The sequence below is a fragment of the Kitasatospora sp. NPDC058162 genome, from assembly GCF_042884005.1.
Lineage (GTDB): Bacteria > Actinomycetota > Actinomycetes > Streptomycetales > Streptomycetaceae > Kitasatospora.
This window is the reverse complement of the sequence record NZ_JBHVUS010000016.1, coordinates 115,344-173,014: the sequence shown is the minus strand read 5'-3', so window position 1 is coordinate 173,014 and position 57,671 is coordinate 115,344. Positions and strand designations below refer to the sequence as shown.

43 protein-coding genes and 2 pseudogenes (1 of these 45 only partly in view) are annotated in these 57,671 nt (G+C 72.9%); 26 read left to right on the top strand and 19 right to left on the bottom strand.

All coding sequences use genetic code 11. The features are described 5' to 3' along the window. Window positions 1–114: 114 nt before the first annotated feature. Entirely contained in the window at window positions 115–1,197 is a 1,083-nt protein-coding gene (locus tag ACFVXG_RS26725; protein WP_387930962.1) for a PP2C family protein-serine/threonine phosphatase, read from the bottom strand. 412 nt (window positions 1,198–1,609) lie between these two features. Here ACFVXG_RS26725 and ACFVXG_RS26720 point away from each other — a divergent pair, with 412 nt between their 5' ends. Then, a complete protein-coding gene (locus tag ACFVXG_RS26720; protein WP_387930961.1) occupies window positions 1,610–2,062 on the top strand; it encodes a peptidoglycan-binding protein in 453 nt (150 codons plus the stop codon). Window positions 2,063–2,236: 174 nt separating this feature from the next. Here the strand turns inward: ACFVXG_RS26720 and ACFVXG_RS26715 are convergent, their stop codons facing one another. Next, a complete protein-coding gene (locus tag ACFVXG_RS26715; protein ID WP_387930960.1) occupies window positions 2,237–2,899 on the bottom strand; it encodes a maleylpyruvate isomerase family mycothiol-dependent enzyme in 663 nt (220 codons plus the stop codon). Window positions 2,900–2,970: 71 nt separating this feature from the next. Between ACFVXG_RS26715 and ACFVXG_RS26710 the strand changes: the two genes are divergently transcribed. Then, window positions 2,971–3,912, top strand: coding sequence for a LysR family transcriptional regulator (locus ACFVXG_RS26710; RefSeq protein ID WP_387930959.1), 942 nt, complete (start codon window positions 2,971–2,973; stop codon window positions 3,910–3,912). Between the two features lie 18 nt (window positions 3,913–3,930). On the opposite strand, the gene ACFVXG_RS26705 is transcribed toward ACFVXG_RS26710, so the two are convergent. Then, on the bottom strand, window positions 3,931–5,079 hold the full coding sequence (locus ACFVXG_RS26705) for an erythromycin esterase family protein (protein ID WP_387930958.1): 1,149 nt from the start codon (window positions 5,077–5,079) through the stop codon (window positions 3,931–3,933). Between the two features lie 97 nt (window positions 5,080–5,176). Here ACFVXG_RS26705 and ACFVXG_RS26700 point away from each other — a divergent pair, with 97 nt between their 5' ends. After that, window positions 5,177–5,899 carry a TioE family transcriptional regulator gene (locus tag ACFVXG_RS26700; RefSeq protein WP_387930957.1) on the top strand — a complete coding sequence of 241 codons (723 nt, stop codon included), beginning with the start codon at window positions 5,177–5,179 and terminating at the stop codon, window positions 5,897–5,899. Window positions 5,900–5,943: 44 nt separating this feature from the next. On the opposite strand, the gene ACFVXG_RS26695 is transcribed toward ACFVXG_RS26700, so the two are convergent. From ACFVXG_RS26695 to ACFVXG_RS26660, 8 genes are all read right to left on the bottom strand, one after another. Beyond that, window positions 5,944–6,930, bottom strand: a complete 987-nt coding sequence (locus ACFVXG_RS26695) for a hypothetical protein (protein ID WP_387930956.1) — start codon at window positions 6,928–6,930, stop codon at window positions 5,944–5,946. A 148-nt stretch (window positions 6,931–7,078) separates the two neighbouring features. Next, entirely contained in the window at window positions 7,079–10,183 is a 3,105-nt protein-coding gene (locus ACFVXG_RS26690; protein WP_387930955.1) for a bpX6 domain-containing protein, read from the bottom strand. Further along, entirely contained in the window at window positions 10,183–11,910 is a 1,728-nt protein-coding gene (locus ACFVXG_RS26685) for a hypothetical protein (RefSeq protein ID WP_387930954.1), read from the bottom strand. Before ACFVXG_RS26685 ends, ACFVXG_RS26690 begins: the two co-directional genes overlap by 1 nt. After that, a complete protein-coding gene (locus ACFVXG_RS26680; RefSeq protein ID WP_387930953.1) occupies window positions 11,895–12,317 on the bottom strand; it encodes a DUF5959 family protein in 423 nt (140 codons plus the stop codon). The genes ACFVXG_RS26685 and ACFVXG_RS26680 overlap by 16 nt, the downstream gene beginning before the upstream one ends. 34 nt (window positions 12,318–12,351) lie before the next feature. Then, window positions 12,352–12,789, bottom strand: a complete 438-nt coding sequence (locus ACFVXG_RS26675) for a hypothetical protein (protein WP_387930952.1) — start codon at window positions 12,787–12,789, stop codon at window positions 12,352–12,354. Next, entirely contained in the window at window positions 12,786–13,997 is a 1,212-nt protein-coding gene (locus ACFVXG_RS26670) for an AAA family ATPase (protein ID WP_387930951.1), read from the bottom strand. Before ACFVXG_RS26670 ends, ACFVXG_RS26675 begins: the two co-directional genes overlap by 4 nt. Before the next feature lie 154 nt (window positions 13,998–14,151). Further along, the gene (locus tag ACFVXG_RS26665) at window positions 14,152–16,230 is read right to left on the bottom strand and encodes a glycoside hydrolase family 32 protein (protein ID WP_387930950.1); all 2,079 of its coding nucleotides are present in this window, start codon (window positions 16,228–16,230) and stop codon (window positions 14,152–14,154) included. 91 nt (window positions 16,231–16,321) lie between these two features. Further along, a complete protein-coding gene (locus ACFVXG_RS26660) occupies window positions 16,322–17,287 on the bottom strand; it encodes a carbohydrate kinase (protein ID WP_387930949.1) in 966 nt (321 codons plus the stop codon). A gap of 277 nt (window positions 17,288–17,564) precedes the next feature. Here ACFVXG_RS26660 and ACFVXG_RS26655 point away from each other — a divergent pair, with 277 nt between their 5' ends. Genes ACFVXG_RS26655 through ACFVXG_RS26640 form a run of 4 tightly spaced genes read left to right on the top strand, consistent with a single transcriptional unit; the run spans window position 17,565 to window position 21,558 of the window. Continuing rightward, window positions 17,565–18,602, top strand: a complete 1,038-nt coding sequence (locus tag ACFVXG_RS26655) for a sugar ABC transporter substrate-binding protein (RefSeq protein ID WP_387930948.1) — start codon at window positions 17,565–17,567, stop codon at window positions 18,600–18,602. A gap of 54 nt (window positions 18,603–18,656) precedes the next feature. After that, window positions 18,657–19,655, top strand: coding sequence for an ABC transporter permease (locus ACFVXG_RS26650; RefSeq protein WP_387930947.1), 999 nt, complete (start codon window positions 18,657–18,659; stop codon window positions 19,653–19,655). Beyond that, window positions 19,652–20,479 (top strand): ATP-binding cassette domain-containing protein, encoded by an 828-nt coding sequence (locus ACFVXG_RS26645; RefSeq protein WP_387930946.1) that lies wholly within the window; start codon window positions 19,652–19,654, stop codon window positions 20,477–20,479. The genes ACFVXG_RS26650 and ACFVXG_RS26645 overlap by 4 nt, the downstream gene beginning before the upstream one ends. A gap of 56 nt (window positions 20,480–20,535) precedes the next feature. Continuing rightward, a complete protein-coding gene (locus ACFVXG_RS26640; RefSeq protein WP_387930945.1) occupies window positions 20,536–21,558 on the top strand; it encodes a LacI family DNA-binding transcriptional regulator in 1,023 nt (340 codons plus the stop codon). A gap of 78 nt (window positions 21,559–21,636) precedes the next feature. On the opposite strand, the gene yjfF is transcribed toward ACFVXG_RS26640, so the two are convergent. The 6 genes and pseudogenes from yjfF to ACFVXG_RS26610 all read right to left on the bottom strand — a co-directional run bounded on the left by yjfF (window position 21,637) and on the right by ACFVXG_RS26610 (window position 30,176). Further along, window positions 21,637–22,608 carry a galactofuranose ABC transporter, permease protein YjfF gene (gene yjfF / locus ACFVXG_RS26635; RefSeq protein WP_387930944.1) on the bottom strand — a complete coding sequence of 324 codons (972 nt, stop codon included), beginning with the start codon at window positions 22,606–22,608 and terminating at the stop codon, window positions 21,637–21,639. Then, window positions 22,605–23,696 carry an ABC transporter permease gene (locus tag ACFVXG_RS26630; RefSeq protein WP_387930943.1) on the bottom strand — a complete coding sequence of 364 codons (1,092 nt, stop codon included), beginning with the start codon at window positions 23,694–23,696 and terminating at the stop codon, window positions 22,605–22,607. The genes yjfF and ACFVXG_RS26630 overlap by 4 nt, the downstream gene beginning before the upstream one ends. A 25-nt stretch (window positions 23,697–23,721) precedes the next feature. Then, the gene (locus tag ACFVXG_RS26625) at window positions 23,722–25,251 is read right to left on the bottom strand and encodes a sugar ABC transporter ATP-binding protein (RefSeq protein WP_387930942.1); all 1,530 of its coding nucleotides are present in this window, start codon (window positions 25,249–25,251) and stop codon (window positions 23,722–23,724) included. Between the two features lie 65 nt (window positions 25,252–25,316). Next, window positions 25,317–26,257: pseudogene (locus tag ACFVXG_RS26620) on the bottom strand (ABC transporter substrate-binding protein). Between the two features lie 198 nt (window positions 26,258–26,455). Beyond that, window positions 26,456–27,517, bottom strand: coding sequence for an alpha/beta fold hydrolase (locus ACFVXG_RS26615; protein ID WP_387930941.1), 1,062 nt, complete (start codon window positions 27,515–27,517; stop codon window positions 26,456–26,458). A 160-nt stretch (window positions 27,518–27,677) separates the two neighbouring features. Further along, window positions 27,678–30,176: a GMC family oxidoreductase gene (locus tag ACFVXG_RS26610; protein ID WP_387930940.1), complete on the bottom strand. Its 2,499-nt coding sequence runs from the start codon at window positions 30,174–30,176 to the stop codon at window positions 27,678–27,680. Window positions 30,177–30,695: 519 nt separating this feature from the next. On the opposite strand from ACFVXG_RS26610, the gene ACFVXG_RS26605 reads away from it, so the two are divergent. From ACFVXG_RS26605 to ACFVXG_RS26555, 11 genes are all read left to right on the top strand, one after another. Next, window positions 30,696–31,796 (top strand): sugar ABC transporter substrate-binding protein, encoded by a 1,101-nt coding sequence (locus ACFVXG_RS26605; RefSeq protein WP_387930939.1) that lies wholly within the window; start codon window positions 30,696–30,698, stop codon window positions 31,794–31,796. A 107-nt stretch (window positions 31,797–31,903) separates the two neighbouring features. Further along, on the top strand, window positions 31,904–32,683 hold the full coding sequence (locus tag ACFVXG_RS26600) for an ATP-binding cassette domain-containing protein (RefSeq protein WP_387930938.1): 780 nt from the start codon (window positions 31,904–31,906) through the stop codon (window positions 32,681–32,683). Then, window positions 32,680–33,966: a sugar ABC transporter permease gene (locus ACFVXG_RS26595; RefSeq protein WP_387930937.1), complete on the top strand. Its 1,287-nt coding sequence runs from the start codon at window positions 32,680–32,682 to the stop codon at window positions 33,964–33,966. Before ACFVXG_RS26600 ends, ACFVXG_RS26595 begins: the two co-directional genes overlap by 4 nt. Window positions 33,967–33,995: 29 nt before the next feature. Then, window positions 33,996–35,258 (top strand): ROK family protein, encoded by a 1,263-nt coding sequence (locus ACFVXG_RS26590; RefSeq protein ID WP_387930936.1) that lies wholly within the window; start codon window positions 33,996–33,998, stop codon window positions 35,256–35,258. Window positions 35,259–35,370: 112 nt separating this feature from the next. Beyond that, the gene (locus ACFVXG_RS26585) at window positions 35,371–35,688 is read left to right on the top strand and encodes a CU044_2847 family protein (protein ID WP_387930935.1); all 318 of its coding nucleotides are present in this window, start codon (window positions 35,371–35,373) and stop codon (window positions 35,686–35,688) included. An 18-nt stretch (window positions 35,689–35,706) separates the two neighbouring features. Beyond that, complete coding sequence (locus tag ACFVXG_RS26580) at window positions 35,707–37,233, top strand: serine protease (RefSeq protein WP_387930934.1); 1,527 nt, start codon at window positions 35,707–35,709, stop codon at window positions 37,231–37,233. Then, the gene (locus ACFVXG_RS26575; protein WP_387930933.1) at window positions 37,230–38,228 is read left to right on the top strand and encodes an AAA family ATPase; all 999 of its coding nucleotides are present in this window, start codon (window positions 37,230–37,232) and stop codon (window positions 38,226–38,228) included. Before ACFVXG_RS26580 ends, ACFVXG_RS26575 begins: the two co-directional genes overlap by 4 nt. Next, window positions 38,225–39,268, top strand: a complete 1,044-nt coding sequence (locus ACFVXG_RS26570; RefSeq protein WP_387930932.1) for a hypothetical protein — start codon at window positions 38,225–38,227, stop codon at window positions 39,266–39,268. Before ACFVXG_RS26575 ends, ACFVXG_RS26570 begins: the two co-directional genes overlap by 4 nt. After that, complete coding sequence (locus ACFVXG_RS26565) at window positions 39,265–43,923, top strand: hypothetical protein (protein WP_387930931.1); 4,659 nt, start codon at window positions 39,265–39,267, stop codon at window positions 43,921–43,923. Before ACFVXG_RS26570 ends, ACFVXG_RS26565 begins: the two co-directional genes overlap by 4 nt. Window positions 43,924–44,393: 470 nt before the next feature. Next, on the top strand, window positions 44,394–45,206 hold the full coding sequence (locus tag ACFVXG_RS26560) for an inositol monophosphatase family protein (RefSeq protein ID WP_387930930.1): 813 nt from the start codon (window positions 44,394–44,396) through the stop codon (window positions 45,204–45,206). Between the two features lie 336 nt (window positions 45,207–45,542). Continuing rightward, on the top strand, window positions 45,543–45,851 hold the full coding sequence (locus ACFVXG_RS26555) for a helix-turn-helix domain-containing protein (protein ID WP_387930929.1): 309 nt from the start codon (window positions 45,543–45,545) through the stop codon (window positions 45,849–45,851). A 57-nt stretch (window positions 45,852–45,908) separates the two neighbouring features. Here ACFVXG_RS26555 and ACFVXG_RS26550 read toward each other — a convergent pair whose 3' ends face one another. Further along, window positions 45,909–46,562 (bottom strand): hypothetical protein, encoded by a 654-nt coding sequence (locus ACFVXG_RS26550; protein WP_387930928.1) that lies wholly within the window; start codon window positions 46,560–46,562, stop codon window positions 45,909–45,911. A 552-nt stretch (window positions 46,563–47,114) separates the two neighbouring features. On the opposite strand from ACFVXG_RS26550, the pseudogene ACFVXG_RS26545 reads away from it, so the two are divergent. Together ACFVXG_RS26545 and ACFVXG_RS26540 are read left to right on the top strand one after the other, a co-directional pair. Then, window positions 47,115–47,216 (top strand): annotated as a pseudogene (locus ACFVXG_RS26545) (transposase domain-containing protein); the annotation flags it as partial. Window positions 47,217–47,341: 125 nt separating this feature from the next. After that, on the top strand, window positions 47,342–48,049 hold the full coding sequence (locus tag ACFVXG_RS26540) for a transposase (RefSeq protein ID WP_387930927.1): 708 nt from the start codon (window positions 47,342–47,344) through the stop codon (window positions 48,047–48,049). Here ACFVXG_RS26540 and ACFVXG_RS26535 read toward each other — a convergent pair. Beyond that, a complete protein-coding gene (locus tag ACFVXG_RS26535; RefSeq protein ID WP_387930926.1) occupies window positions 48,013–48,411 on the bottom strand; it encodes a barstar family protein in 399 nt (132 codons plus the stop codon). The two genes, ACFVXG_RS26540 and ACFVXG_RS26535, sit on opposite strands and share 37 nt — an antisense overlap. Before the next feature lie 30 nt (window positions 48,412–48,441). Between ACFVXG_RS26535 and ACFVXG_RS26530 the strand changes: the two genes are divergently transcribed. The 6 genes from ACFVXG_RS26530 to ACFVXG_RS26505 form a co-directional block, all read left to right on the top strand. After that, the gene (locus tag ACFVXG_RS26530; RefSeq protein WP_387930925.1) at window positions 48,442–48,567 is read left to right on the top strand and encodes a hypothetical protein; all 126 of its coding nucleotides are present in this window, start codon (window positions 48,442–48,444) and stop codon (window positions 48,565–48,567) included. 608 nt (window positions 48,568–49,175) lie between these two features. Further along, entirely contained in the window at window positions 49,176–49,934 is a 759-nt protein-coding gene (locus tag ACFVXG_RS26525) for a GntR family transcriptional regulator (RefSeq protein WP_387930924.1), read from the top strand. A gap of 70 nt (window positions 49,935–50,004) precedes the next feature. Further along, window positions 50,005–51,681: an allantoin permease gene (locus ACFVXG_RS26520; RefSeq protein ID WP_387930923.1), complete on the top strand. Its 1,677-nt coding sequence runs from the start codon at window positions 50,005–50,007 to the stop codon at window positions 51,679–51,681. A gap of 61 nt (window positions 51,682–51,742) precedes the next feature. Further along, window positions 51,743–55,372, top strand: a complete 3,630-nt coding sequence (gene uca, locus ACFVXG_RS26515) for an urea carboxylase (protein ID WP_387930922.1) — start codon at window positions 51,743–51,745, stop codon at window positions 55,370–55,372. Then, window positions 55,369–57,084: an allophanate hydrolase gene (gene atzF / locus ACFVXG_RS26510; RefSeq protein ID WP_387930921.1), complete on the top strand. Its 1,716-nt coding sequence runs from the start codon at window positions 55,369–55,371 to the stop codon at window positions 57,082–57,084. Before uca ends, atzF begins: the two co-directional genes overlap by 4 nt. Window positions 57,085–57,107: 23 nt before the next feature. Then, window positions 57,108–57,671, top strand: partial view of a cation:dicarboxylate symporter family transporter gene (locus tag ACFVXG_RS26505; RefSeq protein WP_387930920.1) — the beginning only. Its footprint extends 831 nt past the window's final position; the window shows 564 of its 1,395 coding nt (coding positions 1–564); its start codon is at window positions 57,108–57,110; its stop codon lies beyond the right edge, outside the window.

Genomic DNA, 57,671 nt, shown 5'->3' with positions numbered 1-57,671 from the left:
CGCGCCGCTCAACTTGGCCGGAATCCATGGAGGAGGCACCTTCCGTAACCCCACCGTGATATCGGCGTAACCGTCCGGAGCCGTGGCCTGCCGCCCCCGGGCGAACCCGACCCCCTACAGCCGGGTCACCGCCAGCACCGCCATGTCGTCGTCCCGCGGCCCGCCCGTCCACCGGGCCACGTCCGCCACCAGCGCCGCCACCACCTGCCCCGCCCCGGCGAACGGACCGAGCGGGGCCAGCCCGCGCACCGGGTCGTAGAACTCCCCCGCCGCGTCCCGCGCCTCGGTGACCCCGTCGGTCACCAGCAGCAGCGTGCACCCCGGCGGGAAGGGCCTGGTCTCCACCTCCGGGCGCGCCACCCCCAAGGCGCCCATCCCGAGCGGCAGCCCCGGGTCGGCCGCGTCCCACCGGCTCACCCCGGCCTCCGCGCCGCCCAGCAGGTACGGCCCTGGGTGGCCGCAGTCCAGGGTCCGGGCGACGGCCTCCCCGGGCGGGAACTCCACCAGCAGCGCGGTGATGAACCCCTCCAGCCGCAGCTCCTCGCCCAGCCCGGCGCTCTCCCGGGCCAGCGTGCGCTCCAGGGCGTCCGCGAGCGCGGCGAGGTCCGGCTCCCGGTGGGCATCCTCCCGGAACGCCCCCAGCAGCACCGACACCGCCCCCACCGCGTGCAGCCCCTTGCCGCGCACGTCCGCGATCAGCACCCGCACCCCGTACGGGGTGGCCTGCAGCGCGTACGCGTCCCCGCCGATCAGCGCCTCGTCCTGGGCCGCCCGGTAGCAGGCCGCGACCTCCAGCCCCGCCACCCGCCCCGGCGGCTCCGGCAGCACCGCCCGCTGGGCGGCCTCCGCCACCGACCGCACCCGCTCCAACCGGCGCCCGTGCCGGGCCACCACCCGGTTCACCGCGATCCCGAGCAGCGCGGCGAAAGCGGTGTTCACCAGCTCCAGGTAGCCGTCCTGGGTCCCGATCGACCCGTCCCGCCCGGAGAGCACCAGGATCCCGGTGATGTTCGCCAGCGCCACCGCGACGGTGTCGCGCAGCGACAGCAGCGCCCCGGACAGCACGGCGGCGGCCGCCAGCATCGGGTCGCCCCAGTAGTCGGCCGGGTCCAGCGAGTTCCACACCAGGCCGCCGACGACCAGCAACCACGGCGCCAGCCGCACGTACGGCGGCCACTGCACGGACCTCGAGGCCATCGGCTACCCGGCTTCCGTCTCACCTGCACCCGCTGCACCCGCGCGCCCGTACGCCGAGCGGGGGGGGTTCCTCCGATCGTAGGCACGGAGGGCGCCGGGGCGCGCGAGGTGACGGGAGCCGTGGCCGACGGCAGGTTTTCAGCCACGCCCACACGTCCGGCCCGGCCCCTTGCGACCCGGATCCGGCGCCCGGCCACGAACGACCGCCCAGGTCCGACGCCCTGCCCGCACCGTTCGCCACCGAGCCGACGCCCGTCGACGGCTTCGGGTTCCGGCCTCCGCGGTCGGCCGGCGATGGCACAGTACCGGCCATCCGGCATGGTTCGGTTCGTGGGCGACGCCGCCTCCATGAGAAGGTGACGGTGTCCAGACAAGTCACCCGCTTCGCGGGTGCCGTGGAAGGGGGCATCACATGCGCTCGAACGTCCTGGTGAAGGCGGTCGTCAGTGCCACGGCCGTGGCGTGCATCGCCGTCGGCGGCCTCGCCGGTGCCGGTACCGCCGTCGCGGCGACGCCGGTCGGCGTCCAGCAGGCGGCGGGATCCGGGCTCACCGCGCAGGCGGCGGTGGTCAACCTCGGGCTGAGCACCTCGCAGGCCGCCAAGCTCCAGGTCCCGCTCAAGCAGTTCTGGGGCTACACGGGCGCCCTCGACGGCCAGCTCGGCACCGGCAGCTGGCAGGCGATGCAGCGGTTCCTGCACGCGGACTGGGGCTACACCGACGCCATCGACGGCATCGTCGGGTCCCACACGGTGGAGGCGCTGCAGCGCTGGCTGAAGAGCAACTGGGGCTACACCGGGGCCATCGACGGCATCGCCGGGGCGGGGACCCAGGCCGCGTTCGCGCGGTACTGCGACTCGCTCTGACCCCGGGCATCGCCCCAGTGTCCGACGCCGTCACGTCCGGCCCCGTGCCTCTGCCGGACGAGCACCCCTGACGGCGTCCCGGACACGGGACCGGACGGGCCGGAGTCACCGGCCGGTCCGGTCCCGTCCCGTTCCCCCCACAAGTCCTGGCACGAGTCCCGGCGCCGTGAGTCGTCAGCGGTCGTCCCCGCGGGCGGTGAAGCGCTCCGCGCCCCCGCCGGTCAGCAGTCCGGCCGGCAGCCGCCGCCCGTACGCCACCAGCAGCAGGTGCTCCGCCCGGCCCTCCACCAGCAGCGGCCCCGCCCCGTACGACCAGCCGGTGTCCGTCGCGCGCAGCCGTATACCGTCCAGCCGGGCGCCGAAGAAGCGCAGGCTGCGCGGCGAGACCCGGCCCAGCAGGGCGGTGGACCGGGGCAGCGGCAGGCGCGGGGGCAGGCCGAGGGCGACGGTGATGTCGAGACCGTGGACGGCGTCGTGGGCCAGGGCGGCGATCCGGCCGCCGACCGGGGGCCGCCAGGGGTGCTCGGCGTGCTCGGCCAGGGCGGCGGCGAGCCGGTCCGTGGTGAGGGCGGCGGCGTCGCGGCGGGCGACCCGGTCGGCCATCCGGTGGACGTTGCCGCCAGCGCGGGCGAGTTCCCGCAGGGTCCGGAGGGTGGAGTGCCGGAAACCGGTGCTCATGTGGGCGGCCACCTCGCGGACCCGCCAACCCCCGCACAGCGAGGGCGCGTTCCACTGCTCGGTCGTGAGGCCGGCCAGCAGCCCGGCGAGCTCCCGCCGCTCCGCCGCGACCTGCTCGCGGATCCATTCGACGCCGTGGTCCTGCTGCGCGCTGTTCATTCCCCCAGCCTGCGGCGGGAGTTGGCCGCACGTCCAAGACCGGCTTGTTCTGCCACCTATGATCATTCGTTATGGAACTCCGGCAGCTCCAGTACTTCGTCACCGTCGCCCGGCACGGCAGCTTCACCCGCGCCGCCGAGCTGCTGCACCTGAGCCAGCCCGGAGTGAGCGCCCAGATCCGGCAGCTGGAGCGGGAGTTGGGCCACCGGCTGCTGGACCGCTCGGGCCGTACGGTACGGCTGACCAGGGTCGGTGAGGCGGTGCTGCCGCACGCGCGGGCCGCGCTCGCCGCCGCGGCGGCGGCCCGGCGGACGGCGCAGGAGTTCGACGGCCTGCGGCGCGGGCGGGTGCGGCTCGGCATGGTCGCGGGCGCGGCGCTCACCCCGCCGCCCGCCGTGGGCACCTTCCCGGGGCTCGCCACCACGCTCGCCGCTTTCCGCCAGGAGCACCCCGGCATCGACTTCGCGCTCGCCGAGGACACCACCGCCGGGATGCTCGGCGCCCTACGCGAGGGGCGGTTGGACCTCGCCGTGATCGGCCTGCCCGCCGCCGCGAGCGGACGGGTGGACGACGACGGCTGGACGGCGCTCGCGGGGCTCGCCCTGCACCCCGTGCTGGAGGTCCCGCTGGTCGCGCTCTGCCCCGCGGACCACCCGCTCGCCGCTGGCGACGGCCCGCTGCCGGTTGCCGCGCTCGCCGGGCACGCCCTGGTGAGCACGCCGCGCGGCACCGGTCTGCGGACGGCCCTGGAGCGTGCCCTGACCGAGGCGGGGGCGGACCCGACCGTGGCCGTCGAGGCCGCCGCGCCGCCCCAGCTGGCCGAACTCGCCGCGCACGGACTGGGCGTGGCCGTGCTGCCGGACCAGGAGCCCGCCCCCGGGCTGGTCGTCCGGCCGCTGGCCGACCCCGTCCCCCGGGTGCGGATCGCCCTGGTCTGGCCGAGCGGGCGGCGGCCGGCGCCGCCGACCGCCGCCCTGGTGGCCCACCTGCGGGCCGCCTACCCGGGCCCGTGACCAGCCGTTACCCGGTCGCTACCCGGCCGCCGCCGTGCCGTCGCCGATGTGCAGCAGCGCGGCCGCGCCGTCGAGGGTCTCCGGGTCGAGCGGGAAGTAGCCCTGGCGCGGGGTGGTGTCGGTGCGGGTGCGGGCCGTGCCCGAGACCGGCGGGGCGGTCAGCTGCCAGCCCCCGGGGCCGGTTGGGAGCCGCTCCTCGTACGTCCCGGCCGGCGGCTCGCCGAGGCCGATCGCCTCGCTGCGCCCCAGGCTGCCCGCGACGAAGGCGTAGCGCTCGCCCAGCAGCGAGCCGACGATGTGGCCGGCGCCGTTCCAGCCGCAGTCCAGCTCGCCCTGTGACCAGGCGCTGGGGTTGCGCTGGAGGTGCCGGTTGTGGGCGAACACCAGGGTCGGCCCGCGCCGGGCCTCGACGGCGCGGATCTCGAGCAGGTTCTGCGCCATCAGCGAGTCGCGCATCCTGATCAGGCCGGAGATCCGGGGGCCCGGCTCCAGGCCGAGGATCGCCGACTGGGCGTGGTAGCGCAGCAGTCCGAGCCCGGCCCGCAGCTGCGTCCCGGCCCGGAGCCAGTCGGCGTGCGAGCTCACCGCGATCAAGTCGGGCGCCCGTTGGTGGAGTTGGTTGAGCAGGTCGTCGGCGGTGCGGCGCAGCCGTACCGCCTCGGGGGTGGCGCCGGGCGACTGGGCGGCGTCCAGGATCGCCGCCTCGCGTTCCCAGCGCTCGTCCTCGCCGGTCAGCGCGGCGAGGTCGAGGTCGAGCCCGAGGTAGTCACGGACGTGTTCGAGGTAGCGGCGCGGGCTTGCGGCGGTGGTGTTCTCGGTCGGGATGTCGAAGCCGTGGCAGGCCAGTTGGTCGCCGGGTTCCCGGTCGCGGTTGAACTCGCGCATCCAGGCGACGAGTTCGCGGTTCGCCCGGTGGGCACCGAAGCCGTGGGTGAAGCCTTCGGCCAGCACCGCGTCCAGGGTGCCGGTGCCGCGGCGGACGTGGTCGTCCACGGCGAGCGCGGCCACCCGGTCGGTCTCCAGGGCGATCGAGCGGAAGCCCTGGTCCACGAGCTGGGCGAACAGTCGGTTGCGGACCAGCCCGAAGGCCGGTTCCTGGTGGGTGGGCTCGCCGAGCGCCAGCAGTTCGCAGGAGGGGGTGAGGAAGTCTCTGATGTCCTGACTCATGAACCTCAAGCGTATCCTTGAAAGAACGGTTGAGACTTTTGGAGTCTCAGCCCGGTATTTCCTGGTAAAAGTCTCAAACCGGAGGACACAGACCGCCGTGCGCCCCGCCGACCTCGCCCGCGAGCACGGCATCTCGACCCAGGCCGTGCGCAACTACGAGCGCGACGGCTTCCTCCCACCCGCCGAACGCACCCCCACCGGGTACCGGGTCTACACCGAGCGGCACGCCGTCGCCCTGCGTGCCTTCCTCGCCCTCGCCCCGGCGTTCGGGCACGCGACCGCGGGCCTGGTGATGTCCGCCGTCAACGCCGGCCGTCCGGACGAGGCCCTGACGGCGCTCGACCGGGGCCACGCCCAGCTGCTGCGCGACCGGGAGACCCTCGCCACCGTCCGCCGGGCGGTCGACCACCTCACCTCCGAACAGGCAACCGACCGGGCCGGCACCGGCCGCTCCCTCCCCGGCCCGCTCAGCATCGGCGAACTCGCCCACCGGCTCGGCCTCACCCCCGCCACCCTGCGCACCTGGGAGACGGCCGGCATCCTCACCCCGGCCCGCGACCGCCCCGGCGGACACCGCCACTACCGCCCCGAGGACGTCCGCGACGCCGAACTGGCCCACCTGCTCCGGCGCGGCGGCCACCCGCTGGCCCACATCGCCACCGTGGTCCGGCAGATCCGCACGGCAGGCGGCACGGACGGCCTGACCGAGGCCCTCGACGACTGGCAGCAACGCCTCACCACCCGAGGCCGCGCGATGCTCACCGCAGCGGCCCGGCTGGACGCCTACCTGTCCCCGCTCTTCGGCGTGCAGGACGGGTGAGGCCCCCGCCCGGACGGCGGTTTCTAGGGGGCCTCACGCACTTGTCACTGTGCCGTACGACCCGGGATGAAATGACCGGCCAACCCGCGCGCGGCAACGAAATCGCTGAAACAGTCGGCGTGTTGGGCCAACCCTCGCTGCCGGAGGCGGTCGACGAGTGTGCGGGCGAAGGCGTCCTCGTCAGCGCCGCGAGCGTCGGCGGCGCTCCGCCATGCGCCGACCGCCTCGGCATCGAATGCCTCCGGTCGCCCTTCCACAGTGCGGGTCTGCCACAACGCCTGCGCCCAGATCAGTCCGCGTTGCTGCACAGCGTAAGAACGTTGCCGCGCACTGCCGTGTGGCTGAAGGTCGGGCAGGTCACGTGCGTGATCGCCGCGGTCCAGCCAGAACGGGTCGAACCCCCAGGCTCGCGCTCGGACGGCGTTCATGCCCATCCGGGGCGAGTTCATGAAACTGCACGTCAAATAGATGGCGAGCGCACCCTCGATGGTGTCCAGACCATCGCCCGGCTCATAGGTCGCGGCGTTGGACAGAAGGGCGACGTGGGCGAATTCATGCAACGCCCAGCCCGGGCTGTTCGCCAGCCTCGGATCGACACTGATCTTGTCCGCGAACGGATCGTAGATCGCCGGACGGCCTTTCGGTACGTGCCCGAGATCCACCTCAGGCATTTCATCGGCGACGCTCAGCCCGATGCGCTCGAGGTGCTGGGAGAAGTCGGTGATCGCCCGTCCGATCCTGCCGATCACGTGATCGCTTGCGCCGTATATGAACGCGTGCTCCACCTCGGCCACTTTCTTCTCGACCTCTACGAGTCGCTCGCGATACTGGGCCTTCACTCCTCCGGGAAGCTCGATACTTGTGAAGATCGGGCCCAGCCAGGGAAGAACCGCGATCCCCACCAGGGCAAGCGTCACCGCATCGATCGCCGCACCGGGCGACAGGAGGTGTGCCAGCGCGAGTCCGATGGCGGCGAGGGTGACGCTCGAACCCGCGAGCACGAACGGCCATCGATGCTCGTCATCACGCATGGCTGCGCCTCTTCACCGGAATGGTCCAGGTCCAACGTCACCCTCCACTCTGGCGCCGCCCGAGCGCCGATGCACCTTGACCCGGACCGGCGGCCCGCGGCGCTCCGGGGAGGTCGGGCAGATCGGTGCTCGGGAGGCGGCGCCATCGTCAACCGGCCGTGACCCGCAGGTTGGCCAGCAACTCCGTGCCGTCCGTGCGCACCGCGAGCACCCGACCGGTGCGGTGCCAGCAGGTCACCGCACCGGCGTGTGCGCGCAGCCGGACCGAGGGGTCAGTCGTCGCGCCGGGCAGTACGGCGGTGAAGGCGGCCCCGGAGGCGCCTCCGACGGTGGTCCGCAGGCCGTACTCGGACCGTTCGGTGAACGCCCAGTGGGCGCCGTCGGCGCTGAGCACCACCGGCGGGCCGGTGACCGTCCGTTCCGCGCTCACCCGGCCGGTCCAGCTGAGCAGGTTCGTCCCGGGGGCTTCGCCCCGCCGGGCGAGCAGCAGCCGTCCGTCGGCGAGCGTCACCCGGTCGTCGGCGTCGTCGTCCAGGTCGACCGCCGTGCGGGCGCGCAGCTCCCAGCCGGGCTGGTCCCAGCGCCACAGTTCGGTGAGCTCGGCGGTGTGGCCTCCGGCCCGGGTGTGGACGACCACCGCGCAGCTGGCCGGGGTGCGCGCGATTCGGCCCAAGGCCCGCTGGTCGCCGCCGAGTTCGCGGTGGACGACGGTCGGGCGGGCGGCGCGCGTGTCGAGCACGGTGAGGCCGTCCTCGTCGACGGTGAGCAGGTGGCGGCCGTCGTAGGAGGAGGCGATCCCGCGCACCCGCAGGGCCGTCCAGCGCTCGACCCGGCGGGTGGCCAGGTCGAGCCGGAACAGTTCGCGGACCGTCCCGTAGCGGGCGACCAGCAGTGCGGTGCCGCCGTGGTCGGCGACGACCAGCTGCTCGGCGGGCACGTCCCAGCGGGCGCGGGGCCGGCCGTCCGGGCCGAGCAGCCGCACGCCGGCGTGGCCGCAGGCCACCAGCAGCAGGCCGGAGTCCAGCCGGGCCGCGTCCAGGACGGGCAGCGTGCCGGGGCGGTCGGCGGCGGTGACGGTGAGCGGCCCACTCCGGCCGGGCCCGGTGCGCCGGGGCTTCGGCAGGTCGGCGGCGACCAGCGGGTCGGCGCGCTTCAACAGCCGGGTGTGGACGGTGCTTCCGGAGCGTACGCCCGGGTGGCCGGACAGTCCGCCGGTGCGGACCAGGGAGCGTACGGCGAGGGTGGCGAGCTCGCGGTCGACGGCCGGGTCGGCGCACCGCAGCCCGGCGAGGGCCGCGACGGCGGCGGCGCGCTCGGCGGCAGTCGCCTCAGCCGCGTCGAGCACGGCCCGGACGGGCTCCGCCGCGTCCTCGCCGAGCGCGAGCAGGTGGACCAGCGCCCGCCCGCGGGCCGCGCCGCCGAGTTCGGCGGCCTCCCGCAGGTCCGGCAGCACGCCCGGGCGCAGCGTCTCGTCCGGCCAGGCGGCCTCGACCGCGCCCAGCCGGTCGCCCGCGCGGCGCCGGTGGTCCACCCAGGCGGCGCGCAGCTCGCGGGCGGCCGCCGGGTCGGTCGCGGTGAGCCGCTCGACGGCGGTGGCGAAGGCGCCACGCCGGTGGGCGATCCGCACCGCCCGCTCCCGGTTCCCGGCCCGCCAGTGGAGCCGCACCACCAGTTCCGCGGCCAGGCCCCGCCCTTCGGCGAGTTCGGCGGCCTGGGCGGTGCGGCCGTGCCGGTCCAGCAAGGCGACGGCCTCGGCGGGAGCGGCCAGCAGGTCGGCGAGCACGTACGCGGCCTCGTCGATCCGCCCGTCGCGTTCCAGGGCCTCGGCGGCCTCCCCGTAGAGGCCGGTCAGGTAGTCGTGGACGGTCGGCCCGCTGAGCGGCAGCGCCGTCGGAATCCCGCCGCGGTCCTGCGGGCTGGGCCGCAGGGCGCCGGCGAAGCGGTCGGGCAGGCGCAGGGTCAGCAGGCCCTGCCCCGGGCGGCCGTCGGCGCCGCCGGACAGCCGGACGGCGTCGCGCAGGGCATCCTCCCACTGGCGCTGGCGGAAGGAGCGGGAGAGCTGCCGCAGGTAGCGGGTGTGGCGTTGCCGGAGGAGCGGTGCGGCGGGGCTGCGCAGGGCGAGCCGGGCCAGCCACTGGCCGCGCGGGCGCCGGGGCGGGCGCCGCCGGGCGGAGCGGCTGCCCGCGGCCCCGCCGGTGCCGGAGGCCGTAGCAGAACCGGAGCCGGAGCCCGTGCTTCCAGGGGCTCCGCGGCCCACCTTGCCCACGGTCGGCGCCTTGCCCTCCTGGGCCGCACGGATGCGGTCCGCGAGGAACGGGATCCTCGGCAGCACGGCCAGGGTCGCGCCGCACGCGCCGAGCAGCGTCAGCAGCAGCCCGCGGCCGTCGAGGCCGTCGACCGCCAGGCCGGTGACGCCGCCCAGCAGGCAGATGAGGGAGCAGAGGAAGAGGGACCACCACTCCCGCCGCCCCACCGACCGCGTCGCCGCCGTACCGGCGGAGGCCCCGACGGGCGGGCGGACCCGCCCGGCCCGGGCCGCCGTCCGCCGCATCCGCCGCTCCATCCGGGCCCGGGCGTACGGCAGGAGGAACGCCAGCCCGACGCTCAGGCCGACGGCCGCCGGGAGGACCACGGTCACCCGGGAGACCCCCTCCAGGCAGACCAACGGCAGGTACAGCACGAGGAACACGAAGGCCCCGACGGCCAGGAGTTCCCAGGACGGGCGCACTCCCGCCGCGCCCCGCGCGGGCCCGCCCAGCAGCCGCCCGGCCCGTCGGCTGCGCCCAGGGATACCGGCGGCGGCCCGCAGGTCCACGGCTGCCGGGCGCGGCAGGTCGGTCTCGACCGGTTCGGCGTCGACGGGGGCGCCGACCGGCCCGAGCCGGTGGAGGGTGAGCCCGCTCAGGTCCAGCCAGTCCGAGGGCTCCACGGCCCGCAGCTCAGCGATGACATGACGCCCCGTCAGGCCACCGGAGGTGACGACGAGTTCACCGGCCGCACCGGTCTGCCCCGCACCCGCCACCAGCGCCCCGCCGACGGAGTGCAGCGGCGCGCCAGGCGCCCGGTCGACCCGGGTCCGCACCGGCTCGGGCAGCCTCAACAGCCAGCGCCCGTCGGGCACTTCGGCCAGCAGGGCGCCGTCCTGCCAGTGCGCGAGCGCGCGTTCGGCCGCCTCGGCGGCACCGATCAGCGGCACGTCGAGGAGGAACCCGGCCGCGTCGACCACGGGGCTGCTGGTCGGGGAACTGCGCATCAGTCGGTACTCCTGATCACGGCGTGGGTGCGCCCGTCGACCGCGCTCGCGACCACCACCCGGCCCGGGCGGGGTTCAGCGGCGATCAGCGGCACCCGGGGATGGACAGCGGGCACGATCCGGCCACCGGACAGCGCCGTGAACGTCCGGACACCATCAGCCCGAACGGCACGCACCAACCCGGCAGCCGGGGTGCAGGTGATCAGAACGGGTTCGAGACCGTCCTCGACCAGCCCGATCACCTCAGCCTCCCCCTCCCCGAGCCGGACCCGGCGATGCTCACCCCTGGCCGAGCGGACCTCCCAGATCCGCCCGTCCTCCGACCAGCCGACAGCGCCGCCGCCGTGCACCAGGTGCGGTGCCGCGGCTGCCTCGGCGGGCAACGGGACGGGCGACAGCCGGGGTTCCCGCGCGGGCCGGAACGGTCGCCCGTCCTCGGTGGAGACCACCGGCCCGTCGGTGCTCACCAGGCCTCCGGGCTGGATCCGGCGCCACTGACCGGCCACCGGCAGCACCAGGTCGTCACCCTCGCGCAGCAGTGGCAGCACGGGCGCGGCCATCAGCTCGGCGAACTCCGCGGAACCGACCGGCGGCAGGTCGAGCGCCGCCGGCTTGACCCGGTAGCCGTCGGAGCCGCTCAACGCGCGGCCGCTCACGTACAGTTCCAGCCGGTCGTGCCGCACGTGCAACACCAGCAGCCGCCCGCTGTGGCGCCCGGCCGCGACCACCGGGCCGGGGAGCTGGTGGCGGCGCGGCCGGGCGGCTCCGTCCACGGCGCCCCTGGCCGACACGTCCAGGGCGATCAGCACGCCCGGCGTCCGCCCTCGGGTGAGCAGGGTGGCCGCGGCGGTGGTGAAGGCGGGCAACGCGCCTCCAATGGTGGGCAGTTGGGCCTCCAGCTGCGCCGTGGCGCGGAAGCCGCTGCCGCGCAGGGCCCGGACGGCGACCGCCGCCGGGGGCAGCGGCAGTTCGACGGCTGGTGCGCCGTCGACCCGGACCGTCACCCGTGCGACGCCCGCCGCGCTCCAGCCCGTCTCCTCGCACACCACCGTGCGCCGCCGGGCGGGCAGCCGGGCCGCCAGCCGGGGCGAGGTGAGCAGCCAGCACTGCGCGGCCGGGTCCAGCGCCCGCTCCGCGTTCCGGACGTCCTCCGGGTCGGGGTCGCTGTGCTGCCGGGTCTTGAGCCAGCGCGGCAGCAGTTCGGCGAGGTCGCCGCCGATCAGTCGTCCGGTCGGGTCGCCCAGGACGCCGACCAGCAGCTCGGTGCCCCGGGCGGCCGCCCGGCGGTGCAGGACGAGCAGCGCGGCCAGCTGGACCAGCCGCGCCGCGCCCGCCTGGGCCGGACCGGCGTCGACCAGGGCGACCACCTGGCCGCGGCTGGCGGTGTCGCGCAACTCGGTTTCCAGTTCCAGCAGTTCGCCCTCGCTCCAGCGGCGCAGGAACTCGTCGGGGAACTCCTCGGCGAGCAGCCACTCGGAGGGCAGCAGCCGCTCCGGCCGTCGACCGCGGGCCAGGCCGCCGTAGCCGTCCGGCTCGCCCTCGGCCCCGGTGACGGGCTCGCGCGCGCCGATCAACGCGTCCAGGCGGCGCAGCAACGGGCCGATTGCGGTGGCGAGTTCGGGGGTGAGCGCGGACAGCGTCCCGGCCCAGGGCGCGATTGCAGCGGCTGCCGTCACGTCCCGGCCGCTCGCCTCGCCCGCCCCGCGGCCGGTCACTGCGCCGACCATTCCCCACGCACCCGGGCCAGCCGCGCGCGCTGCTCCGCGACCCAGCCGTCCGCGAGGTCCACCGGGACGGCCATGGCCGTCCCGGAGCCCTGCACGTCCTCGACGGTGACCAGGGGCACGGCAAACCGGGTGCTGAACTCGACGTTGATCTCGGGGTTGCGCAGGTCGGTCATCCAGCACGCGTCCCGGCCGAGCGCCAGCTCGTCCAGGGCCGCCGCCCAGTCGTCCAGGTCGGCGGGCGAGAGGCGCAGCGGCAGCCCGCCGTTGCAGAAGGTGCTCGCCACCAGGACCTCGGCGTCGAGCTCCCCCGACTCGTCGCGGCGGCCCAGCACCCTGATGACGACGCTGTTCTCCCCGTCGGCCAGACGGAGCAGCTCCACCGGCTCAGCCGTCACCCCGTTGCTCACGCTTCCACTCCGTACCGCTCCAACGTTCTCGCCCTCACCGCTCACGCACGTACTCCGCCCGGCGCTCCGTCGCCCCCGGTCCCACCAGGCTGTCCAGACCCGCCGGATCGCAGCCCGTCACCGGCCGGTCCCCGACCAGTGCGTGACCGGGGACGAGGACGCACACCTGCCCGTCCGCCGCCCCGAGCGCCGCCCGCCACAGGGCCGCCGCGGGCAGCGGGCGGGCCGTGGTGGGCACCAGCACCCCGCCGTCGACACCCAGGTAGCGGGCGCCGTCGGCCCAGGGCAGGTCCCGCGCCTCACCCAGGACCAGCAGCGCCGTCCCGTCGGCCGCCACCGCGAGGCGGTGCCCGGCGGCCAGTCGGGACCGGGTCGCGGCCGCGAGGGCGGGGACGGCGTCCCCGAGGGCGAGGACGGCGACTGGCTCCAGCGGTGGTTCACGGCGCTCCCAGCGGAGCGGGGCACCGGTCACGAGGGGGCGACTACCGCGACTGCCGCGACCACCGCGACCAGCCCGGCGCGGACGTCGGCCAGCGGCGCCGGCAGGTCGGCCGGGTCGAAGCCGGCGTCGATCTCGCGCAGTACGGCCTCCAGCCGCAGCCGGGAGTCCTGACCGTCCGGCAGCCCGCCGCGTTCGGCGCGTTCAGCGCGTCCGCCGTGTTCGGCGAGCAGCGCGGCGCCGGTGCGCTGCAGGCGTTCGGCGCGGGCGGCGGTGCTGCGGGAGAGTTCCTCGGCGGTGTGCGCCAGGCTGCGGTTGGCGGCCTGGTCGATCAGGTCGGCGAGGGTCTCGCGGGCGAGCGCCTGGGTGTCGGCGGTGGGGGCGATCAGCGGGAGCACCCAGAGGTCGCGGGCGGAGGCGGCGGTGCGGCCGTCCAGGACGGCGGCCGCGGCGACCAGGTTCTGCGAGCGCACGGCCCGCCGGTCGCTGACCGGGACGCCCGCCGAGCGCAGCCGGCGCAGCGCGGTGGCCAGCAGCGGGGTGACGGCGTCGAGGTCGCAGCCGCGGGCGGCGGCGGTCAGCCGGTCGAGGGCGCCGAGCAGGTCGTCGGCGGCGACGGGCGCGGCCGGGCGGCGGCCGGACTCCAGGAGTTCCTCCAGGCGGGCGTCGGCGACGGGTTCGACGAAGACGCGGGCGAGGAAGCGGTCGGCGAAGGCCGCCAGGGCCGGGTCCTCGGGCAGGTGGTTGGCGGCGCCGACGCAGATCCGCAGCGGGCTGGCGAGCACAGTGCCGCCGCGGCGGAAGATCCGTTCGTTGAGCAGGCCGAGCAGGGTGTTCAGGACGGCGGTCGAGCCGAGGAAGACCTCGTCCAGGAAGGCGATCTCGGCTTCCGGCAGCATCCCGGCGGTCTCGAACTCGACCCGCCCCTCGCGGAGCCGGCGCAGGTCGACCGGGCCGAACAGTTCGTTGGGCTCGGTGAAGCGGCCGAGCAGGTACTCGAAGTACCGCCCGCCGAGCTGCGCCGCGACGCGCCGGACCGCCTCCGACTTGGCCGTCCCGGGCGCGCCGACCACCAGCAGGTGCTCCCCGGCGACGGCACACAGCACCACCGTCTCGGCCACCGCCTCCCGGCCGACCATGCCCCGCCCGGCAGCGGCCACGGCGGCGGCGACGAGCCCGGCGTCGGCAGTGGGCGCGATGGCGGGGACGGGTATCGGGGCGGCGGGGCTGGTCTCGGTCACGAGTACGAGAGTCTACGGCGCCCCCGCACGCCGCTCACCAGCGGGTTCCCGCCCGGACCGCCACACCTGCAAGGACGGCTGGAGCGAACTCGCCCCACACCCCGCCGAGGAGATCACGACCCACCGCACCGCCAAAAGGAAAGCCGGTGACTCCCTACCCCGGCCAGGCGGAGCTCAGGTGGCTGACCGTCACTGACTCGGCCTGTGCGGTGCCCCCGTCGGCGTAGAGGGCGACGCCGGTGTCGGACGGGTCGGGGAAGACCTGGTCGGTGAGGACCAGCGTGCCGTCGCCCGCGTAGACCTCGACCGAGGAGGCGTCGACCAGGATGCGCAGGCCGAGCCGGCCGTTCCCGTCCAGGGGCAGCTTCGCCCGGTGCACGGCCGCGAAGGAATCGTGGAAGCCGGTGTTCCCGGACGCGGTGCGGTCGACGTACAGCTCGCCGGTCGCGGTGTCGTACCCGATCCGGGTCCGGTGCCCGTCGCCGGCGTGCACGGCGAGGCCGAACTCGCGGGCGGTGCCGGCTCGCAGCCGGGCGTCGATCTCCAGGGCGGCACCGCTCACCGGGAGCGGGAGCCGGGTGTCGTTCTCCGGCAGGTCGGAGCCTTGCCAGGGCTGTCCCTCGCGCAGTGCCTCCAGCTCCTTGACGGGGCGCTGGACGAGCACGGTGCGATCGCCCTCCGCCGTGAGGGCGAGCTCGCGGGGGAAGCTGTCGGCGCCGCGCCAGGGCGAGGTCGGGATCTTGTCGGCGTAGGCCCAGTTGTTCATCCAGCCGATCACCACCCGGCGACCGTACGGCTCGTCGTTGACGCTGGTGGCGGCGTAGAAGTCGGCGCCGTGGTCGAGCCAGTGGGCGCGCTGCACCGTGCTGAGGGCCGGGGCGTCGGCGAGCGTGAACTGGTCGGCGAGCACGTGTCCCCAGCCGCCGGTGGCGTGGTCGGCGATCTGCACCTGGACCTGTCGGCCGACCAGGTCGCCGAGGTCCCAGGAGGTCCAGTCCAGGGTTTCACTGTTGCTGCCGGTGGCGCTGCGGACCACCTGGCCGTCCACCAGCAGGTTGACGGCGGTCTCGCCGTCGGTGCCGGCCGGGTGGTTTCCGCCGCCCACCTGGAAGTTGAGGTAGCGGCTGGTGACGGTGAAGGGCGGCGAGAGGAGGTCGCCGGTGGCGGCGTCGCCGCCGAGGAACGTGTTGACCAGGCCCGGTCCGGTGAATCCGGAGACGGGTTGCTGGCCGGGCAGGGTGCCGGTGGCGGGAGCGGTGCCGAAGGCCGTCCCGGTGGCCGTCCAGCCTCCGTAGGTGCCGTCGTCGAAGCCGTTCAGCAGGGTGCCGGCGGGCGGGGTGTAGCCGCCGGCCTGGTCGTCCGCAGTGAAGGCGGTGCCGTCGAAGTCGCCGATGAAGTACTGGACGGCGGTGGAGTGCTGGGGGCCGCCGTTGGTGGAGACGGTCAGCACCCATTTGGTGCGCGCCGGGTCGCCGTCCACGGCAAGCGGGAACAGGTCCGGGCACTCCCAGGCCCCGCCGGTGGCTCCGGCCGGGCCGAAGTCGCTCAGCCTGGTCCAGGACTTGAGGTCGTGGGAGGAGTAGAAGCGGATCTGGTGCCGGTCGGAGAGGGCGACGGCCATCAGCCAGCTGCCGGTCCGGTCGTTCCAGAACACCTTGGGGTCGCGGAAGTCGGAGGAGCCGATGTCCAGTACGGGGTTGCCCTGGTACTTGGTCCAGCTGGTGCCGCCGTCCAGGGAGTAGGCGAGCGACTGCGTCTGGCGGCCGTCGGGGGTCCTGGCCGCGCTGGTGTAGACCGCGACCAGCGGTGGGTCCTCGGCGGTGCCCAGGCCGCTGGAGTTGGTGCGGTCGTCGACCACCGCACCGGAGAAGATCATCGCGGTGTCGTCCTGCGGGATGGCGAGCGGTTGCTCGGTCCAGTGCACCAGGTCGGGGCTGGTGGCGTGGCCCCAGGACATGTTGCCCCAGATGGTGCCGGCCGGGTTGTACTGGAAGAACAGGTGGTAGGCGCCGTGGTGGAAGATCGGACCGTTGGGGTCGTTCATCCAGTTCCGGGCCGGCGAGAAGTGGAACTGCGGGCGGTAGGGCTCCTGGTAGGCGCTCCCAGGGGCGGCGGCGGTCGGGGCCGGGGTCAGCGGCAGGGCGGTGAGGGCCGTGGCGGCGAGCACGGCCAGCAGCCGGCGGGCGCGGGGAACTGGCACGGCACGGGGAACGGGCACAGGGGGAACAGGCATGGTGGTGTGCTCCTCCGAAAGGGTGTCATCGTTGACTCATGTCATCGATGACAGCGGCTGCGGAGGATGATGGGCTCGCACCGACGCCCCGTCAAGAGCCCTCGCTCCGAAGGGGTGTGCCGAGCTGCTCCGCCCACGGCGGGTTGGGGCCGGCGACCGCACAGGTATGGGCCGCGACCTCGGCGGCGAACCGGCAGGCCGCGGCGGCCTCGGCGAGGCTCAACCCGGCCAGCCGCCCGCCGAGCCGGCCGAGCCGCGCGAGGCGGTCCAGCAGACCGGCGGTGAACGAGTCGCCCGCACCGACCGTGTCCACCACCGCGACCTCGGGCGCCGGCACCCGGACCCGCTCGCCGTCCAGCGAGACCAGCGCCCCCGCGCCGCCGAGGGTGATCACCACCAGCCGGGCGCCGGCCGCGTGCCAGCCGTCGCAGGCCCGCTCGGGGGAGACGCCGGGCAGCAGCAGCTCCAGGTCCTCCGAGCTGAGCCGCAGGATGTCCGCCAGCGCGCACCACCGGTCGAGCCGTGCCCGGTAGACCTCCGGATCCACCAGCTGCGGGCGGACGTTGGGGTCGATCGACACGGTGAGGCCGGCTCGGGCCCGGTCCAGGAGCCGCTCGACCAGGGCGCCGCCGGGCTCGCGGACCAGCGCGAGCGAGCCGGTGTGCAGGCAGCTCGCGTCGGCGAGCGGCACGGCGGCCAGCTCGGCCGCGCTCCACTGCCAGTCGGCGGACCGGTCGGCGTGGAACGCGTAGCGCGCCTGGCCGAGTTCGTCCACGGTGGCGATGGCGAGGGTGCTCGGCTCGCGAGCCGTCACCACCGCACCGAGGTCGACCCCGGCAGAGCCGAGGCGGGCGCGGAACAGTCCGCCGAAGGCGTCGGTGGAGATCCGGCCGAGGAAGCGCGTGGGCGTGCCGAGCCGGGCCAGCGCGACGGCGGTGTTGGCCGGACCGCCCCCGGGCAGCACCCGCAGGGCCAGCTCGCCCGGACGGGCTCCGGTCGGGTCGGCGAAGGTGTCGGCGACGCACTCGCCGAGGACGGCAACGAAGGGCTGGGACACGAAGAACCGCCTCTCATGGGCCGGTGAAGGACTGTCGCGCGGCACGGACCGTCAACTCCCGCTCGAGGCAGCGGGTTTCGACCGCGTTACCCAGTTGTGACGCCCGGAGGGCTTGCCCGCTGCGCGGGGCTGACTTCATCATCCTCAACAAGCGGATGTCAACGTTGACAGTCACGTTGGCCTCGACCGCCGCACCTGACCCTGCACGTGACCGCGCACCTAACCCCGCACCTGACCCCGTCCGGACCTCCGCACACGCAGATCAGGGAGCCCACGCATGCCCCGTACCGCCGCCCTCGCCCGCCTCGCCCGCATCGCCGTCTGCACCACCGCTGCAGCACTCGCCCTCACCGCCTGCGGATCCGGCTCGAAGGGCTCCGCCGGCTCCTCCGGTTCCGGCGCCGGCTCCGCGGGCGGCACCGTCAAGGTCGGCCTGATCACCAAGACCGACACCAACCCGTTCTTCGTCAAGATGAAGCAGGGCGCCGAGAAGTCCGCCCGGGAGAACGGCGCCACCCTGGTCACCGCCGCCGGCAAGTTCGACGGCGACAACGCCAGCCAGATCGCCGCCTTGGAGAACATGGTCGCCGCCGGCGTCAAGGGCGTCCTGATCACCCCCAGCGACTCCAAGGCGATCCTGCCCGCGATCAAGAAGGCCCGGGGCAAGGGCGTCCTGGTGATCGCCCTGGACAGCCCGACCGACCCGCAGGCCGGCACCGACGCCCTGTTCGCCACCGACAACAAGCAGGCCGGCGTGCTGATCGGCCAGTATGCCAAGGCCGCCATGGCGGGCCGGAGCCCGAAGATCGCCACCCTGGACCTCGCCCCGGGCGTCGCCGTCGGCCAACTGCGCCACGACGGCTTCCTCCAGGGCTTCGGCATCCCCGCGGGCGACCCGGCGCTGGTCTGTTCCCAGGACACCGGCGGCGACCAGGCCAAGGCGCAGACCGCGATGGAGAACTGCCTGCAGAAGGCGCCGGACCTCAACCTCGTCTACACCATCAACGAGCCCGCCGCGCTGGGCGCGTACACCGCGCTCAAGGCCAAGGGCCGCGAGAAGGACGTGCTCATCGTCTCGGTCGACGGCGGCTGCACCGGCACCCAGGCCGTCAAGGACGGGAAGATCGCCGCCACTTCGCAGCAGTACCCGCTGGTCATGGCCGCCAAGGGGGTCAAGGCGGTGACCGACTACGCCAAGGGCGGCGCCAAGCCCACCGGCTACACCGACACCGGCGTCACCCTGATCACCGACCGCCCGCAGGCCGGCGTGGACGCCAAGGACACCGGCTACGGCCTGGAGAACTGCTGGGGCTGACCGGCTTCCAGACCACCACCACCCCCGCTCCCCCGCTCCCCCGAGGACGGTCCGATGACCACGACCACCACCCCGTACGCCGAACTCCAGGCACCGCCGCTCGCGCGCCGACTGTTCACCGCACCGACCGCCGGGCCGCTGGCCGCGCTGCTGCTGGCCTGCGCGTTCTTCACCTGCACCACCGACACCTTCCTCTCCGGCGGCAACTTCTCGCTGATCCTCCAGCAGGTGATGGTGGTCGGCACCCTGGCGATCGGCCAGACCCTGGTCATCCTGACCGCCGGCATCGACCTGTCCTGCGGCGCGGTGATGGCCTTCGGCTCGATCACCATGGCCCGGCTCGCCGCCGAGGGCACCGTGCCGCCGCTGGTCGCCATCGCCCTCGGACTGGCGGTCTGCGCAGCCTTCGGCCTGGCCAACGGCCTGCTGGTGCAGCTGATCCCGCTGCCGCCGTTCATCGTCACCCTGGGCATGCTGAACGTCGCCTTCGCGCTCACCCACATCTACTCCGACGAGCAGACCGTCACCGACCTGCCCGGCCCGCTGACCTTCCTCGGCGGCACCTTCCCGCTCGGCGACACCGATGTGACGTACGGTTCGGTGCTCGCGCTGGCGCTGTTCGCGCTCTTCGCCTACCTGCTCACCCGCACCGCCTGGGGCCGGCACGTCTACGCCCTCGGCAACGGCCGGGACGCGGCCCGCCTCAACGGCATCCGCACCGGCCGCCTCACCGTCGGCCTCTACACCCTGGCCGGCCTGGTCTACGGCATCGCCGCCCTGCTCCTGGTCTCCCGCACCGGCGTCGGCGACCCCCAGGCCGGGCAGACCGACAACCTGGACTCGATCACCGCCGTGGTGCTCGGCGGCACCAGCCTCTTCGGCGGCCGGGGCAGCGTGCTCGGCTCACTGGTCGGCGCTCTGGTCGTCGGTGTCTTCCGCAACGGGCTCCAGCTGATGGGGGTCGCCTCGATCTACCAGACCCTGGTCACCGGCGTGCTGGTGATCCTCGCCGTGACCGTCGACCAGATCTCCCGGAAGCGAGCCAGCCGATGACCACCACCCCCGTCCTCCAGGCCCGCGGCCTGGTCAAGCGCTACGGGCACGTCACCGCGATCGACGGCGCCGACTTCGACCTGATGCCCGGCGAGGTGCTGGCCGTCATCGGCGACAACGGCGCCGGCAAGTCCAGCCTGATCAAGGCGCTCACCGGGGCGATCGCCACGGACGAGGGCGAGATCCGGCTGTTCGGCGAGCCGGTCCGCTTCACCGGCCCGCAGGACGCCCGGGCGGCCGGCATCGAGACCGTCTACCAGGACCTCGCCGTCGCCCCGTCCATGGACATCGCCGCCAACATGTTCCTCGGCCGCGAACTGCGCCGCCCGGGCGTCCTCGGCACGGTGTTCCGCTCGCTCGACCGCAAGCGGATGCGCGACGAGGCCGCCGCCCACATGGCGGAGCTGAAGATCGGCCTGCGCTCGCTCACCCAGCCGGTGGAGACCCTCTCCGGCGGCCAGCGGCAGGCCGTCGCGGTGGCCCGGGCGGTGGCCTGGGCGCGCAGCGTGGTGGTGATGGACGAGCCGACCGCGGCGCTCGGGGTCAAGGAGTCCGGACAGGTGCTCGACCTCATCCGCCGGGTCCGCGACCGCGGTCTGCCGGTGGTGCTGATCAGCCACAACATGCCGCACGTCTTCGAGATCGCCGACCGGATCCACGTCCACCGGCTCGGGCGGCGGGCCGCGCTGATCAAGCCGGGCGACCACTCGATGTCCGAGGTGGTGGCCATCATGACCGGTGCGCTCACCGTCGCCGAGGACGGCAGCGGTACTGTCGTCGCGGACGCCGACGCCGCCAGGGCCGCCGGGGTCCGTACGAGCTGAGCAGTCCTGGGCGGCCCGGGCCGGGGCCGGGCCGCCGCCCGACAGAAACGGTGGTCATGGCCGCGACCCGTCGTCCGACGCTGCACGACGTCGCCCAGGAGGTCGGCGTGAGCGCCAAGACCGTCTCCCGGGTGCTCAACAACGACGGGCCGACCTCGGCCGCGACCCGGGAGAAGGTGCTCGCCGCCGTCGAACGGCTCGGCTTCCAGCCCAACCTGATGGCCCGCAACATCCGCACCGGCGGCCCGGACACCACCATCGGCCTGGTCGTCCCGGACATGGGCAACCCCTTCTTCGGCACGGTGGCCGGCGGGATCGAGTCCGCCGTCCGCGAACGCGGACTGACCCTGCTGCTCGGCTCCTCCGGCGACGACCCGGCCCGCGAGCGCGACCTGATCGCCACGTTCCTCGCCCGGCGGGTGAGCGCGCTCATGGTCGTCCCGGTCGACGGGTCGAACCACGCCCACCTCAAGTCCGCCCGGGCCACCGGGGTGCCGGTCGTCTTCCTGGACCGCCCCGGCAGCGGCCCGGCCGCCGACTGCGTGGTCTCCTCCAACCGGGACGGCGCCCGCACCGGCGTCGCCCACCTCATCGCCCACGGCCACCGCCGGGTCGGCTTCATCGGCGACCTCCCTGCCACGCTGCACACCCGCCGCGAACGCCTGGCCGGCTACAAGGACGCCCTGGCCGCGGCCGGCCTCCCGTACGACCGCGCGCTGGTCCTCGGCGCGCACGGCCAGCCGGACGCGGCGGCCGCCACCGACCGGCTGCTCGCCCTGCCGGAACCACCGACCGCGCTGTTCGCCGCCAACAACGTCGCCGCCATGGGGACGGTCTCCGCCCTTGCCCACGCGCGGCGCCGCGAGGTCGCCCTGGTCGCCTTCGACGACATCCCGCTGGCCGACGTCCTGGAGCCCGCCCTCACCGTCGTCGCCCAGGACCCGGCCGCACTCGGCGCCGCCGCCGCCCGCACCGCCCTGGCCCGCCTCGACGGCGACCGCGGCCGGGCCCGCACCACCGTGGTCGACACCCGCCTCATCGCCCGCGGCTCCGGCGAACTGCGCCCGCCCCACCGCTGACCGACGTCACCCGGCCGGTTCACCCGCGCCATCCGCCGCCCCTGCGCCGCACCCACCGAGGAACAGCCTCTGACCGGATCAGCGCCGACGGGCGGTGATCAGGCGCTGCAGGACGATGAAGACGAACAGCAGGGCACCGATGACGATCCGGGTCCACCAGGAGCTGAGGGTGCCCTGGAAGCTGATGACGGTCTGGATCAGCCCGAGCACCAGCACGCCGAGCAGGGTGCCCAGCAGGTAGCCGGAGCCGCCGGTCAGCAGGGTGCCGCCGATGACCACCGCGGCGATCGCGTCGAGTTCGAGGCCCACCGCGTGCAGGCCGTAGCCGGAGAGCATGTAGAAGGTGAGCAGCACCCCGCCGAGCGCGGAGCAGAAGCCGCTGATCGCGTAGACGGTGGTCTTGGTGCGCTGGACCGGTAGGCCCATCAGCAGCGCCGACTGCTCGCTGCCGCCGAGCGCGTACACGTTGCGGCCGAGGCGGGTGTAGTGGAGGACGACGAATCCGACGGCGACCACCAGCAGCGCGATGACGGCGCTCGGTGAGACGAACAGGCTGCCGAGCGGGATCCGGGTCTGCGCCATGGCGGTGTACTGCGGGTCGGTGATGGAGATCGAGTCGACGCTGATCGTGTAGCACAGGCCGCGGGCCAGGAACATGCCGGCCAGGGTGACGATGAACGGCTGGATCTCGAAGACGTGGATGACCCAGCCCATCAGCCAGCCGCCCGCGGTGCCCATCAGCAGGACCAGCGGGATCACCAGCAGCGGCGGCCAGCCGTGCAGTTGGACCAGCCAGGCGGAGACCATGGTGGACAGCGCCACCACCGCGCCGACCGACAGGTCGATGCCGCCGGTCAGCACGACGAAGGTCATGCCGACCGCGACGACCAGGAGGAAGGCGTTGTCGATCAGCAGGTTGAGCACGACCTGGCCGGAGAAGAAGCCGTCGTACTGCACCGACCCGACGCTGAACATCGACACCAGCAGGACGGCGGTGACCAGCAGCGGGATCTGCCCGCGCAGGCGGGTCAGCAGGGCGTTGGCGTTCATTCGCCGACCTCCCGGTCGATGGGGCTCACGGCGTGCGGCCGGGCGGTGCGCCGGGCCCGGGCGCCGCGGCCGGCGAGCTTGGCGCGGAAGGCGGGTGACTGGATCAGGCAGACCGCGATCACCACGAACGCCTTGAACACCAGGGTGGTCTCCGGCGGGATGCCGATGGTGTAGACGGTCGTGGAGAGGGTCTGGATGATGAGCGCGCCCAGCACGGTGCCGCCGATCGAGAACCGGCCGCCGTTCAGCGAGGTCCCGCCGAGCACCACCGCGAGGATGGCGTCCAGTTCGATCCACAGTCCGGCGTTGTTGCCGTCGGCGGCCGAGACGTTGGAGGACACCATCAGGCCGGCCAGCGCCGCGCACAGTGCGCTGAACACGTAGACGAGGGCCACCAGCCGCATCGCCCGGATGCCGACCAGCCGGCTGGCCACCGGGTTGCCGCCGACGGACTCCAGCAGCAGACCGAGCGCGGTCGAGCGGGTCAGCAGGACGGCGGCCAGCACCACCAGGGCACTGAGCAGGATCGCGAACGGCATGGTCAGCCAGTAGCCGCCGCCGATCAGCTGGTACGGCCCGCTGGTGACGGTGATGATCTGGCCGTCGGTGATCAGCTGGGCCACGCCGCGCCCGGCGACCATCAGGATCAGGGTGGCGATGATCGGCTGGACGCCGACCTTGGCCACCAGCACGCCGTTGACGAGGCCGAGCGCCAGGGCGCTGCCGAGCGCGATGCCGACGGCGGTCAGCACGGTGCCGAGGCTGCCCGGGTCGGCGGACCGGCTGATGTGCAGGCAGGCCAGCGCGCCGGAGATCGCGACGGTCGACCCGACCGACAGGTCGATGCCGCCGGTGGCGATCACCAGGGTCATGCCCAGGGAGACCAGGATCAGCGGGGCGCCGAAGTGCAGGATGTCGATCAGGGAGCCGTAGAGGTGGCCGCCCTGGAGGTGGACGGCGAAGAAGCCGGGGGTGAAACCGAGGTTGGCGACCAGCAGCACGGCCAGCACCGCGGCCGGCCAGAACAGCCGGAAGCGGGCCACCGCCTTCACCGCCTTCACCGGGCTCGTCGCCGTAGCCGCACTCATGCGCCCACCTCAACGATGCGCTCGCTCATTGGTCCGCTCCGCTCGCGATGGTGGCCATGACGCGCTCCGGGGTGAGCTCGCCGTCGTTGTCGAGCTGGGCGACCATCCGGTGGTCGCGCAGCACGCCGACCCGGTGGCTGAGCCGCAGCACTTCTTCCAGTTCGGCGGAGATGAACAACACCGCCATGCCGTCCTCGGCGAGGTTCGCCACCAGCTTCTGGATCTCGGCCTTCGCCCCGATGTCGATGCCGCGGGTGGGTTCGTCCAGGATCAGCAGCTTGGGGTCGGTGATCAGCCAGCGGGCGAGCAGCACCTTCTGCTGGTTGCCGCCGCTGAGGTTGCGCACCAGCGCCTCGGGGTTGCCGGGACGGATGTCCAGGGCCCGGATCCAGCGCAGCGCGTACGCGTCCTGCGCGGTGCGCGACAGCGGACGGACCCAGCCCCGGGCGGCCTGCAGCGCCAGGACCATGTTCTCCCGGACGGTCAGTTCGCCGACCAGGCCCTCGTTCTTGCGGTCCTCCGAGCAGAACGCGATGCCGTGGGCGATCGCGTCGCGCGGGCTGCGCAGGACGGTCTCGGCGCCCTCGATCCGCAGCGTGCCGCCGTCGCTCTGGTCGGCGCCGAACAGCAGCCGGGCGGCCTCGGTCCGTCCGGAGCCCAACAGCCCGGCCAGGCCGATCACTTCGCCCGACCGGATGGTCAGGTCGTACGGGTCGACGGCACCCCGCCGGGTCAGCCCGTCGGCCTGCAAGAACGCGGTTCCGCCGGCCGGTGCGGTGCGCTCGCGCCGCTCGCCGTCGCCCATTCGGTCGAGGTCGGCGAGTTCGGCGAGTTCGGCGCCGATCATCCGGGAGACCAGTTGGACCTGGTTCAGCTCGCCGATCGGGTACTCGCCCTCCAGCCGGCCGTTGCGCAGCACCGTCATCCGGTCGCAGATCTCGTAGATCTGGTCGAGGAAGTGCGAGACGAACAGGATCGCCACGCCCTGGTCGCGCAAGCGCCGCATGACGGCGAAGAGTTGGCGCACCTCGTCGCGGTCCAGGCTGGAGGTCGGCTCGTCGAGGATCAGCACCTTGGCGGAGACGTCGACCGCGCGGACGATCGCCACCAGCTGCTGGACGGCGATGGAGTAGCTGTTCAGCGGCGCGCCGACGTCGATGTCCAGGTCCAGCTCGCGGACCAGTTCGGCGGCCCGGCGGCGCATCGCGGCCCAGTTGATCAGGCCGAAACGACGGGGCTCCCGCCCGATGAAGATGTTCTCCGCGACCGAGAGGTTCGGGCAGAGGTTCACCTCCTGGTAGACCGTGCTGATCCCGGCCTGCTGGGCCTGGAGCGGCCCGGCGATCCGCACCCGGCCGCCGGCCAGCAACACCTCGCCGCCGTCGGCCGGGTGGACGCCGGTGAGCACCTTGATCAGGGTGGACTTGCCGGCGCCGTTCTCCCCGATCAGCGCGTGCACCTCACCGGGGAAGAGCCGGAAGTCGACCCCGTCCAGTGCCACCACCCCGGGGAACTCCTTGCGGATTCCCCGGACTTCCAGGACCGGTTGTTGCACCCCGGCTCTCCTCTCGTGTGTCCCGGACGCGTCCCCCGGACGCGTCCGTCCTCGGCCGGGGTGGGTCAGTACTGACGGTTCGGCAGGGCCGCGGCGGCCCGCTCGGGAGTGAAGGTGCCCTCCTCGGTCTTGATCCGACGCGGCACCTGCTCACCCGCCTTGACCTTCTTCACCAGGTCCATCAGCTGGTCGCCGAGCAGCGGGTTGCACTCGACGTCGTAGTTGATCTTCCCCTGGGTCATCGCGGTGAAGGCGTCCTTGACGCCGTCCACGGAGACGATCTTGATGTCGGTGCCCGGCTTCTTGCCGGCCTCCTCGATCGCCTGGATCGCACCGAGCGCCATGTCGTCGTTGTGGGCGTACAGCACGTCGATCTTCGGCTGGGCCTTCAGGAAGGCCTGCATGACCTCCTTGCCCTTGGCGCGGGTGAAGTCGCCGGTCTGCGAGGCGACCACCTTGAACTTCGGGTCGCCCTTGGTGGCGTCCGCGAAGCCGGACTTGCGGTCGTTGGCCGGCGCCGAACCGGTGGTGCCCTCCAACTGGACGATGTCACGTCGCCACTGCCGCCCGTGTACTCCTTGACCAGCCAGTCGCCGGCCTTCTTGCCCTCCTCGACGAAGTCCGAGCCGAGGAAGGAGACGTAGAGCGACTCGTCCTTGGAGTCCACCGCACGGTCGGTCAGGATCACCGGGATGTGCGCGTCCTTGGCCTCCTTCAGCACGGTGTCCCAACCCGACTCCACCACCGGCGAGAAGGCGATCACGTCGACCTTCTGCTGGATGAACGAGCGGATCGCCTTGATCTGGTTCTCCTGCTTCTGCTGCGCGTCGGAGAACTTCAACTCGATGCCGGCCTTCTTCGCCGACTCCTGGATCGACTTGGTGTTGGCGGTGCGCCAGCCGCTCTCCGCACCGACCTGCGAGAAGCCCACGACGAGTTTGTGGCCGGAGCCCTTGTCGGCGGAGCCTCCGCCGCCGGAACCACAGGCGGTGAGGACGGCGGTCATCGCACCGGCGACCAGAACTGCCGCAACTCTCTTGGACATGTGGGGACTTCCTCTCGCGGCGTGGTGACGGTGTTTCACCTGGGACCAGATTGTTAGCGCTCACAATCAGGTCGACAACCCCAACCCCAGCCCGTTACCCAATCTTGACCCGCGCCGAAGGGGTCCGTCCCGATTCTGATGAATCGTCAGGCCTCGGCCTCAGCTCGCCAGTTCCTCGAGGATCAGCGGGTAGGTCTCGGTCGCCGCGCGGCGGCCGAGGAAGACGTCGAGGTGGCCGTAGCCGGGCAGCAGGTGGAGGCTGTCGCGGCCGGGGCGGTGCCGTTGCAGGAAGTCGAAGGTGCGCTGCTGGCTCTCGGCGAGGAAGCAGTGGTTCTGCTCGCCGGCGAGCAGGACGATCCGCGCGTCGGTCTCGGGCGCCCGGTCGACGAAGGAGCGCGGCAGGCCGGCGATGCCGTCCACCGGTACCAGGTGACCCGCCCGGATGCACCGGTTCATCTGGGCGAAGAAGGTCATCGGGACGTCGGCGAACTCGCCGCGGATCCAGTCGTGCGTCGGCTCGTCGAGGTTCGCGTGGGACCACAGGGCGGGCCAGCCGGTGCCGTAGGTGAAACTGACCATCCGGCAGACGGAGTTGCGGCACTCCGGGTGGGTCGCACGGACGAACCCGACCAGCAGCCGGGAGAGCACACCGTCCGGCTTGTCCCCCCAGCGCGGCGAGATGGCCGGCAGGGCGCGGGCGATGAGCGGTGCCAGCCGGGCGATCTTGAAGGCGGAGAGGCCGGGGACGACGGGGTGCAACGACACGGCGTTGCTGACCACGGTGTCCACCTCGGGCAGCAGCCCGGCGGCCAGCGCCATCATGAACGAGGTCGAGCCCTGGCAGTGCACGACGGCCTTGAGCCGCTGCGCGCCGGTGGCGGCCAGGACGTGGGCGACGGCGGCGGGGTGGTCGAAGGCGGCCGCCTGGTCGAGCGTCCAGGGCACCGGCTGGAGGTCGATGGAGGCGCGCCAGTTGAGCAGCCAGACGTCCCAGCCGTCGTCGATCAGGGCGTCGACGAAGGTCCGCGGCAACGGCGGGCGGAACAGTTCGGCCCGCACCCCGGCACCGTGCGCGACCAGGACCGGTCCACGGGTGGGCGGGTGGCGGCCCCGGACGCGCACCAGGGTCAGCGGCCGGCCGTCGAGCGCGGTCAGCGGCCGGACCTCGGTGACGTGGTCGCGGCGGGTGGTCGGCCGGCTCGCGGCCGAGGTGGCGGTCATCGCGCCCTCGCCTCCCCCGCCGCGCGGGCAGACTTCCCGGGCGTCGGCCCCGGCGTCGGCCCCGGCGTCGGCCCCGGCGTCGGCCCGGGCGTCGGCCCGCGGGTCCGCTCCGGTGGGGTGAAGCCGACCCGCCCGGCGTCTCCGCGGAGCTCGGGCGTCCTCATGCCGGCTCCTTGGTCCGGGCGAGGTGCGGCCCGTAGACGGCCCACAGCTCGCCGAGGAACAGCCGGCCGAACCGCTCCAGGGCCAGCGCCGGGTGCGGGCCCTCGGTGCGGAAGGTGGTCAGCTGGTGCACGAAGTCACGGACCAGGATCTCGACGATCCCCGCGCCGAGCACCGCCGCGGTGTCGTCGCCGCCCGGGGGCACGTGCCCGGCGAGCACCCGGTAGTAGAGCGTCGAGGTGTCGTGCCACACGTCGAGGCCGTGATCGTCGTGGATGTCCTTGTGCCCGACGAGGGTCAGCGGGTTTCCGCCCGGGTCGCGCAGCTGCAGCCGGTACAGCATCTGCCGTCCGCCGGGCTCGGCGTCCCGGGTGAACAGGTTGAACCAGCCGTGTTCGACGGGGAGCCGGCCGCCGAGGGTGTCGCAGTCGACGTAGCCGACGGCGGTGCCCGGGTGCTCGGGGTCGGCGACGAAGCGGTCCACGTCGTGCGCGGTGATGGTGAGCCGGAACATCAGGCGCTGGTCCCGGGCGCGGCCGCGCGCCCGGCCCTGGCCGGGGTCGGCGACACCCAGCGCGAGGTAGCCCTTCATCTCCTCGGTGAAGGACAGGCTGGTCCGGCCGCGGTGGCCGTTCGTGGACGGCGCCGCCGGTGCAGGTTCGGGTACTGGTTCGGGTACGGGCTCCGGAACCGCGGCCACGTCCGGAACCGGTGCGGCCCCCGAGATCGGGGCGGCGGCCCCGACGTGGCGCGCGGAGTGCTGCGCGAGGATGTGGTCGCAGGCGCGGTCCGCGTACGCGGCGATCGTCAGCGACGGGTTCGCGCCCACCGGCCCGGGCAGCGCCGAACCGTCCAGCACGTACATCCCGGGGACGCCGAACACCTCGCCGTACTCGTCGCAGACGCCCTCGCCCGGGTGGCGGCCCATCGGGGCGCCGCCCAGCGGGTGCACGGTGATCACCCGGTGCGTCCACCAGAGCGGGTCGTCGGCGAACTCGCCGCCGAGCGCCTCGGCCAGCTCCCGCATCGTCGACCGGACGCGCTCGAAGTACCGGATCGAGGTCTGGACCGTCCAGTCGACCTCCAGGTAGCCCTGCTCCAGGCTCATCCGACCGTCCGGCACGTCCCGGCCCATGCCGAGCAGCGGGAGCGCCGACTGCGAGAACGCGCCCGACCCGAGCAGCCGCGAGAGCTGGCGGCCGAGGTGGCTCTGCCGGCTGCTCCCGAACCGGTTCCGCAGCCGGTCCAGGCCGAACTCGACGGTCCGCAGCACCTCGCCGGGCAGCTGTGCCTCCTCGGCCAGCCAGCCCACGAACTCCGGGTAGCCCGCGTCCTCGACGTAGAAGCCGCGCCCCGTCGAGCCGCCGCCGTCGAGCTCGTCGCCGACCCGGATGGCACTGGTGATCACGGGGCCGGTACTGGCGTCCAGCCGGCGGGGGCCCTGCCCGGCCGACCCGCCGGTGGCCTTGAGGACCAGCCCGAGCAGGTCGCCGTTGCCGCTGAACCGGGTGCCCAGGGCGGGGCTGAGGCCGGCCAGCCCGGCCCGGTTGCGCAGCAGCAGGTAGGTGGACCCGAAGGTGCCGGCCGCCAGCACCAGGCGCTCGCAGGCGATCCGCCGTACGGGCAGGCGGTCGGTCGCGGTGACGTGCCCCTCGCGGGCGGGGTCGTGCACCACGTAGCGGACCTCGTGGCCGCCACCGGGCCGCGGCGCGAAGCCGCGCACCTCGCAGCGGGTGCGGAGGTCGGCGCCGTGGTGCCGGGCGGCCGACAGGTAGGTGTGGTCCAGGGTGTTCTTGGCCCCGAAGTTGCAGCCGACGTCGCATTCGCCGCACAGCCGGCAGGTGCTGCGGGGCAGGCCGTGCAGGTTGCCGTACGCGGGCTCCGGGACGGGCGCGCCGGGGACCGGCGGGCCGCCGGGCCGGGACGCGAAGGTGACGGCGATCGGCGGCCGCTCCACCGACAGGCCGAGCCGGTCCGCGGCCTCGTGCATCGCGACCGTCTTCGGCGTGTCCGGGTACGGGTACGGCGTGGCGCCGAGCATCCGCTCCACGCGGTCGTAGTGCGGGTCGAGGTCGGCGCGGCCGATCGGCCAGTCCTCGTAGCCGCCGCCGGGCAGCGGCGACTCGTGGACGAACCACTTCTCGTCCTTGCGCAGCAGGACGTTGGCGTAGATCAGCGAGCCGCCGCCCAGACCGCTGGAGACGACGCCTTCCAGGCCGCGGAAGGACCAGACGTCGAACAGGCCGTGCAGGCCCTCGCTCGGGTCCCAGAAGTTGCGGGCCATGGCGGCCGGGGAGCGGGCGAAGCCGTTCGGCGGGTAGGGCTTGCCCCGTTCCAGCACGACGACGGACCGGCCGTCCTGGGCGAGGCGGTAGGCGGCCACCGAGCCGCCGAATCCCGAGCCGACCACGACCACGTCGGCGTACTCGTCGGCGGACGGGCCGCCGTCCACGGGGGCGTCCACGGGGGCACGGCTGCTCGGTCGTTGGTTCGTCATCGGCGTTCCCCTTGCCGGACCCCAGGGGCGTCCGCCACCCGGCGGTGTCGGGCCGACCCTTCAGGTGTGTATCGGGTCGTCTGGCTGTCGGGCTGTCGGGTCGTCGGGCTGTCGGGTCGGGCGGCGGGCGCGGCCCCCGGGGCCGATGCGCCGTACCCGCGCCGCCCTTCCTCCACCTTGCGCCCGCGCGGCCGCGCTGTCATCCGGACGGCCGCGCCCGGGTTGCGGCGCGGGCGGCGGCTGTGCCGCTACTGCACGGAGCCGACACCGGCGTCGCGTCCTCGCCCTCGCCCTCCTCGGGTCACTCGACGCCGTGGCCGGGTTCCGGTGACTCGATCGTTACGCACGCGGGTCGGCGGGAGGGCTTGGCGGACCTCATCGCAGGACGTATGTTGTCGCAGGCAACAAACAGCGGCCGGCTGCTTCCCCGCCCCCGCTCCGTGCTCGTGCCCATCCCCACCCTTCATCGGACAACGCACGTCCGGCACAGGTCGGACACGCCTCGAAAGGACCCTGCCCATGCGCAAGGGGCTCCTGTTCGCCACTGCCGCCTTGTCAGCGACCCTGCTCTCCACGGTCACCGCCTGCAGCTCCTCGGGCCCCGGCTCCGGCTCCGGCTCGGCGGGCGCCAAGAAGCCGAAGATCGGCGTGATCCTGCCGGACAGCAAGTCGTCCGTCCGCTGGGAGACCGCGGACCGGCCGTACCTCGCGGCGGCCTTCAAGGCCGCCGGTGTGGACTACGACATCCAGAACGCCGAGGGCGACAAGCAGGCGTTCCAGACGATCGCCGACCAGATGATCACCAGTGGCGTGAACGTGCTGATCATCGTCAACCTCGACAGCGGAACCGGCAAGGCCGTCCTCGACAAGGCCAAGTCCCAGGGCGTGGCCACCATCGACTACGACCGGCTCACCCTCGGCGGCTCCGCCCAGTACTACGTCAGCTTCGACAACACCCAGGTCGGCAAGCTCCAGGGGCAGGGCCTGACGAAGTGCCTGAGCGACATGGGCGCCAAGAACCCCGTGGTGGCCGAACTCAACGGCTCTCCGACGGACAACAACGCCACCTTGTTCGCCGCCGGCTACAACAGCGTGCTGGACCCGCTGTACGCCTCCGGGGAGTACACCAAGGGCCCCAACCAGTCGGTGCCCGACTGGGACAGCGCCCAGGCGCAGACGATCTTCGAGCAGATGAACACCAGTGCGCCGAACATCGGCGGGGTGCTCGCGGCCAACGACGGCCTGGCCGACGCGGCCATCGCCGTGCTGCGCAAGAACCACCGCAACGGGCAGGTGCCGATCACCGGCCAGGACGCCACGGTGCAGGGCCTGCAGAACATCCTGGCGGGCGACCAGTGCATGACCGTCTACAAGGCCGTGAAGAAGGAGGCCGACGCGGTGTCGGCCCTCGCGGTCGACCTGGCCGGCGGCAAGAAGGGGCAGACCAGCGCCACCGTCCACGACCCGACGGGCAACCGCGACGTCCCGGCGGCGCTGCTGACACCCGAGGCCATCGTCAAGAACAACATCCAGGACGTCATCAACGACGGCTTCGTCACCAAGGCGCAGCTGTGCACCGGCGACTACGACGCGCTGTGCACGAAGGCCGGCATCAAGTAGCGCGAGCGCCTCGGCCGTAAGCGCGAGGGCGAGCGCCGGCCGTACCAGTGGGCCCCGCGCCGCCGGCGGCGCGGGGCCCACCCCGCCAATCCCCAGGAGCCTCACCCATGACAGAGACACCGACTCTCGAGTTGCGCGGGATCGACAAGAGCTTCGGCCCCGTCCAGGTCCTGCACGACATCGCGCTCAGCGCCCACGCGGGCGAGGTCACCGCACTCGTCGGCGACAACGGCGCGGGCAAGTCGACGCTGGTCAAGTGCATCGGCGGCATCCACCCCATCGACGCCGGCGACTACCTCTTCGCCGGTCGGCCGGTCCAGGTGCACAGCCCGCGCGACGCCGCCGCGCTCGGTGTGGAGATCGTCTACCAGGACCTCGCGCTGTGCGACAACCTCGACATCGTGCAGAACATGTTCCTGGGGCGGGAGAAGCGCCGCGGCCTGGTACTCGACGACTCGACCATGGAGGAGATGGCCGCCGCCACGCTCCGGGGACTCTCGGTGCGCACGGTCAAGTCCCTTCGCCAGAAGGTCTCCAGCCTCTCCGGCGGGCAGCGCCAGACCGTCGCCATCGCCAAGGCGGTGCTGTGGAACAGCAAGCTCGTGGTCCTCGACGAGCCCACCGCGGCCCTGGGCGTCGCCCAGACCGCGCAAGTCCTGGAACTCGTACGCCGGTTGGCCGACAACGGCCTGGCCGTCGTGCTCATCTCGCACAACATGAACGACGTCTTCGCGGTCTCCGACCGGATAGCCGCGCTGCACCTCGGCCGGATGGCCGCTCAGGTCAAGGCCTCCGACGTGACGCACGCACAGGTCGTCGAACTGATCACCTCGGGCCGCAGCGGCGACCCGGGCCCCCGGACCACCCCCAACGGAGCCGCCGCATGACCGCCGCCCTCGCCCCCCGGAAGCCCGAACGACCGGACCGGCCGGAGCGGTCCGGCGACTCCGAGGAAGGCCGGTCCCCGACCGCCCGCCTGGCGGACATCGGCCGCGGCTACCTCGACCAGGTGCGCGCGGGCGAGCTCGGCGCCCTCCCCGCCGTCGCCGGCCTGGTCGTCCTGTGCGTGTTCTTCGCCGTGCTGCGCCCGGTCTTCCTGTCCGACCTCAACTTCGCCAACCTGCTCACCCAGAGCTCGGGCAGCATCGCCATCGCCATGGGGCTGGTCTTCGTCCTGCTCCTCGGCGAGATCGACCTGTCGGCCGGGTACGCCAGTGGCGTCTGCGCCGCGGTCCTGGCCATCCTGCTGACGAACCACGGCTGGCCCTGGTACGCCGCGGTGGCCGCCGCCATGCTGACCGGCGCGGTCATCGGCCTGCTCATCGGCACGCTCGTCGCCAAGGTCGGCATCCCCTCCTTCGTCGTGACGCTGGCCGCGTTCCTCGGCTTCCAGGGCGTCGTCCTGATCCTGCTCAAGGAAGGCACGAACGTCTCGGTCAAGGACCCGACCATCCTGGCCATCGCGAACGACAACCTCAGCCCCGTCCTCGGCTGGGTCCTGCTGGCCGGCTGCGCCGTCGGCTACGCCGCCCTGCAACTGCGCCGCAGCCGCGACCGGATCGGCCGGGGCCTCGCCGGAACCCCGGTGGCGCTCCTCGCCGTCCGGACCGGCGCCGTCGTCGTGCTCGGGGGCGCGGCCGTGTACCTGCTCAACCAGGAGCGCAGCCGGAACGTCCTCGTCAGCTCCCTCAAGGGCGTGCCCATCATCGTGCCCGTGATCGGGGCGCTCCTCCTGCTCGGGACGTTCACCCTGCAGCGGACCGGCTTCGGCCTGCACATCTACGCCGTGGGCGGCAGCGCCGAGGCCGCCCGCCGGGCCGGGATCAACGTCGCCTTCATCCGGACCGCCGCCTTCGTCATCTGCTCCAGCCTGGCAGCCGTCGGCGGCGTCATCGCCGCCTCCCGGGGTAACTCCGTGGACCCCAACACCGGTGGGAGCAACGTCCTGCTGCTCGCCGTCGGCAGCGCCGTCATCGGCGGCACGAGTCTGTTCGGCGGTCGCGGCCGCGTCGTCGACGCCGTGCTCGGCGGCCTGGTCGTCGCGGTGATCCAGAACGGCATGGGCCTGATGGGCTACTCCTCAGGCGTCAAGTACGCTGTCACGGGATCGGTTCTGCTGGTGGCCGCCGGCGTGGACGCCATGTCCCGCCGCCGCTCAGTCCGACGATGAGCCCATTCCGACGATGAGGGTCGCCAGCCATGAAAGCCGGTCCTTCCCAGGAAGAGGTCCGCCAGCACAATCTGAGTGCCCTGCTGCGCCACGTCCACTTCGACGGGCCCACCTCGCGAGCCGTCCTGGCGACCCGGCTCGGCCTCAACCGCAGCACCATCCTGGGCCTGGTCGGCGATCTGACGGCGGCAGGCCTGGTCCGCGAGGAGCTGCCGCAGGAGACCGGCCGGGCCGGGCGGCCCTCGCTGGTCGTGAAGCCGGAGTCCACCCGCGTGCACGTCCTGGCGGTGGACGTGGGCGTCGAGCGCCTGTCGGCGGCCCTGATCGGACTCGGCGGCGTGTTCCTGGACCGGCGCGAGTGCCCATGGCCCGACAGGCACCCGCAGGACCCCGCCCGGGTGGCCGCCATCCTCGCGGGATTCGCCCACGAGATGCTGGCGCGCACCCCGGTCGGCAGTTCGTGCGTCGGCGTCGCCGTCGCGGTGCGCGGCATCGTCCGCCACCCCGACGGGCTGGTCAGCCTCACTCCCAACATGGGCTGGAAGGGCATCGACTTCGCCGGTGCGTTCGCCGACCGGCTCCGCCTGGACGTCCCGGTCCTCGTCGCGAACGAAGCCAATCTCGGCGCGCTCGCCGAGCATCGGCGCGGCATCGGCCGCGGCAGCCAGAACCTCGTCTACCTGCACGGCGAGATCGGGATCGGCGCCGGAGTGATCACCGACGGTGAACTCCTGCGCGGCGAACGCGGATACGCCGGCGAGATCGGCCACATGAACGTCAACCCGTACCAGGGACGGCCGTGCGGCTGCGGCGCCCACGGCTGCTTGGAAGCCGAGGCCGGTGAACGCGCCCTCCTGGAAGCCGCCGGTCGGGACGGCCGCGTCACCGGGGTCGACGCCGTACGGTCGGTGGTCAGCGCCGCCGACCGCGGAGACGTCACCGCGCGTGCGGCTCTGCACCGCGTCGCGGACTGGCTCGGCATCGGCATCGCGAACCTCGCCAACCTCTTCGATCCGGAGCTGGTCATCCTCGGCGGCACCCTCCGGGACGTCTTCCTCGGATCCGCCGCACAGATGCGCAGCCGGATCAACACCAACGCCCTTGCCGCGGTGCGCGAGAACCTGCGGCTGCGGGTCAGCGAACTCGGCGGTGACACCGTCCTGATCGGCGCCGCCGAACTGGCGTTCTCCGAGGTGCTCACCCGACCCCTGGAGACGCTCACCCGCATCTCGGAGCAACGCCGGGCCCGCCCTGTGCCGCCGGGCCCGTCCTCGCCCGCGCCCTCCCTATGAAGCTGCCGGCGCCCCGGCTCGGCGGGACCGGGCCGGCCCCGGAAGGTTACGGTGGAGGAGGAACGGTCGCACCGTTGCCCCGCATACGATCCGGGCCCGGCGGAGGTGGATCATGGCGAACGAAACCCAGTACATCGAGGTCATGGCTCCGGGTGGCGGAACGTTACTCGTCGAGGCCATCGACCTGGACGGCGGCAGGGGCGGCGGGGAGGCGCTCGTAGCCGGCGGACTCCCCGACTTCGAGCCGGTCATGGACACCGTGACGAAGCTCGCGAAATCCTTCCAGCACGCGCTGGAGCAGGCGAAACCGAAGAAGGCGGCCGTAGAGTTCGGCGTCAAGGTGGCCGTGAAGAGCGGCACGATGACCTCGCTGTTCGTCAACGCGGCCGGCGAGGCGGCGATCAAGATCACCCTGGAATGGGGCGGCTGACCGCCCGGAGCGCCACTCGTGGAACCGCAGTACCGCAGCAAGCGTGACGACCATCGCGGGGCTCTGCTGGCCGCGACGGTGCGGGTCTCCGCGCGCCGCGCGGACGGAACGGAGAAGAAGACCGGCACGGGGTTCTTCGTCACCGACAACTGGGTGCTGACCGCCGCACACGTCGTCCCGCCGAACACCGAGGCCTACGTGCTCTGGGAAGGCTGGGAGCTCCCCGCGCAGGTGCTCGAACGGAAACCGCAGAACGTGACGTCCAACTACGAGACCCCCGATGTCGCCCTGCTCAGCGTGGGGACGGACGACGAGCCGGTGCCCAAGCACGGCTGCATCGAACTGCTCGATCTCGAGCCGGCCCTCGACGACGAGCTGTTCGCCTACGGCTGGCCGCTGGTCGAGGGCGGGCCCATGCAGGAGGGCATGGTGATGCGGTACGACAGCACGCGAACGCCTGGGGGTGGCCCGCGGCTCTTCCTGACCAAGGGCCACCACGTGCAGCCAGGCTCCAGCGGGGCCGCGGCCATCCACCTGGACCGCGGCGTCGTGGTCGGCATCATCAAGCTCACCCGCGCCCGCGACTGGGACGGCGGCGCGGTCCTGCTGCCCACCGAAGCCGTCCTCGGTGCCTTCCCCGACTACGAGCTCGCGGGGCGGAACCGCGAGGCCACGGCAACGGTCGACAGCCGCGAGGCGCTGCACCGGCGGTTCGGCCGCGTCCTCACCCGGATCACGGACGCGCTCGCCGCAGCGAAGCCCGAGTGGCGCCGGAGCACGCTGGAGGTGCTGGAAGGTGTGTACCCGCCGGCCGTCTCCGCCGAGGACCTGGCCCTGAAACTCATAGACCTCCAGCTGCAGCAGCTCCGGGACCCGCTCAAGCACCTGGCCGAAATCAATGTCAAGGGGAAGGGCGTTCCCGTCCGACGGCTCCTCGATGCCACGGCCTGCTGCGCCTGGGTGCGGGAACGGCCGTGGGTCGAGCCGCACGGCGCGGCCCTGCTCGCCAAGGAGCGCAGGGCCGAGAACCCGCGGATCGTCCACGTGCCCTGCACGAACCGGCTGACCGGGGAGATGTACGTCGGCCGCGCGGCTTCGCAGGGCGACTGGGAGGTCGTGGCACTCATCACGCCCGACGCCGAGGGCGACACCGAGACCGACCCCGGGACAGGGCTGCCGGCGCGACTGCTGCACTCGATCCGGGCGGAGCTGCTCACCCGTCTGACCCCCGTCGACAGCGACGACAGGGCGGAGGTTCTGGAGATGTGGGAACGCAGGCGCGATGACGCCCTCGCCCAGGCCGATGAGCTACTCCTGCTGCTGCCCACGGGGGCGGCCAGCCAGGACGAGGGACTGCTGCGCGGGCTGCGGCAGGAGTTCCCGGGCTGCACGTTCGCGATCTTCGCCTCGAGCCTGACACCCGGGCCGAGCGGCTTCCCAGGCCTGGTACACCTGCCCGCGTCGCTGCCGTCCGAGGACGAGGAACGCGCGGCGCTGTGGTACTGCGACATGAAGTACCAGCTCAAGAAGGCGGCGAAGAGATGACCGGGGAGCAGGACTACCGACGCGTCTTCGATCCGCCGTTGCAGCCCCCCACCCCAGCGGCCGGCGAACCGAGCGGCGACCGGATCGGCGACCGGACCATGGACCAGGTCTACGTCTACGACGACGACATCGTGCTCGCCGTGAACGTCGCGCTGGCGACCGGACGCCCCCTGCTGGTCCGCGGGCTCCCCGGCACCGGGAAGTCCTCCCTGGCCCCGAACGTCGCCCGGCACCTGGGGCGTCGCTTCTACCGCACGACCGTCTCCTCCCGCACCCGGGCCAGGGACCTCCTGTGGACCGTCGACGAGGTGGCCCGGCTCTCCGACGCCTCGACCGGGCACGCCGGGCCCCGCCCTCACTACGTGGTGCCGGGTGTCCTCTGGTGGGCCTTCGAGCCGGACTCGGCCCGACACCGGGGCCTCGGACCCACCGCTCGCGCTGGGCGGCGCCGGGGCGGAGCGGGGCCCCGGGGGCGCACCGTGCTGCCGGATCCCAACGAGGGCACACCCGGCGCCGCCGAGGCCGTCGTCCTGCTGGACGAGATCGACAAGGCGGATCCGGACGTCCCCAACGACCTCCTGGAGCCGCTCGGCTCGTACTGCTTCCGCCGCGAGGACGGCCCGCTCGTCGAGGCGACGACGGCTCCGCTGGTCGTGCTCACCACCAACGAGGAACGCGATCTCCCCAAGGCCTTCCTGCGGCGCTGCGTCGTCCTCGAACTGAAACAGCCCACCCCCGAGCGGCTCGACGACATCGCCCGTGCGCACTTCCCGGACCGGCGCGCGGACGAGGGTCTCTTCTCGGACGTGCTGCTCTCCATGCCCGGCATCGGGGACGGCGGGCCTGCCCCGGAAAAGGAGCTGCCGGTCAGCATCGCCGAGTACCTGGACGCCATCGCGGCGTCGATCGGCACCGGCATCCGGCCGGGAGACGAGCTCTGGGGGCGTGTCGTCGCCGCCATCGGACAGAAGCACTCCGGGTTGGACCAGCCATGACCGGGCCACCCCCCACCGATCGGCCCCGCACCCCGGCGCGGCGCCCGCCGAACGCGTTGGGAGACCTGGTGCGCGTCGCCGCCCAGCTGCGTCCCGGCACACCGGGCGTCCTGGCCCGGGCCGCCGCGCTGCTCGGCCTCGGCCCCGAAGTCCCCGCACCCGAACCACCCGAGTCCCCTCTTCCCTGGCTGCCCCCGCCCGAGCCGGCGCCGACGCAGGCCCCCACCGGCCGCAGGAGGAGCAGGCGCGACACCGAGGACGGCTCGGCGGTCCGGGTGGCCGGCGACGACCCCCGGCCAACCCGCTCGATCGCCGCCGAGCAGCTGCCCGCCTCGCCCCTGCCACCCCGGCAGATCCGGAAGTCGGTGACCGAGCTGCTCGCGGAGCTGGCACCCGGTGAACTGTCGGCCGTGGCCCGGCTGGAGGCCGAGCTGTTCCGGGCCGGTCACCAGCGGGCGATCATCGCCGAACTCGCCGCCGTCGAACGGCCCGGCGCGGAGATCGACATCCCTCACACCCTCGACTATCTGACGAACCGTCAGCCGATCCGGGAGATCCCGTTCATCACGACCAGGACCCCCCGGGCCGGCCTGGACCTGCTGTTGGACATGGGCCCGTCGATGCGCCCGTTCCTCCGGGATCTGCGCCTGCTGGTCGGGCGGACCAGGCGGGTCGTCGGACAGGACGACGTCACCGCGATGCGGTTCTCCGACACGCCGAACACGGTGATTCCGCTGCCGGACGGGAAGGGCGAGAAGCCGTACCAGCCGCCGCAGCCTCCCCGCGCCGTGCTCGTCGCGACCGACCTGGGGATCGCCACGGACACCGCCCCCGACGCCTACGAGGAGTGGTCCGCCTTCGCCCGGACGGTGCACTCGGCAGGCTGCCCTCTGATCCTCCTGGTGCCCTATCCGCCCGACCGACGGCCCGACTGGACCGCCCACCGCTTCGCCGTCGTCACCTGGGACCGAGCCACCGAAGTGGGCCAGGCACGCCGGGCCGCCCACCGCGCGGCCGCACTGCTGCGGAGCCCCCGATGACCACGGCCGCGCGGATCGCCGAGCTGCGCCGGGCCAGCCCCTCCGCGGCCGACCTGGCCCTGACCTGCTCACTGGCCGTACGGGTGGAGCCGGCACTGCTGCGCAGCCTGCGACTGCTGCTCCCCGGCGCCGGTGCGGACGCCGAAGCCGACCTCTACTTCAGCGACCTGGTGGCCGCCCGGGACGTCACCGCGATCGCGCTGGACCCGCCGGTGGCCCGCCTGCTGCGCCGCGAACTCGCGGCGCCCGCCCACGCCCGGCTGCTGGACGAGGCATGGCGGCTCCTGCGCACGGCACACCGCGACGCGCACTGGTCGCTCCGGCTGGAGGAACGGCTGAACCACCTCGATGCCACCCGACCGCCCGACGCGCGAGAGCAGATCGAGGAGCTGGTGCTCGCCGGCGTGGCCGAACTGGCCCGGCAGACGACCCGGCCCCAGGACCGGAGGAACACCGCCCGCTGGCTGCTGGGCGCCCTCACTCGGTTCCCCACCGAGATCGCCGCGACACCGGCGTCCCGGGCCGCGCGGGTCGCCGCCGGGGCCCTGCTGGACGGCCGGGCCGGGGACGTCAGCGACCGTCTGACCCCGGAGGAGGGCGAGGCGTGGCTGCCCTGGCTGCTCGACGCCCTGCCGACCACCGTTCTGTACGTCGAGCTGCTCGACGGGGCGGTGGTGCTCGGCGCGACCGGCAGCGCGACCAGCCCGGACGCGCTCCTGCTGGAGGGGGTGCCGCAGACCGACCCCCTGGTGGTCGAGGTGCGCTGGCAGGACGGCGCACGGGCCAGAAGCGTCCGGGTGGGCGTCACCCCCGGTGTCCCCGTACGGGTGGAGACCGGGACCTCTGCGGTCACCCTGGCATTCCTGTCGGGATTGGCGTACCGCCTCCAACCCGCCTATCGGACGGCCGGGTTCGACGAACCGTGGCACGCGGCCGTCAAGGCGCGACTGCGGCCCTGCCTCGCCCGGACGACGGAGCTGGCGGACCTGCGCCTGGCGCTGATGGGAGCGGTCTTCGGCCTGTCCTGGATCGTGGTGTGGGGGCCGCCCGGCTGCGGGAAGTCGACGGTGATGGTCGCCGCCACCGACGAACTGCGGGCCCTGGGCACCACGGTGATCGAGCACTTCTACGGTACGGGGCCGCCCGAACGCGACGAACCGGGTCGCGTCACGGCTTCACTGCTGGCCCAACTCCGCGCGGAGTACCCGGACTTCGATGAAGACCTGGTCGCGGGACCGGGGTCCGACCCGGCCGACCTCGGAAAGCGCCTGCGCAGGATGGCGGCCTCGGGGGCGTTCCATGCCCGTCCGCTGGTGATCATGCTCGACGGTCTGGTGGAGGACGAGCACCGCCGGCTGGGCTTCGGGCCGCCGCTGCCCGTGCCCGAGGAACTCCCCCGCGGGGTGCGCCGCCTGGTGGGGGTGCGGACCGCGAGCCGGTCCTGGACCCTTCCGGACGTCGGGCGAGGGGCCGAGGTGATCCACCTCGTCCCCCTCGCCTCGGCCGGCGACCAGGAGGTCTGCCGGGCCATGCTCGCGCGCGACCGCGCCGAGGTCGACCGGGCGCTCGCCGTCCCGCTCGGCGACGACGGTCGGGAACTCATCGAGCTGGTGGACGCACTGCCGGGCCGGCTCGACCGGCTGCTCGGGTGGCTGCGACGCCGCCCCGCCGAATCGGTCGAGGTCGACGACATCCCACCCTCCCTGACCACGCGCTGGTCATCCCAACTCTCCTTCCTCAGCACATACTTCGACTTCGATCCGACGGGGTGGCTGCTGGTGCTCGCGGCTGCCGACGGACGCAACACCTGGGCCGACTGCACCTGGTCGTCCCGCCTTCCCCGGGAACCGGATGCGTGGCAGCAGTTCAAGGGCGCGTGCACGGAGACCCACCTCGTCGAACCGTCGGCGTTCGACGAGGTGGTCCACCTCACCGACCCCTCGGTCGGGGAGCGGCTCCGGGAACTCGACGCCGACGGCACCGGAGTGTGGATCGCCCACACGCGCCTGGCCGACCTCACCCCCGGGCCCCCGACGCCGCTCGCCGTCGAACTCGCCTCGCGAACGAGGCGGGCGGCAGCCGTCCACCACTTCCTGGAGGCCGACAGACCCTTGACCGCCGTCAGCCTCTGCCTCAACCTCAGGTACCTGCGGGCCCGCTACGCCGACGATCCCACCGGCCTCACGGCCGATCTCGCCGAGGTGGCCGACCGGACCGGCAATCCGGCCGTCGCCCATGTCCGCCAGGCCGTCCACGCACTGGCCACGGCGCAGACACCGCCCGCCGTCTTCGCCACACGCCTGTACGACCGGCTGCGCGCCCAGGCGCCCCCAGCGGGCTGGTTCGACGAGCTCTTCACGGAGAGCCTGGCGCGGCCGCCGCTCCGCGTCTCCCACCTCCTCACCGAACAGCAGATCGCACGAGTATCCGTCCCGGTCCGGTACGAGGACGACCGCTACCTCGCCGCCGCCCTGCTGGACGCCGACGGCAGTCTCGTCCTGCTGACCCCGACCACGGCGCAGCGCCCCGACCCCCGGGTCACGCAGGAGGTGTCCGGCGGCCCGTTGCGGGGGGCGGTGGCCGGCCCGGGCGATCGCATCGTCGCCTGGAGCGATCACGAGGTCATCGCGGTGGCCCTCGACGGGCCCTCGAAGTTGAACATCACCACCCTCGGACGGCTCGCCCTGACGGTGGACTTCGCCGCCGCGACCACGGCCGGCGCGGTCATGGCCGCCGCCGACGGCACGGTGCAGTACTTCCCCTCGGCCGGGTCGGGGCGAAGCCGGCTGCTGACCGGCCACGGCGCGCGAGTCACCGCCGCCACGGGGCACCAGGCGCTGCTCACCGCGGGCGAGGACGGCACCGTCCGGCTCTGGGACGCAGACCGCGACCAGGCACGCGTGTTCACGGACGGCCGGGGTGCTGTCCGCTGCGTCGAACTTGTCGACACCGGGGTCGGCTTCGTCACGGGCGGCGACGACGGGTGGGTCCGGTGGTGGGACCCGAGGGTTGCGGGGCGCTCCCCCGTCGTCCGCCGGTCCGGTCACGAGGGGCCCGTCCTGGCCCTCACCGAACTGCGGGACGGACGGGTGGTCTCCGCCTCGGCCGACGGCACGCTGCGCGTCTGGGGCGGGAGCGGCGGCGACGCCCAGGTGCTCACCGGCCACGAGGAGGCGGTGACGGGCTGCCGCGAGACGTCCCACGGAATCCTCTCCTGGAGCGCCGACGGCACGGTACGGCATTGGCCGTCGGACGGTGGTCCGGCCTGGCAGGTCGTGCGCGGCTTCCCCGGCGGGATCCGGTCGGCCAGCGTGGCAGGCAATGAGTACGCGGTGCTGTGCGGCGACGGCTCGGTCGAGCTCCGGGCCCTGTCGTCCGCACCCCGATCGCCCCGCGAGGGCCTCGGCTGCCTGGCCATCGCGGGAGACCGCGCGCTGGCCGGGCAGGGCCCGACGTTGATGATCGTGAATCGGAACGGCTCCGCCGAGGGGCTCGAGATGCCGGGGTACCGGCCGGCTGCCATGTCGGTCTCGACCGACGGGCTGTGGTCCTCCGTGCTGGACACCGACGGGCGCGTCCACATGGGCAGCCCGGAACGCGACAGGACCATCGGTGTGCCGGAGTGGCTCCGGGAAACCGACCTGGCGAGGGTGGAACGGCTCACCTGGCTGCCGAACAGGATACTCGCGACGTCGTTGGGCCGACAGCTGCGGCTGACCGGCGAGACGACGGCCGAGGTGGAACTCCCGTCCCGCATCACGGCGCTTGCCCCCGTGGGCCGCATGGTCGCCGCCGGGACCGAGGCCGGCCACGTCCACCTGTTCTACCCCGGGACGGCCCAACAGGTCCGTGCCCTCCCCGGCGGCCCCGGCCCGGTCAACGCCATGACGACTGTCGACGGCATGCGAGTGGCCACCGGAACCGCCGACGGCACGATCCGGCTCCTGCCCCTCGACTCCCCCACCGGGCCCACCGAGCTGCTGCTCGGCCATGCGGGCGCGGTCACCGCGCTCGCGGGCGTGGGCAGCCGACTGGTCTCCGGGGGCGCGGACGGCCGACTCCTGCTCTGGCACCCTGGGACGCCGGACCCGATCCACACCGTCGTCCTCGACGGCGAGGTCACCGCGCTGGCGGCCGGGGACAGCTGGCTGGCCGCCCGCGACGGCACCGGGAACCTGTGGCTCCTCGAACTGGACGAGCCCGGCTCCCTTCCGCCGGGCAAGGTCGCCGAGCTCCGCGCCGCCCGCGGGCCCCTGGACGAACGGGCCCTGCTCGAGCGGCTGGCGCCCGACCGACACGTCACGGCGGCGTTCCTCCTCCTCGCGCACACCGCGACCGAACTGTCCGCGGTCACCGCGCGAGCCGGGGACACCGGCCTCCCGATCGACCTGTGGTTGGCTCCCGCGACCGCCGGACCACCGCGGCCCACCGACCGGGACCCGGGCGGCCGGCTGCGGCTGCCGCTGTGGCTCCGGCCCGGCGAGGCGATCCGACTCTGGGCCCTGTCCGCAGCGGAACCGGTCACCCCGGCCGTGGTAGATTGCCTGATCTCATCGCCTCAACTCGACGGTACTACAACGACCCTGACCTTCCATCAAGGCCAACCGGCCACTCCGCCGCCGTCAGGCGAGTCGCCCTCCATCACCCCTGCTTGACGGACCGGCACCCACCCCCGGAATCACAGCGGCACGACCAGCCCGACGCCCTCGGCCGCGACGGCGTACTCGAGAACGCCGCCTCGTCCCGCGCGCTGTCGTGGGTGCGGCTGAAGACCTGGAACAGCAGCAGGATTCGCCGGCGACCGAAGTGGCGCGGGAACCTGCGGCGATACGGCCGGGCGAATTTCCGTTCGGGGCCCGCTCCGTCGGTTCGTCAGAGGATCTGGATGGAGCTGATCTTAGTGGTCGGCACTCGAAGTCCTTCGGGGGTTGATCATGTGGCCCGGGCGGCGGAGGATTCTGGGTGTTGGTCGGTGAGTGTGTGCCGGTCGAGTCGGGCCAGCAGATCATCCAGGTCGGAGGTGGCGAACCTCCATTGGAACGGCTGTGCCATGGCGTTGTAGCGGTCTTCCGCCTGCGGGGCTCCGCTGGCCTCGCCGTATGGATCTCTCTACACTCCCGTACGTATGAGATCGATCAACGAGCTGCAACTTGCGCACCAGTTGGCAGACACTGCTGACGGAATTTCCCTTCGTCACTTTTCGGCGGGTGCAGTGCCGACGACGATCAAGCCCGACGGCAGCCCTGTCACTGTGGCCGATCACGAGGTCGAGCAGGCGATTCGCAGCCTTCTCAATGACGCCCGCCCGCACGACACCTTCCTCGGAGAGGAGTCCGGCGCCTATGGGGCGTCAGCTCGGCGCTGGGTGATCGATCCGATTGACGGGACCAGCAACTTTGCTGCGGGGGATCCCTGCTGGAGCACCCTGATCGCCGCTGATGATGGCGGCGAGGTCTTCACCGGCATCGTCTCCGCGCCGGCGATGCAGCGACGCTGGTGGGCGACACGGGCATCGGGGGCGTGGACCGGCACCTGCCTCGACGGGCGTCTCGGTCCCGGCGAGGCTCTTGCTGTGACCTCAACCGCAACCCTTGACCAGGCCATGGTGGCAATCTGGCCCCCCACCAGCCAGCTCACTCCGCAGCATCAGGCCGCAGGTGCCAGGGTGGTAGCCGCTTGCGCCAAGGGGGGATCGCTGTCGGACTGGGACGGAGTCTGCCACGGTGCGCTGCTGGTCGCGGCGGGCGTCGTGGACGTCTTTCTCCACCTGAAGGCCGGCCCTTGGGATATCGCTGCCGTGGTCCCGATCGTGGAGGAGGCCGGAGGCAGATTCAGCGACCTGGATGGTGACCGCGGTATCTCCACGGGCGCGGCCCTGTTCACCAACGGTCGCGTGCACGATGAGGTCCTCGAACTCGTCAGAGCTGATCGGGGCTGACGGACCCTCACCACTCGATCGCGATGGAGCTGACGCCGATCCCCGAGTCCCGGCCTGTGGGGACCGGGCACACTCCGGGGCCGTACCTGCGACTGCGATCGCGCCCGGTCCTCCGGATGGACGTTGTTCACGAGGTCTGCCCGGATACGGCAGCCAGCGGACCGTCTTGATCCACTTCTCGTGATCGGCCTGCCGCCGTCCCGATCGTGCTGACCGCCGCCGAGCGCCACCGGCTGAAGAAGGCGGCCTACGGTCACAAGACCGCCTACCCGGGCCGAATGCGCGCGCAGGTCGTGCTTGATCGGGAGATGCACCGGTCACCGTACAGACCCCGCCATGGCCGAGGTCGAGCGCGAGTTCATCCACGAGCACACCCTGATCGGACTCGACACCGCCGCGGCGAACGGAAAGCACGGCGGCCGGCCACCGGCACTCGATGACGACCAGCTCGCCGTCGCGCTCCGACGACGCGACGCGAGCAAGCCCATCACAGCCATCGCCCGGCATCACGGTATCGGCCGCTCCACGCTCTACCGCGCCCTCGCCGCTCCCCCAACGACGAGTCCGGCCGGGGCCTCGAACTCGTCGCAGCCCTCGCCACCTCCTGGGGCGCGCACCCGCGCGGCGAGGGCCACATCGGCATGACCACCTGGTGCGAACTCGCCCTCCCCGCCCCCGCCAACCCCCACGGCGACCGACCGACTACTTCACGGGCCTGGCCAACTCCCGTGCCAGCGACACCGCGTCAGGGAACTCCCCTGACTTGCCGGAGTTGACCAGGAGCTCCAGCACTCGGTCGCCGATGCGGACGAGGATCGTCTCGGTGCCCAGGTAGCCCCCCTCCGGGAGCATCTTGAAGTCCAGCGCCTCGTCGCCCAGTCCGGCCACCGGCTTGGCGACGAGGCGTATCTCGATATCGCTGTGGCCCTGGCCCGTGCCCTTCTCGGTGAACGACGGGCAGCGCGCCGCGAAGTCCCTGATCACACCCAGCTGCTTCGCCGCGTCGCCGGCGCGGAAGGAGGCCACGGTCACCACGGCGGCGTGCTCGCCGTCGGTGGACCTTATGTCCTGGCGGGCGTACGCCGCGTAGCCGTCCAGCACCGTCAGGTTGTTCATGACGCTGCACGGCGCCGTGGGGCCCAACCCCGTGGTGGCGGAGAGCACCTGCTTTCCGCTGTCCGACGGGGTGCTGGGGCCGTACTTGCTCTTGAGGGTCCAACCCGACGGGACGGTCTCCTCGGTGGGCAGATACGCCCTGAGGGAGCCCCCGAGGACGATCGACGGATCCACGACCGGGGCGGTCAGGGTGGGCGTCGGGGCCGGCAGGATGGGGTACCGGGTCGGGAAGTCCGTCACGGTCACCTTGACTGTCGGGGCGACGGGTATCGCCTCCGTCGGGCCGACCGCCTTCGGTGAACCTTCACTGGAACACCCGGCCACGGCGGCCAGAGCGAGCAGGACCCCCGCCATCACCGGAACTCGCACCCTGGCCATGGTGAACCTCGCTTCCTTCGAACTGACATGACAGATGGTCACCAACGCTACCGTGCCGACGCCAACCGCTGCTCGGCCTTCCGTTGCCCCTCATGCCCGCGCGAGAAGTCGGACCGGCCGACTTCTCGCGCTCCTCCGGGCGTCCCCGTCCCCCTCGCCTTCGGGCCCTGCCTCAGACAATCCGATGTCATGAGGCTGATGACTGCAACACCGTTGCAATTACGTGTGAGGACGCAGGTCAAGGGGCTGAACGAGGCAACGGGACGCCTGTAGATCAACAATCGGCGACGAGAGTCGATCAAGCACAGGGGTCCCGTTGCGGGAGAAGTCTGCCATCACCCGCGCCATCGAGACAGCCGCAGGTGTCCATGCGCCTGGGCATCTGGGCGAGCTGACCCGGATCGTGGACTCGCGTTGGTCGACGCGGTGCTGGAGGAGACCGGGGCACGCGAGAAGCGGCTTCGGCTACTGCCGTCCCGGGTCGTGGTGTCCTTTGTTCTGGCCCTGGCCCTGGCCTGTTCGAGCAGTGCTCCTACCGCGCGGTGCGGGGCAAGCTCACCGCAGCCCGTGACGTACTCGTCCCTGTCCGCCCGGCTGCATCGTCGCCGGCCAGAGCCCGACGGCGGGTGGGAGCGGTCCCGTTGCGCCGCCTGTTCGAGGTCCTCGCGGGCCCGGTCGCCGATTGCGGCCAGGCCGGGTCCTTCTACCGCGGGCTGCGGACCGTGGTGCTGGACGGCACGCATCTGCGCGTGCCCGACGACGAGCAGGTCACCTGGCGTTACCCGAAGCGCGTCGGCGGATTGCTGGAGTTCGGTTACCCGCTGCTGCGCCTGCTCGTGGTGGCCGAGTGCGGCACCCGGGCCGTACTCGCCGCCTGCTTCGACCCCGAGGACGAGGGTGAACTTCCCTACGCGCGCCGCCTGCTGAGCTGCCTGGATGCCTCGATGCTGCTCGGCGACGCCGCCTTCGACGCCGTGGAGTTCCTGCGCGAAGTGACCGCGACCGGCGCACGGTTCCTCGTGCGCTCCTCCGCGCGGCGCCAGCGCGTCAAGGCCCACAGCCGCAAGAACCCAACGAGCAAGTACGGGCCGAACGCAGGAAAACACCCGCAAACCGCCCAGACCTACCGCCCAGACCTACACCCTTTCTGTCGAGATCCACGCCATGGAAGACGGACTTGCATCACGCCGTCGCCAGTAAACGCAACGGTGTTGACTTCAACTCGCGTATTCGATCATCTGCCTGCGGCTACTTCGAAGAGCTGTCCCCGCCCAACAGCAGACGCGAGGCGTCACCATTGGTGCCACAGCGCCTACAGCAGCAGCGAATTGAACGATTTGCCAGACTGATCCATCTCGCGCCCCCAGCGTCGACCTGCAGTATTGAGAATCCCGAGAAGGGTCTCGCGATCCTCGGCACACTCCTGCAGCATCAGTGCTGAACGCTCGATGATGATCAGGTAGTGATCAGCGGGCACCCACTTCAAGTCGCGAAGGCAGTCCGAGAGGGCATTCCAGTTCCAGCCGAAGTAGACCGGAAACCTGAGGCGGACACTCATCTGTTCGAAGAGTCCTTGCTCGTTGCCCATCTCGGCACCGTCCAGCCAGGCCACGTAGCTGGTCCCTGAGGGCGGCAAGAGGAACGAGGAGCGCCGGGCATCCTCCTCCAGGTGGTGCACCCAGGGGGCCTCGCCAGTCCAGTAGTGGTTCATGTCCCGTCCGGTTCAGGGTGTCCAGCCTGCATGCGACACGATAGCTGTGTCGCCCTCAACCGCTTCTACTCCGTCGACACCGTCGTCCCGGTGGCCGGCCTGGCGGTCGAATCCATTCCCGTCGCGGTCGAGGGCAGCCTCGTGTGCCCCTCGTGATCCGGCGACCGACTCCGGCTGCACCAGGTGCAAGACCTGGAGGAACGACTGCCAGCAGCGGTTGATGCAGGCCAGGGTGACGCCGGTGCGTGACCACCAGAGCCAGGCCGGCCGGTTCACCCCGCGGCTGGGCAGCTTCTCGACGGTCAGGCGAATCACGGTTGCCCTCGATGACCGACAGCGGCCCGTCGGGGTCCAGCCAGGCGGCCCGACCCAGGACCTGCACCGGCAGGCCGTCGAGCAGGTAGGCGATGCTCGGGCGTCGTAGCCGGCGTTGAGGACGACAAGGATCTCCGGATCGCCGTCGTGCCACTGCCCGGCCTCGATCAACCGGCCGACCACGTCGCGGAGCCGGCCCGTGGTGGCGGCGGGCGGAGCGGCGCCGGGCTGCCGGCTGTACAGCGTCCAGGACCGATCTCCACGACGTCCGCCCGGCTTCCGGCGCGGCAACGAACGAGTACGGCTGGCCGGGGTCGTCCGGTGCTTGGCGTCGCCGCGGCCGTGAGCGATCGGCGGGCCGAGGCGGAGTCGACGGTGAGATTCCGGTAACGAGCCGTTCACGCCGCGCGGACCCTTGGGGAAACAAGCGGTTCCTAGCGTGTCCGCTCATGGATGCAGAGCTGTATACGCCCTCGACCGCCATGTCGGCTGACGCACCAACTGCCGCGCCGATTACTGGAGTTGCGCCCGCGCCCGCACTGCGGGAGACGGTCTACGCGCAGCTCCGCGCGGCCGTGCTCGACGGTGGGTTCGGTGCGCGCGAGCGGCTGGCCGAGGTGCGGCTGGCGGCCCGGTTCGGGGTGTCGCGGACCCCGGTGCGCGAGGCGCTGGCGCGGCTGGCGTCCGACGGGCTGATCGAGCGCGGGGACGGCGGCTTCTTCGTCACCATCCCCAACCTGACGCGGCTGAAGGACTTCTACGAGCTGCGGGTCACCCTGGAACTGCGCGGTGTCGCGCGGGCGATCGAGGACCCGTCCATCAAGCACGACCCGGCGGTCATCACGGCCGAGCTGGACCGCTGGTACGCGATGCGGGAGAACCCGCCGGCGCCCGACCCGCGGTTCGTCGTGCAGGACGAGCGCTTCCACGCCGAGCTCTCCCGCGCCTCCGGCAACCCCGCGCTCACCGATGCCCTGGTGGCGGTCAGCGAGCGCATCCGCCAGGTGCGGATGTACGACTTCCTCACCCAGGACCGGGTCGAGACGACCATCGCCGAGCACATCGAGATCATGGAGCTCGTCCGCGACGGACGCCTCGACGAGGGCTACCGGGCCCTGCACGCCCATGTGGGTGACTCGATGGCCGTGGTGCTGGAACGTGCCCAGCGCGCCATGTCCCAGATGGCTCTGCACGCCGACCGCCTCTGAATCCCCGGCGGTCCCCGGTAGTCACCACCACCCCACACCCAGCACCGCCGCACCCCCGGAAGGGCTGACCATGAGCACCGCCGAGTCACGTCTGACGACGACCACACCACCCGACGCCGCGAAGAGCCAGGCGACGAAGGAGACCCTGGAGGACTACACCCTCCGCTTCGCGCCCCGCAGTTACCGCCGCTGGACCCCGATGGTCGTGGCGACCACCGCGCTCGGCGGCATCGCCTACATGGCCGACTTCTCCATCGGAGCCGGCATCGGCCTGGCCCACGGCACCGGCAACGCGCTGGTGGCGATCGCCGTGGCGGCGGTGGTCATCTTCGTCACCGGCTTCCCGCTCGCCTACTACGGCGCCCGGTACAACATCGACCTCGACCTGATCACCCGCGGCTCCGGCTTCGGCTACTACGGCTCGGTGCTGACCAGCGTCATCTTCGCCAGCTTCACCTTCATCTTCTTCGCCCTCGAGGGCTCGATCATGGCCCAGGGCCTCAAGCTCGGCCTCGGACTGCCCCTGCCGCTCGGCTACGCGGTCTCCACGCTGATGGTGATCCCGCTGGTGATCTACGGTATGAAGGCGCTGAGCAAGCTCCAGGTGTGGACGACACCGGTCTGGCTGGTGCTGATGGTCGCCCCGCTGGTCTACCTGATCGCCGAGGACCCCGGCACCGTCGACCGCTTCCTCTCCTACACCGGCACCGACGGCGGTGGTGGCGTCAACACGGCCTCGGTGCTCCTCGGCGCCGGAGTCTGCCTGTCCCTGATCGCGCAGATCGGCGAGCAGATCGACTACCTGCGCTTCATGCCGCCCAAGACCGAGGCCAACAAGCGCAGTTGGTGGACCGCCGTGATCATGGCCGGCCCCGGCTGGGTGGTCCTCGGCGCCCTGAAGCAGGCCATCGGCGTCTTCCTCGCGGTCCACATCCTCACCGAGGTCGGCGCGGCCGCCGCCCCGGAGCCGATCCAGCAGTTCAAGGGCGCCTTCGACGCGATGATGCCGTCCTGGCTAGTCGTCCCGCTCGCCGTGGCCCTCGTCGTGATCAGTCAGATCAAGATCAACGTCACCAACGCCTACTCCGGCTCGCTGGCCTGGACGAACTCCTTCACCCGGGTCACCCGGCATTACCCCGGCCGGATGGTCTTCGTCCTGGTCAACCTCGGCTTCGCGCTCGCCCTGATGGAGGCCGACATGTTCAGCTTCCTCAACAGCATCCTGGGCTTCTACTCGAACTGCGCGATCGCCTGGGTGGTCACCGTCGCCACCGACATCGGCGTCAACAAGTACCTGCTGAAGCTCTCCCCGCTGCAGCCCGAGTTCCGCCGCGGGATGCTGCACGCCGTCAACCCGGTCGGCGTGATGGCCTTCGTCGCCGCCTCGGGCCTGTCGATCGCGATGTACTTCCACGCCCTCGGCGACACCCTCCAGCCGTACTCGCCGGTGGCCGCCGCCGTCATCGCCTTCGTCCTCACCCCGCTGATGGCGGTCGTCACCAAGGGCAGGTACTACCTGCGCCGCTCCGGCGACGGCATCGACGAGCCCCTGCTCGACACCGCGGGCAATCCCAGCGCGGTCACCCTCGACTGCCACGTCTGCCACCAGCCCTACGAGCGCCCCGACCTGACCGCCTGTGCCACCCATGAGGCGATCGTCTGCTCGCTGTGCCTGAGCACCGACAAGGTCGGCGACCACGTGCTGCCCGCAGAGCCGACACGGCCCGCGCAGCCGCTCGCCGTCTGACCCAGATACACCGGCGGCACCTCAACCGCCGCCTCACCGCCCGCTCCCGAGGAGCCGCCCCGTGTTCGACACCCTGCTCGTCGCCAACCGCGGCGAGATCGCCTGCCGCATCCTGCGCAGCGCCCACGCCCTCGGACTGCGCACGGTGGCGGTGTACTCCGACGCCGACAGCACCGCCCCGCACGTCCGGATGGCCGACCAGGCCGTACGGCTCGGCCCGGCCCCCGCCGCCGAGAGCTACCTGCGCGCCGACCTGGTCCTGGAAGCCGCCCTCGCCACCGGCGCGGGGGCGATCCACCCCGGCTACGGCTTCCTGTCCGAGAACGCCTCCTTCGCCGCCGCGGTGGAGGCGGCCGGCCTGGTGTTCATCGGCCCCACCCCGGCCCAGCTGGAGGTCTTCGGCGCCAAGCACACCGCCCGGGCCGCCGCGCTCGCCGCCGGGGTGCCCCTGCTGCCCGGCAGCGGGCTGCTCGCCGACGAGGCGGAGGCGCTGAGCACGGCGGAGGCGATCGGCTACCCGGTGATGCTCAAGGCCACCGGCGGCGGGGGCGGCATCGGCATGCGGGCCTGTGCCGGACCGCAGGAGCTGCGGGAGGCGTTCACCCAGGTCACCCGCCTGGCCCGGGGCAGCTTCGGGGACGGCGGGGTGTTCCTGGAGCGGTACGTCGACGGCGCCCGCCATGTCGAGGTGCAGGTCTTCGGCGACGGCGCCGGCGGGATCGCCGTGCTCGGCGACCGCGACTGCTCGCTCCAGCGCCGCAACCAGAAGGTCCTGGAGGAGGCCCCGGCACCGCACCTCCCCTCCCAGGTCAGATCTCAACTCCACACGACGGCACGGGAGTTGTGCGCGTCGGTCGACTACCGCTCGGCCGGTACCGTGGAGTTCGTCTACGACTCCGCGCGACAGGAGGCGTACTTCCTGGAGGTCAACACCCGCCTCCAGGTCGAGCACCCGGTCACCGAGGAGACCCATGGCGTGGACCTCGTCGCCTGGATGCTGCGCCTGGCCCGCGGCGAGAGCGGTTTTCTCCACGAACCGGTCCCGCGCGGCCACGCGGTGGAGGCCCGGATCTACGCCGAGGACCCCGCCCTCGACCACCGGCCCAGCTCCGGCCTGCTGACCCGGGTCAGCTTCCCCGAGGGCGTCCGCGTGGACGGCTGGGTGGAGACCGGGCAGCTGATATCCACGGCTTACGACCCCATGATCGCCAAGATCATCGCGACCGGCGACGACCGCGCCGAGGCCCTGGACCGCCTCGCCCAGGCCCTGGCCGACACCAGGATCGACGGCGTGGAGACCAACCTCGGCCTGCTCCGCGCGGCCTGCCAGGCGCCCGAGGTGCGGGCCGCCGCGCACACCACCGCCACGCTCGCGGGCATCACCGATCCCCGTCCGCGCATCGACGTCGTGCGCGGCGGCGCGCAGACCACCGTGCAGGACTGGCCCGGGCGCACCGGCTACTGGGAGGTCGGCATCCCGCCCGGCGGTCCGATGGACGACCTCTCCTTCCGCCTCGGGAACACCGCCGTCGGCAACCCCGAGGGCGCGCCGGGCCTGGAGTGCACGCTGGAGGGAGCGGCCCTGCGCTTCTCCCACCCGCAGGTCGTCTGCGTGACCGGCGCACCGGCCGAGGTCCGGGTCGACGGACAGCCCGTCGAGCAGTGGCGGCCAATGGAACTGACGGCAGGTCAGGTGCTGGACGTGGGCACCCCGAAGGGCCCCGGCATGCGGACCTACGTCCTCGTCCGCGGCGGCCTGGACACGCCCGACTACCTCGGCAGCGCCGCCACCTTCACCCTCGGCGCCTTCGGCGGGCACGCCGGACGGGCGCTGCGCGCCGGTGACGTCCTGCGCCCGGCCACGCCCGCCCCCGACGCCCCGGCCCCCTCGGCGGTGCCGGCGGCGGACCGCCCGCACTTCGCCACCCACTGGCGGATCGCCGTCAGCGAAGGCCCGCACCCCGCACCGGACTTCCTCACCCGCGAGGGCCTGCGCACCGTCTACGGGACGGACTGGAAGGTCTCCGCCCAGTCCGCCCGCACCGGCGTACGGCTCATCGGACCGCGCCCCGAATGGGCCCGGCCGGACGGCGGTGAGGCCGGGCTGCACCCCTCCAACGTCCACGACACCGCGTACTCCGTCGGCGCGGTCAACTTCACCGGCGACACGCCCGCCATCCTCGGCCCCGACGGCCCCAGCCTCGGCGGCTTCGCCTGCCCCGTCACCATCGTCCGCGCCGACCGCTGGAAGACCGGACAGCTGCGTCCCGGCGACACCGTGCGCTTCGTCCCCGTCAGCGAGGCGACCGCCGACGCCCTGCGCCGCACCCCCGCCCTGCTCACCCTCCCGACGGACGCCGGCCCGGACGGCGACGACGGCGTCCTCGCCCGCCGCCCGGGCACCGACACCACCCCCGAGGTGACGTACCGGCGCGGCGCCGAGGACAACCTCCTGGTCGAGTACGGTCCGATGACGCTCGACCTGGCGCTGCGGATGCGCGTCCACGCCCTCGCCCAGCACCTGCGCGCACTGCGCCCGTCGGGGCTCATCGACATCACCCCGGGCGTGCGCTCCCTGCACCTGCACACCGATCCCGACGCGCTCCCGCTGCGCACCCTCCTCGGCCTGCTCCAGGAGGCGGAGGACCAGCTCCCCGCGACCGCCGACCTCACCGTCCCCAGCCGGGAGGTCCACCTCCCGCTCTCCTGGGACGACCCCACCGTCCAGGAGGCCATCGCCCGCTACACGGCCTCGGTCCGCGACGACGCGCCCTGGAACCCGTCGAACCTGGAGTTCATCCGCCGCATCAACGGCCTGGACAGCGTCGAGGAGGTACGGGAGGCAGTGTTCGCCGCCCAGTACCTCGTCCTCGGTCTGGGCGACGTCTACCTCGGCGCCCCCGCCGCCACCCCGCTCGACCCGCGCCACCGGCTGGTCACCACCAAGTACAACCCGGCCCGCACCTGGACCGCCGAGGGCGGGGTCGGCATCGGCGGCGCCTACCTGTGCGTCTACGGCATGGAGAGCCCCGGCGGCTACCAGCTCATCGGCCGCACCGTCCCGGTCTGGGGCGGGCTGCGCCCACCGCGCTCCTTCGCGGACGGCGAGCCCTGGCTGCTGCGCTTCTTCGACCGCATCGTCTGGCACCCGGTCAGCCCGGAGGAACTCCTCGACGTCCGCGCCGACCTGGCCGCCGGACGCAGCGCGCTGGACATCCGTCCCGGCACCTTCTCGCTCGGCGAGCACGAGCGGTTCCTGCGCGAGAACGCCGACAGCATCGAGGCCTTTCGCAGCCGCCAGGCGGCCGCCTTCGAGGCGGAGCGCCAGGCGTGGGAGAAGGCGGGCGAGTTCGCGCCGCGCGAGGCGCCCGACGCGGTCGTCCAGGACGCCGCCGCCCTGACCGTCGAGCCGGGCAGCACCCTGGTCGAGGCACCGCTCAGTTCGACCGTGTGGAAGATCGAGGCGCAGCCGGGGGCGCGGGTCGAACCCGGCCAGCCGCTGCTCGTGCTGGAAGCCATGAAGATGGAGGTGGTGGTCCGGGCGTCGGCCGGCGGCGTCGTCACCGACGTCCTCGTCACCCCCGGCCAGCAGATCGACGCGGGCGCCCCGCTGGCCGTCGTCAGGGAAACCGTCGTTGAGAACGTAGTTGAGAACGTAGTCGAGACCGTCGAAGAAGAGGTGTCCGCATGACCCAGGCCCCGACCGTCAGCTGCGCCGAGCGCGTCACCGACGCCTACCGGCGCATCGCCGAAGCCGACCGGCCCGAGGTCTGGATCACCCTGCGCCCGGAGACCAACGTCCTGCTGCAGGCCCGCGAGCTGGACCGGCGCATCGCCGCCGGGGCCGAACTGCCCTTGGCCGGAACACTGGTGGCCGTCAAGGACAACATCGACGTGGCCGGCCTGCCCACCACCGCCGGCTGCCCCGAATACGCCTACACGCCGGGCAGTTCGGCACCCGCCGTACAGCGGCTGGTGGACGCGGGCGCACTCGTCCTCGGCAAGACGAACCTGGACCAGTTCGCCACCGGCCTGGTCGGCACCCGGAGCCCCTACGGCCCCGTCCGCAACGCGCTGCGCCCCGAGAAGATCTCCGGCGGCTCCAGCTCCGGATCGGCGGTCGCCGTCGCCCTGGGCATCGCCGACGTCGCCCTCGGCACCGACACCGCCGGCTCCGGCCGCGTCCCCGCCGCCCTCAACGGCATCGTCGGCATCAAGCCGACCCTCGGGCTCGTCCCCACCACCGGAGTCGTCCCCGCCGCCCGTTCCTACGACGCCGTCACCGTCTTCGCCCGCACCCTCACCGAGGCCCAGCGGGCCCTGGCCGTCATGCTCGGCCCCGACGAGGGCGACCCGCTCAGCCGCAGCTGGCCGGACGACGTCCGCCTGTCGGCCCCGGAGCACCCGCGCGTCGCGATCCCCGGGGACGCGGACCTCGCGCCGCTCTCCCCGGAGGCACGGGCCGCGTTCCACACGGCCGTCAAGCACCTGGAGGCCACCGGCGCCGAGGCCACCGTCATCGACGTCTCACCCCTGTTGCAGGCGGCGAGGCTCCTCTACGACGGCGCGCTCGTCGCCGAACGCTACGCCGCGGTGGGCGAGTTCATCGCCCGTGACCCGTCGGCCGCCGACCCCACGGTGGCCGGGATCATCCTCGCCGCCGCCGAACTGCCCGCCCACGCCCTGGCCACCGACCAGGAACGCCTCGACGGGTTCAAGGGAATCGCCCAGCGCCTGCTGTCCGGCTACGACGCGCTGCTCCTGCCGACCACCACCGAACACCCCGACATCGCCGCCGTCCAGGCCGACCCCGTCACCGTCAACTCCCGCCTGGGCACCTACACCAACTTCGTCAACCTCCTCGACCTCGCCGCGGTCGCCGTCCCGGCCGGCGAGGCCGACGGCAGCCCCTTCGGCGTCAGCGTCATCACCCGTGCCTTCGAGGACCAGCCCGCCCTCGACATCGCCGCCCGACTCACCGGCGAACAGGCCCCGACTCCCCTGCCCGGCACCGGGATCGACCTCGCCGTCTTCGGCGCCCACCTGCGCGGCCAGCCCCTCAACCCGCAGCTCACCGACACCGGCGCGCGCTACGCGGGCGAGGTCACCACTACCGCCGCCTACCGGCTCACCGCGCTGACCACCGTCCCACCGAAGCCCGGCCTGGTCCGGGTCGGCCCGGGCGCCGGAGGCCCGATCGCCGGGGAGCGCTGGACCCTCTCACCCGCCGCCCTCGGCCGCTTCCTGGCCGCCCTGCCCGCTCCCATGTCCCTGGGGCTGATCGAACTCGCCGACGGCAGCTGGGTGTTGGGCTTCCAGTGCGACCCGCACACCGCGTCCACCGGAACGGACATCACCCATCACGGCGACTGGCGCAGCTACCTCGCGACCGGCGCAGCCTGATCATTCCCGGGAAGGGGATTCGCATGACCGAAGCAACCGCGCCTGCCCGAAACCGGGCCGCGACCGTGCTACTGTCACCGTTCGCCCAGGTCATCGCGGCCATCGGGCTCGGGATCGCGGTGGGGAACCTCTGGCCGGGCAGCGCCCACGACCTCAAGCTGATCGGTGACGGCTTCCTCAACGCGATCAGGGCCGTCATCTCGCCGCTGGTCTTCTGCGTCGTGGTGCTGGGGATCGCCAAGGCGGGCGACATCAAGGCCGTCGGCCGGATCGGCGTCAAAGCACTGATCTGGTTCGAGGTCGTCAGCACGATCGCCCTGCTGGTCGGCCTGGCCGCCGGCAACCTCGTCGAACCCGGGCACGGCTTCGCCGGCGGGCACCCCAAGCTCGATGCCGCGGCCGTGGACCAGAAGACCGCGGGCGCTCAACTCCCGGGAGTCGAGGGCTTCCTGCTGAGCCTGGTCCCGACCAGCGCGGTCGGCGCCTTCGCCAACAACCAGCTGCTGCAGGTGCTGGTGCTGGCCGTGCTCTGCGGGACGGCGATCGGACACCTGGGCCACACCCGCACCCCGCTGGTCCTGGAACTG

Coding starts and splice junctions, on each gene's coding strand:
- ACFVXG_RS26600 (WP_387930938.1), top strand. CDS start 31,904: ATGACAGAGACACCGACTCTCGAGTTGCGCGGGATCGACAAGAGCTTC.
- ACFVXG_RS26685 (WP_387930954.1), bottom strand. CDS start 11,910: ATGGTCGGCGCAGTGACCGGCCGCGGGGCGGGCGAGGCGAGCGGCCGG.
- ACFVXG_RS26595 (WP_387930937.1), top strand. CDS start 32,680: ATGACCGCCGCCCTCGCCCCCCGGAAGCCCGAACGACCGGACCGGCCG.
- ACFVXG_RS26725 (WP_387930962.1), bottom strand. CDS start 1,197: ATGGCCTCGAGGTCCGTGCAGTGGCCGCCGTACGTGCGGCTGGCGCCG.
- ACFVXG_RS26520 (WP_387930923.1), top strand. CDS start 50,005: ATGAGCACCGCCGAGTCACGTCTGACGACGACCACACCACCCGACGCC.
- ACFVXG_RS26610 (WP_387930940.1), bottom strand. CDS start 30,176: ATGACGAACCAACGACCGAGCAGCCGTGCCCCCGTGGACGCCCCCGTG.
- ACFVXG_RS26665 (WP_387930950.1), bottom strand. CDS start 16,230: ATGCCTGTTCCCCCTGTGCCCGTTCCCCGTGCCGTGCCAGTTCCCCGC.
- yjfF (WP_387930944.1), bottom strand. CDS start 22,608: ATGAACGCCAACGCCCTGCTGACCCGCCTGCGCGGGCAGATCCCGCTG.
- ACFVXG_RS26645 (WP_387930946.1), top strand. CDS start 19,652: ATGACCACCACCCCCGTCCTCCAGGCCCGCGGCCTGGTCAAGCGCTAC.
- ACFVXG_RS26525 (WP_387930924.1), top strand. CDS start 49,176: ATGGATGCAGAGCTGTATACGCCCTCGACCGCCATGTCGGCTGACGCA.
- ACFVXG_RS26585 (WP_387930935.1), top strand. CDS start 35,371: ATGGCGAACGAAACCCAGTACATCGAGGTCATGGCTCCGGGTGGCGGA.
- ACFVXG_RS26705 (WP_387930958.1), bottom strand. CDS start 5,079: ATGAGTCAGGACATCAGAGACTTCCTCACCCCCTCCTGCGAACTGCTG.
- ACFVXG_RS26555 (WP_387930929.1), top strand. CDS start 45,543: ATGGCCGAGGTCGAGCGCGAGTTCATCCACGAGCACACCCTGATCGGA.
- ACFVXG_RS26715 (WP_387930960.1), bottom strand. CDS start 2,899: ATGAACAGCGCGCAGCAGGACCACGGCGTCGAATGGATCCGCGAGCAG.
- ACFVXG_RS26630 (WP_387930943.1), bottom strand. CDS start 23,696: ATGAGTGCGGCTACGGCGACGAGCCCGGTGAAGGCGGTGAAGGCGGTG.
- ACFVXG_RS26605 (WP_387930939.1), top strand. CDS start 30,696: ATGCGCAAGGGGCTCCTGTTCGCCACTGCCGCCTTGTCAGCGACCCTG.
- ACFVXG_RS26695 (WP_387930956.1), bottom strand. CDS start 6,930: ATGCGTGATGACGAGCATCGATGGCCGTTCGTGCTCGCGGGTTCGAGC.
- ACFVXG_RS26615 (WP_387930941.1), bottom strand. CDS start 27,517: ATGACCGCCACCTCGGCCGCGAGCCGGCCGACCACCCGCCGCGACCAC.
- ACFVXG_RS26720 (WP_387930961.1), top strand. CDS start 1,610: ATGCGCTCGAACGTCCTGGTGAAGGCGGTCGTCAGTGCCACGGCCGTG.
- atzF (WP_387930921.1), top strand. CDS start 55,369: ATGACCCAGGCCCCGACCGTCAGCTGCGCCGAGCGCGTCACCGACGCC.
- ACFVXG_RS26530 (WP_387930925.1), top strand. CDS start 48,442: ATGCGACACGATAGCTGTGTCGCCCTCAACCGCTTCTACTCCGTCGAC.
- ACFVXG_RS26640 (WP_387930945.1), top strand. CDS start 20,536: ATGGCCGCGACCCGTCGTCCGACGCTGCACGACGTCGCCCAGGAGGTC.
- ACFVXG_RS26690 (WP_387930955.1), bottom strand. CDS start 10,183: ATGCGCAGTTCCCCGACCAGCAGCCCCGTGGTCGACGCGGCCGGGTTC.
- ACFVXG_RS26655 (WP_387930948.1), top strand. CDS start 17,565: ATGCCCCGTACCGCCGCCCTCGCCCGCCTCGCCCGCATCGCCGTCTGC.
- ACFVXG_RS26565 (WP_387930931.1), top strand. CDS start 39,265: ATGACCACGGCCGCGCGGATCGCCGAGCTGCGCCGGGCCAGCCCCTCC.
- ACFVXG_RS26570 (WP_387930932.1), top strand. CDS start 38,225: ATGACCGGGCCACCCCCCACCGATCGGCCCCGCACCCCGGCGCGGCGC.
- ACFVXG_RS26710 (WP_387930959.1), top strand. CDS start 2,971: ATGGAACTCCGGCAGCTCCAGTACTTCGTCACCGTCGCCCGGCACGGC.
- ACFVXG_RS26650 (WP_387930947.1), top strand. CDS start 18,657: ATGACCACGACCACCACCCCGTACGCCGAACTCCAGGCACCGCCGCTC.
- ACFVXG_RS26575 (WP_387930933.1), top strand. CDS start 37,230: ATGACCGGGGAGCAGGACTACCGACGCGTCTTCGATCCGCCGTTGCAG.
- ACFVXG_RS26590 (WP_387930936.1), top strand. CDS start 33,996: ATGAAAGCCGGTCCTTCCCAGGAAGAGGTCCGCCAGCACAATCTGAGT.
- ACFVXG_RS26560 (WP_387930930.1), top strand. CDS start 44,394: ATGAGATCGATCAACGAGCTGCAACTTGCGCACCAGTTGGCAGACACT.
- ACFVXG_RS26535 (WP_387930926.1), bottom strand. CDS start 48,411: ATGAACCACTACTGGACTGGCGAGGCCCCCTGGGTGCACCACCTGGAG.